This window comes from Bradyrhizobium sp. KBS0727 (genome assembly GCF_005937885.2).
Taxonomy (GTDB): domain Bacteria; phylum Pseudomonadota; class Alphaproteobacteria; order Rhizobiales; family Xanthobacteraceae; genus Bradyrhizobium.
On record NZ_CP042176.1, the window covers coordinates 508,299 to 563,949 of the forward strand.

55 protein-coding genes, 1 tRNA gene and 1 pseudogene are annotated in these 55,651 nt (G+C 61.9%); 29 read left to right on the forward strand and 28 right to left on the reverse strand.

Features of this window, described 5'->3' with window-relative positions; all coding sequences use genetic code 11:
* Positions 1-170: 170 nt before the first annotated feature.
* The 4 genes from FFI89_RS02410 to FFI89_RS02425 form a co-directional block, all read right to left on the reverse strand.
* Positions 171-2,180: a hypothetical protein gene (locus FFI89_RS02410; protein WP_138832561.1), complete on the reverse strand. Its 2,010-nt coding sequence runs from the start codon at positions 2,178-2,180 to the stop codon at positions 171-173.
* A gap of 39 nt (positions 2,181-2,219) precedes the next feature.
* Positions 2,220-3,356 carry a phosphatase PAP2 family protein gene (locus tag FFI89_RS02415; protein WP_138832563.1) on the reverse strand — a complete coding sequence of 379 codons (1,137 nt, stop codon included), beginning with the start codon at positions 3,354-3,356 and terminating at the stop codon, positions 2,220-2,222.
* Positions 3,357-3,477: 121 nt separating this feature from the next.
* The gene (locus FFI89_RS02420; protein WP_138832565.1) at positions 3,478-5,403 is read right to left on the reverse strand and encodes an adenylate/guanylate cyclase domain-containing protein; all 1,926 of its coding nucleotides are present in this window, start codon (positions 5,401-5,403) and stop codon (positions 3,478-3,480) included.
* A 167-nt stretch (positions 5,404-5,570) separates the two neighbouring features.
* Positions 5,571-6,053 (reverse strand): MaoC family dehydratase, encoded by a 483-nt coding sequence (locus FFI89_RS02425; RefSeq protein WP_138832567.1) that lies wholly within the window; start codon positions 6,051-6,053, stop codon positions 5,571-5,573.
* Between the two features lie 200 nt (positions 6,054-6,253).
* Between FFI89_RS02425 and FFI89_RS02430 the strand changes: the two genes are divergently transcribed.
* The gene (locus tag FFI89_RS02430) at positions 6,254-7,168 is read left to right on the forward strand and encodes a DMT family transporter (protein WP_138832569.1); all 915 of its coding nucleotides are present in this window, start codon (positions 6,254-6,256) and stop codon (positions 7,166-7,168) included.
* A gap of 21 nt (positions 7,169-7,189) precedes the next feature.
* Here the strand turns inward: FFI89_RS02430 and FFI89_RS02435 are convergent, their stop codons facing one another.
* The 3 genes from FFI89_RS02435 to rplU all read right to left on the reverse strand — a co-directional run bounded on the left by FFI89_RS02435 (position 7,190) and on the right by rplU (position 8,778).
* Positions 7,190-7,786: a GNAT family N-acetyltransferase gene (locus FFI89_RS02435; RefSeq protein WP_138832571.1), complete on the reverse strand. Its 597-nt coding sequence runs from the start codon at positions 7,784-7,786 to the stop codon at positions 7,190-7,192.
* Positions 7,787-7,941: 155 nt separating this feature from the next.
* Positions 7,942-8,211 carry a 50S ribosomal protein L27 gene (gene rpmA, locus FFI89_RS02440; RefSeq protein ID WP_138832573.1) on the reverse strand — a complete coding sequence of 90 codons (270 nt, stop codon included), beginning with the start codon at positions 8,209-8,211 and terminating at the stop codon, positions 7,942-7,944.
* A 93-nt stretch (positions 8,212-8,304) separates the two neighbouring features.
* Positions 8,305-8,778: a 50S ribosomal protein L21 gene (gene rplU, locus FFI89_RS02445; protein WP_138832575.1), complete on the reverse strand. Its 474-nt coding sequence runs from the start codon at positions 8,776-8,778 to the stop codon at positions 8,305-8,307.
* A 387-nt stretch (positions 8,779-9,165) separates the two neighbouring features.
* Here rplU and FFI89_RS02450 point away from each other — a divergent pair, with 387 nt between their 5' ends.
* Positions 9,166-10,266 (forward strand): ROK family protein, encoded by a 1,101-nt coding sequence (locus tag FFI89_RS02450; RefSeq protein ID WP_138832577.1) that lies wholly within the window; start codon positions 9,166-9,168, stop codon positions 10,264-10,266.
* A gap of 301 nt (positions 10,267-10,567) precedes the next feature.
* Here FFI89_RS02450 and FFI89_RS34205 read toward each other — a convergent pair whose 3' ends face one another.
* Positions 10,568-10,732 (reverse strand): hypothetical protein, encoded by a 165-nt coding sequence (locus FFI89_RS34205; RefSeq protein ID WP_168212754.1) that lies wholly within the window; start codon positions 10,730-10,732, stop codon positions 10,568-10,570.
* A 122-nt stretch (positions 10,733-10,854) separates the two neighbouring features.
* On the opposite strand from FFI89_RS34205, the gene FFI89_RS02455 reads away from it, so the two are divergent.
* Positions 10,855-10,944 (forward strand) — tRNA-Ser (locus tag FFI89_RS02455).
* A 44-nt stretch (positions 10,945-10,988) separates the two neighbouring features.
* Here FFI89_RS02455 and lon read toward each other — a convergent pair.
* From lon to clpB, 7 genes are all read right to left on the reverse strand, one after another.
* Positions 10,989-13,385 (reverse strand): endopeptidase La, encoded by a 2,397-nt coding sequence (gene lon / locus FFI89_RS02460; RefSeq protein ID WP_138832579.1) that lies wholly within the window; start codon positions 13,383-13,385, stop codon positions 10,989-10,991.
* A 10-nt stretch (positions 13,386-13,395) separates the two neighbouring features.
* Complete coding sequence (locus tag FFI89_RS02465; protein ID WP_138832581.1) at positions 13,396-13,803, reverse strand: Hsp20/alpha crystallin family protein; 408 nt, start codon at positions 13,801-13,803, stop codon at positions 13,396-13,398.
* A 292-nt stretch (positions 13,804-14,095) separates the two neighbouring features.
* On the reverse strand, positions 14,096-14,290 hold the full coding sequence (locus FFI89_RS02470; RefSeq protein ID WP_138832583.1) for a hypothetical protein: 195 nt from the start codon (positions 14,288-14,290) through the stop codon (positions 14,096-14,098).
* A gap of 65 nt (positions 14,291-14,355) precedes the next feature.
* Positions 14,356-15,171, reverse strand: coding sequence for a family 1 encapsulin nanocompartment shell protein (locus FFI89_RS02475; RefSeq protein ID WP_138836033.1), 816 nt, complete (start codon positions 15,169-15,171; stop codon positions 14,356-14,358).
* On the reverse strand, positions 15,164-16,225 hold the full coding sequence (locus FFI89_RS02480) for a Dyp-type peroxidase (RefSeq protein ID WP_138832585.1): 1,062 nt from the start codon (positions 16,223-16,225) through the stop codon (positions 15,164-15,166). Before FFI89_RS02480 ends, FFI89_RS02475 begins: the two co-directional genes overlap by 8 nt.
* Positions 16,226-16,291: 66 nt before the next feature.
* The gene (locus FFI89_RS02485) at positions 16,292-16,555 is read right to left on the reverse strand and encodes a DUF2171 domain-containing protein (protein ID WP_138832587.1); all 264 of its coding nucleotides are present in this window, start codon (positions 16,553-16,555) and stop codon (positions 16,292-16,294) included.
* A 52-nt stretch (positions 16,556-16,607) separates the two neighbouring features.
* Positions 16,608-19,220, reverse strand: coding sequence for an ATP-dependent chaperone ClpB (gene clpB, locus FFI89_RS02490; RefSeq protein ID WP_144596275.1), 2,613 nt, complete (start codon positions 19,218-19,220; stop codon positions 16,608-16,610).
* A gap of 563 nt (positions 19,221-19,783) precedes the next feature.
* On the opposite strand from clpB, the gene FFI89_RS02495 reads away from it, so the two are divergent.
* From FFI89_RS02495 to FFI89_RS02540, 10 genes are all read left to right on the forward strand, one after another.
* Positions 19,784-20,116, forward strand: a complete 333-nt coding sequence (locus tag FFI89_RS02495; RefSeq protein WP_138832591.1) for a hypothetical protein — start codon at positions 19,784-19,786, stop codon at positions 20,114-20,116.
* 178 nt (positions 20,117-20,294) lie between these two features.
* Positions 20,295-22,190: a molecular chaperone DnaK gene (gene dnaK / locus FFI89_RS02500; RefSeq protein WP_138832593.1), complete on the forward strand. Its 1,896-nt coding sequence runs from the start codon at positions 20,295-20,297 to the stop codon at positions 22,188-22,190.
* Positions 22,191-22,310: 120 nt separating this feature from the next.
* The gene (locus FFI89_RS02505) at positions 22,311-23,003 is read left to right on the forward strand and encodes a CDGSH iron-sulfur domain-containing protein (RefSeq protein WP_210249067.1); all 693 of its coding nucleotides are present in this window, start codon (positions 22,311-22,313) and stop codon (positions 23,001-23,003) included.
* A 242-nt stretch (positions 23,004-23,245) separates the two neighbouring features.
* On the forward strand, positions 23,246-23,731 hold the full coding sequence (locus FFI89_RS02510) for a DUF992 domain-containing protein (RefSeq protein ID WP_138832595.1): 486 nt from the start codon (positions 23,246-23,248) through the stop codon (positions 23,729-23,731).
* A 211-nt stretch (positions 23,732-23,942) separates the two neighbouring features.
* On the forward strand, positions 23,943-25,073 hold the full coding sequence (locus FFI89_RS02515; RefSeq protein ID WP_168212755.1) for a YXWGXW repeat-containing protein: 1,131 nt from the start codon (positions 23,943-23,945) through the stop codon (positions 25,071-25,073).
* A 77-nt stretch (positions 25,074-25,150) separates the two neighbouring features.
* Positions 25,151-25,333, forward strand: a complete 183-nt coding sequence (locus FFI89_RS02520; RefSeq protein ID WP_138832599.1) for a hypothetical protein — start codon at positions 25,151-25,153, stop codon at positions 25,331-25,333.
* Positions 25,334-25,566: 233 nt separating this feature from the next.
* Positions 25,567-26,472, forward strand: coding sequence for a DnaJ C-terminal domain-containing protein (locus FFI89_RS02525; protein WP_138832601.1), 906 nt, complete (start codon positions 25,567-25,569; stop codon positions 26,470-26,472).
* Positions 26,473-26,474: 2 nt separating this feature from the next.
* A complete protein-coding gene (locus FFI89_RS02530; protein WP_138836037.1) occupies positions 26,475-26,744 on the forward strand; it encodes a chaperone modulator CbpM in 270 nt (89 codons plus the stop codon).
* A gap of 54 nt (positions 26,745-26,798) precedes the next feature.
* Complete coding sequence (locus FFI89_RS02535; RefSeq protein WP_138832603.1) at positions 26,799-27,023, forward strand: hypothetical protein; 225 nt, start codon at positions 26,799-26,801, stop codon at positions 27,021-27,023.
* A gap of 86 nt (positions 27,024-27,109) precedes the next feature.
* Positions 27,110-27,325: a DUF2945 domain-containing protein gene (locus FFI89_RS02540; RefSeq protein ID WP_138832605.1), complete on the forward strand. Its 216-nt coding sequence runs from the start codon at positions 27,110-27,112 to the stop codon at positions 27,323-27,325.
* Between the two features lie 40 nt (positions 27,326-27,365).
* On the opposite strand, the gene FFI89_RS02545 is transcribed toward FFI89_RS02540, so the two are convergent.
* Positions 27,366-27,938, reverse strand: a complete 573-nt coding sequence (locus FFI89_RS02545) for a DUF488 family protein (RefSeq protein WP_138832607.1) — start codon at positions 27,936-27,938, stop codon at positions 27,366-27,368.
* Positions 27,939-28,080: 142 nt separating this feature from the next.
* On the opposite strand from FFI89_RS02545, the gene FFI89_RS02550 reads away from it, so the two are divergent.
* Positions 28,081-28,272, forward strand: a complete 192-nt coding sequence (locus tag FFI89_RS02550; RefSeq protein ID WP_138832609.1) for a hypothetical protein — start codon at positions 28,081-28,083, stop codon at positions 28,270-28,272.
* Between the two features lie 78 nt (positions 28,273-28,350).
* Here the strand turns inward: FFI89_RS02550 and FFI89_RS02555 are convergent, their stop codons facing one another.
* A complete protein-coding gene (locus FFI89_RS02555; protein WP_138832611.1) occupies positions 28,351-28,752 on the reverse strand; it encodes a thioesterase family protein in 402 nt (133 codons plus the stop codon).
* A gap of 423 nt (positions 28,753-29,175) precedes the next feature.
* Here FFI89_RS02555 and FFI89_RS02560 point away from each other — a divergent pair, with 423 nt between their 5' ends.
* The 4 genes from FFI89_RS02560 to FFI89_RS02575 all read left to right on the forward strand — a co-directional run bounded on the left by FFI89_RS02560 (position 29,176) and on the right by FFI89_RS02575 (position 33,858).
* On the forward strand, positions 29,176-30,564 hold the full coding sequence (locus FFI89_RS02560) for a sigma-54 dependent transcriptional regulator (RefSeq protein WP_138832613.1): 1,389 nt from the start codon (positions 29,176-29,178) through the stop codon (positions 30,562-30,564).
* On the forward strand, positions 30,557-32,581 hold the full coding sequence (locus FFI89_RS02565; RefSeq protein WP_138832615.1) for a HAMP domain-containing sensor histidine kinase: 2,025 nt from the start codon (positions 30,557-30,559) through the stop codon (positions 32,579-32,581). The genes FFI89_RS02560 and FFI89_RS02565 overlap by 8 nt, the downstream gene beginning before the upstream one ends.
* Before the next feature lie 376 nt (positions 32,582-32,957).
* Positions 32,958-33,152: a hypothetical protein gene (locus FFI89_RS02570; RefSeq protein ID WP_138832617.1), complete on the forward strand. Its 195-nt coding sequence runs from the start codon at positions 32,958-32,960 to the stop codon at positions 33,150-33,152.
* Positions 33,153-33,207: 55 nt separating this feature from the next.
* A complete protein-coding gene (locus FFI89_RS02575) occupies positions 33,208-33,858 on the forward strand; it encodes a BON domain-containing protein (RefSeq protein WP_138832619.1) in 651 nt (216 codons plus the stop codon).
* A gap of 40 nt (positions 33,859-33,898) precedes the next feature.
* On the opposite strand, the gene FFI89_RS02580 is transcribed toward FFI89_RS02575, so the two are convergent.
* Entirely contained in the window at positions 33,899-34,792 is an 894-nt protein-coding gene (locus FFI89_RS02580; RefSeq protein ID WP_138832621.1) for a formate dehydrogenase accessory protein FdhE, read from the reverse strand.
* 501 nt (positions 34,793-35,293) lie between these two features.
* On the opposite strand from FFI89_RS02580, the gene fdhD reads away from it, so the two are divergent.
* Complete coding sequence (gene fdhD / locus FFI89_RS02585) at positions 35,294-36,145, forward strand: formate dehydrogenase accessory sulfurtransferase FdhD (RefSeq protein WP_138832623.1); 852 nt, start codon at positions 35,294-35,296, stop codon at positions 36,143-36,145.
* Between the two features lie 51 nt (positions 36,146-36,196).
* On the opposite strand, the gene FFI89_RS02590 is transcribed toward fdhD, so the two are convergent.
* From FFI89_RS02590 to FFI89_RS02605, 4 genes are read right to left on the reverse strand one after another with little or no spacing between them, the layout of a single operon-like run.
* Positions 36,197-36,313: a DUF2474 domain-containing protein gene (locus tag FFI89_RS02590; protein WP_138832625.1), complete on the reverse strand. Its 117-nt coding sequence runs from the start codon at positions 36,311-36,313 to the stop codon at positions 36,197-36,199.
* Positions 36,313-37,317, reverse strand: a complete 1,005-nt coding sequence (gene cydB / locus FFI89_RS02595) for a cytochrome d ubiquinol oxidase subunit II (RefSeq protein ID WP_138832627.1) — start codon at positions 37,315-37,317, stop codon at positions 36,313-36,315. The genes FFI89_RS02590 and cydB overlap by 1 nt, the downstream gene beginning before the upstream one ends.
* Positions 37,318-37,322: 5 nt before the next feature.
* Positions 37,323-38,735, reverse strand: a complete 1,413-nt coding sequence (locus tag FFI89_RS02600; RefSeq protein WP_210249068.1) for a cytochrome ubiquinol oxidase subunit I — start codon at positions 38,733-38,735, stop codon at positions 37,323-37,325.
* A gap of 53 nt (positions 38,736-38,788) precedes the next feature.
* Entirely contained in the window at positions 38,789-41,053 is a 2,265-nt protein-coding gene (locus FFI89_RS02605) for an FdhF/YdeP family oxidoreductase (RefSeq protein WP_138832631.1), read from the reverse strand.
* A gap of 374 nt (positions 41,054-41,427) precedes the next feature.
* Here FFI89_RS02605 and FFI89_RS02610 point away from each other — a divergent pair, with 374 nt between their 5' ends.
* Positions 41,428-42,324: a bestrophin family protein gene (locus tag FFI89_RS02610; RefSeq protein WP_138832633.1), complete on the forward strand. Its 897-nt coding sequence runs from the start codon at positions 41,428-41,430 to the stop codon at positions 42,322-42,324.
* Positions 42,325-42,372: 48 nt separating this feature from the next.
* Here the strand turns inward: FFI89_RS02610 and FFI89_RS02615 are convergent, their stop codons facing one another.
* Positions 42,373-44,442 (reverse strand): acetoacetate--CoA ligase, encoded by a 2,070-nt coding sequence (locus FFI89_RS02615; RefSeq protein ID WP_138832635.1) that lies wholly within the window; start codon positions 44,440-44,442, stop codon positions 42,373-42,375.
* A 117-nt stretch (positions 44,443-44,559) separates the two neighbouring features.
* On the opposite strand from FFI89_RS02615, the gene FFI89_RS02620 reads away from it, so the two are divergent.
* Positions 44,560-45,561: a glycoside hydrolase family 3 N-terminal domain-containing protein gene (locus tag FFI89_RS02620; RefSeq protein ID WP_138832637.1), complete on the forward strand. Its 1,002-nt coding sequence runs from the start codon at positions 44,560-44,562 to the stop codon at positions 45,559-45,561.
* A gap of 21 nt (positions 45,562-45,582) precedes the next feature.
* On the opposite strand, the gene FFI89_RS02625 is transcribed toward FFI89_RS02620, so the two are convergent.
* A complete protein-coding gene (locus FFI89_RS02625) occupies positions 45,583-46,383 on the reverse strand; it encodes an IclR family transcriptional regulator C-terminal domain-containing protein (protein WP_138832639.1) in 801 nt (266 codons plus the stop codon).
* 88 nt (positions 46,384-46,471) lie between these two features.
* Here FFI89_RS02625 and FFI89_RS02630 point away from each other — a divergent pair, with 88 nt between their 5' ends.
* From FFI89_RS02630 to FFI89_RS02655, 6 genes are all read left to right on the forward strand, one after another.
* Entirely contained in the window at positions 46,472-47,446 is a 975-nt protein-coding gene (locus FFI89_RS02630) for a tripartite tricarboxylate transporter substrate binding protein (RefSeq protein WP_138832641.1), read from the forward strand.
* Positions 47,447-47,518: 72 nt separating this feature from the next.
* Positions 47,519-48,574, forward strand: coding sequence for an amidohydrolase family protein (locus tag FFI89_RS02635; protein ID WP_138832643.1), 1,056 nt, complete (start codon positions 47,519-47,521; stop codon positions 48,572-48,574).
* Entirely contained in the window at positions 48,574-49,677 is a 1,104-nt protein-coding gene (locus FFI89_RS02640) for an amidohydrolase family protein (protein WP_138836039.1), read from the forward strand. Before FFI89_RS02635 ends, FFI89_RS02640 begins: the two co-directional genes overlap by 1 nt.
* A 2-nt stretch (positions 49,678-49,679) precedes the next feature.
* Entirely contained in the window at positions 49,680-50,105 is a 426-nt protein-coding gene (locus FFI89_RS02645; protein WP_138832645.1) for a Rieske (2Fe-2S) protein, read from the forward strand.
* A gap of 67 nt (positions 50,106-50,172) precedes the next feature.
* Positions 50,173-50,493 (forward strand): non-heme iron oxygenase ferredoxin subunit, encoded by a 321-nt coding sequence (locus FFI89_RS02650; RefSeq protein WP_138832647.1) that lies wholly within the window; start codon positions 50,173-50,175, stop codon positions 50,491-50,493.
* Between the two features lie 175 nt (positions 50,494-50,668).
* A complete protein-coding gene (locus tag FFI89_RS02655; protein ID WP_074821786.1) occupies positions 50,669-50,875 on the forward strand; it encodes a hypothetical protein in 207 nt (68 codons plus the stop codon).
* Between the two features lie 45 nt (positions 50,876-50,920).
* On the opposite strand, the gene FFI89_RS02660 is transcribed toward FFI89_RS02655, so the two are convergent.
* Positions 50,921-51,331: a hypothetical protein gene (locus tag FFI89_RS02660; protein ID WP_371722545.1), complete on the reverse strand. Its 411-nt coding sequence runs from the start codon at positions 51,329-51,331 to the stop codon at positions 50,921-50,923.
* A gap of 741 nt (positions 51,332-52,072) precedes the next feature.
* Between FFI89_RS02660 and FFI89_RS02665 the strand changes: the two genes are divergently transcribed.
* Positions 52,073-52,693 carry a helix-turn-helix transcriptional regulator gene (locus FFI89_RS02665; RefSeq protein WP_138832649.1) on the forward strand — a complete coding sequence of 207 codons (621 nt, stop codon included), beginning with the start codon at positions 52,073-52,075 and terminating at the stop codon, positions 52,691-52,693.
* A 234-nt stretch (positions 52,694-52,927) separates the two neighbouring features.
* Here the strand turns inward: FFI89_RS02665 and FFI89_RS02670 are convergent, their stop codons facing one another.
* The 3 genes from FFI89_RS02670 to FFI89_RS02680 form a co-directional block, all read right to left on the reverse strand.
* Entirely contained in the window at positions 52,928-53,173 is a 246-nt protein-coding gene (locus FFI89_RS02670) for a hypothetical protein (protein WP_138832651.1), read from the reverse strand.
* Between the two features lie 325 nt (positions 53,174-53,498).
* Complete coding sequence (locus FFI89_RS02675; RefSeq protein ID WP_138832653.1) at positions 53,499-53,885, reverse strand: response regulator; 387 nt, start codon at positions 53,883-53,885, stop codon at positions 53,499-53,501.
* Positions 53,886-54,184: 299 nt separating this feature from the next.
* Positions 54,185-54,910, reverse strand: a complete 726-nt coding sequence (locus FFI89_RS02680) for a Crp/Fnr family transcriptional regulator (RefSeq protein WP_138832655.1) — start codon at positions 54,908-54,910, stop codon at positions 54,185-54,187.
* 162 nt (positions 54,911-55,072) lie between these two features.
* On the opposite strand from FFI89_RS02680, the pseudogene FFI89_RS02685 reads away from it, so the two are divergent.
* Positions 55,073-55,470, forward strand: a pseudogene (locus FFI89_RS02685) (response regulator).
* Positions 55,471-55,651: the final 181 nt, after the last annotated feature.

A 55,651-nucleotide genomic window follows, 5' to 3' on the forward strand; every position in this document is an offset into this window, starting at 1 on the left:
CTGGCGACCGCGGACGAGGTGATCGATTAGAGCATGATCCGGAAAAGTGGGTACCGGTTTTCCCTCCGGACAAACGCGAAGCGTTTGTCCGGAGACCATGCTCCAACAGAAGGATAGAGCGGGATGACGATTCGAAGAAAAGTCATCCCGCTCTGGGAATACGCGCTCGGCTACGGCGGTTCGAGATCGCCGCCGCCCCGTTCGGCAATTCCCGCAGGTGTCGTCGGGACACGGGTTGCGGCCGGAAGCGGCCCTCTGGCGACCTCGCGCGCCAGTTGCGGCGCCGCGGTGCTGGTGCCTACCAGGCGAAACACGCTGCCGCTCCTTGTGCCTCCGGCACGGATGCCCTGGAGAGCGAAAGTCTCGTCGCCGGGCAGCACGAAGTCGGGACCGCGACGAAGTGTGAGAGGACCGCTGCGCGCCGGGCCGGCCGACGAATACGGCGACTTGCGTCCATTGATAACGAAGTAGCCGCCGGCTACGTGCACGCTGGGGTCCTCGGCGGTAGCAATCCCGTTGAGGGTGCCGCCGCGTTGGGTCAGCGACCCGGTATTGTCGAACTCTCCATCGACGTAGGTGCAACCGGCCGACGCCGAGCGGGTTCGTTCCCAATTGGGGTCGACGAAATGCGAACGCTGGGCGCCCGTGTACACGCCAAGGTTCGGATCGGTGCGCGCCACATAGGCGTGGAGCTCTGCATTTTTGGGAATGCCGGTGACCTTGATCGTGTAGTCGCCATGTTCGGCCACAACCCCGGAGGCGGCGACGGTGGGTTCGACCTGAAGCCGCCACATCGCGTCGCTGCCCTGTACGAGCGGGCCGTCCACGCCGGCGGGCGACGATGGCGTGGTTGCCATGGCCGGTGTAAACGTAACGCCACTGGGCGAAGTGAGCGTTACGTCGACACCGCCGGCATCCGAGCTTTTCATCCATATTTCGGCGAAGCACAGCACGGTATTGTCGGGAGGAAGGCGCCAGGTCCATTCGACGTGGTCGGGTGGGCTCTTGCCCTGGGGGAATTGGATGTGACCGTCGGTTAGATAGGAATTGCCCGCTGCCAGAACGATTTCAAGCTTGGGTTTCCCCGGGGTCCCGTTGAATTCCTCGACAAACGCCGTCAGGTCCGTCTCCAGATCGGCTAGGCCATCGTGCGGTCCGGTCGTCGGCCCGTAGCTGAGGTTGATCACGACGTTCTTGGTTTTGATCGGGTCGGCATGTGACAGGATGTACTGGACGGCGTCGTGAACATACGCCTTGAGCCACACGCCGGTCGCATCGCGGATGCAGCTCTGGGAGAATTGCACGAACACCAGGTCGACCTTGCAAGCAGGGTCGGTGCCCGGCAGCCAGCTCGGCGGATCGCGGCGGTCCTGGCCAGGATGCATGGGACCGATGCGTGACGAAGTCGGGACGCGCCCCGCGAACACGTCCATCACATGCGCACCGTGTAACTTCCGGAGCGCGAGGTTGGTGAAGCCGGCATCCGCGTAACAGCCATCCTCGTCGATGCTGCCTGTCGGCGTCAAATGCCGTCCGATCCATTCATCCAATCCCATTTGTTGTGACGGCACGGCGAAATCGCGCCGGAATTCGAGGCCGTAGTTGAAGTCCGACGGTACCTCCCCGAACAGGCGTGGCGGGTTGCCGCTACCAATGACCGGGACCGGTTGCTTGCCCGTGTCCTGGTCCCAGATGGCCCGCACCCGCGTGCTGGCCGTACCCGCCTGGCTCCCGAGAAATTGCGCGGCCGCAAATGGGCAGCCGTCGTCCAGCACGCCGATCAGGAGCGCCCCGGGCGGATACTTGCCGTCCGCCCAGCGCTGGTTAACCGTCCTCTGGACGACGAGGTTCCGTTTGATCGTCACCTTCAACGGAAGCGACAGCTCGACCCTGGAAACATAATGATCCCAGACACGGCGTGCGCCGGAGTCGCGCACCGCGTGGGCGAGGCTACGCATCGTGACATAGCTGGCATTTTTTTCGGTCGGGCCGAGCTCGACACGACTGCCGGCTTTCCTCATGTTCCGGACGAATTCGTTGGCCTGTCCGGCCTTCTTGAGCGCCACGAGGAAGAACAGCAGGGATTTCCCGTCGAAATACTCGATGTTCTTGAAGTTCGTCGAGATCGCGTAGCGGAGATACGGACCAAAGCACTGCGGGTAGCGGTCGCGTTTGGGCATGGGATGGCCTCTGCTTCGGGTTGCAGGACGCTGCTTTGCCTACAGGAATTTACCGGCCCACTCCTCTCGCGCCTTGAGCCAGAAATACTTCAGCAAAGGCGACGGCGTGATAGTCGCGCCGGTGGATTGGGAATAGAACGGCCCGCCGCTGAGTGACTGGGTGACCGTGTCGAACGGATTGAAGTCCGTCGCGGGTGCGGCGTCGATTCCCGCGGCGAGGAACTTTCGCCCCTTGAATTTCTTGCCGCCCGTGCAACGCCCGACGACGTATTCACCCAAGGCAACACCCAGCATGCGTCCTGCCATGCTATCGACCGGGAAATGCACTCCCGCAATGACGCGGTTGGTCGTGATCCGCGCCGCCTGTCGCTCGAACTGGTCGATCACCGTTGGGTATTTTGGTTGTCCAGCGTTGTTTTTCGCATCGAGATAGAGCAGCGACTTCAACACGTGCGCGACCGCATAGGCCTGCGTCGCGTGTCCCATCGGAAACGTTCCGTGCCCCGGGGTTGTGATCATCGGTTGCACCTGGGCGTTGTATTCGACCGGACGCCAGCAAGCCAGCGCGTGCTTGAACCGCATTTCAACATACACGCAGAACTGCAGCGTGATGTTGATCAGTTCGAGCGTTCGCCTGGTCCGGTCGGGATGCAAGTAAGGGATCGAGGACCAGAAAGCATACTGGGGATCGATCTGCGCCAGGACTTCCGTGGCGCGTTCATCACGCAGTTCAGCCCAGCTGAGGACCAGCGGAATCTGTTTCGCGAACGTCGCATGCTTCGGACGTCCGATTTCCGCGATGAGGGATGCGGACGAACGGACCCGGAATCCCTTGCCCGACAGCGATTTGTCAAGATTGATCCCGTGCATCATTTCGCCGACCGCCAGGAAGGCGCGAACCCACGGCTCCCAACGCTCCATCTGGATCGCATGATCGATGCCCGGCAATGCCGGCGCGTAGGTGTCCGTATCAGGAACAGTGGTCCCTTCGCGCCCGAGAATGAGCGCTTCCACCATGACCGGATTGGCATAGGCATCGGCCATCGTGCCGAAGATTGAGCCGCCGGCTCCGCCGACGCCGGCTGCTCCGCCAACTCCACCGGCTCCGCCCGCGCCGCCGGCGCCTCCCGCTCCACCTGCGCCGCCCGCTCCGCCTGCTCCGCCCAGTTGGCTCATCTCGGCCTCCCTGTGAGTTAAGTCAGCTTCCCGATGGTAATCCTGTCATTGCGGGCAATTTGCCCGGTTGTGATCGCCCCAAATGTGTACTCGTTCACACGAGCCGGACATTTTTCCGAGATCAATGCCGGCTCGAGGTGCCATTTCCCGATGGCAAACCTGCCATTGCCAGACAGCACGCCCACTGCCGCCCGGTTTCAAGCTCCGCATTCGGCATGCGCGCAAGATATCTCTCCACGGTCAGTTGCGGCTCGAGCTGCCGCACCCTGGCGAGCGTCTCGCGCGCCTCATCCATTCGACCCTGTGCGACGAGCGAGATCGTCAGGGCCCGCCAGGTCGAAGGGTGCATGCGGTGCAGCACCAGCGACGCGCGCGCAAGCCTTTCGGCATTCTCGTATTGTTGCGCGGAAAGCTCAGCCGTCGCGCCGAGGGACTCGAAATAATAGCGCTGCGGATCGAGTGGAGAGAGCTCCATCGCGCGGCGTGTCGCGTCCACTGCCGCCTTTCCTTCTCCCATGAACGCGCTGACCGTGCCGAGATAGAGCCAGCCGAGGGCGTGGCTGGGGTTGGCATTCACGGCGTCGTTGCAGCGCTTGCGCGCGGTGTCCAGGTCCTTCAACAGGTGACAATAGACGAACCCTTCGGTGGCCAGCGCGAGCGCGTCGGACGGATCCCGGTCGAGGGCGGCGTGGGTGGTGCTCAAGGCCTCGGTCGCCTCGCGCTTGCGGTCCTCCGACCAGCCGCGCGTCACCTGCAGAATGTACCAATTGCCGAGCCAGGCGCGCGGGGCTGCGACCCGGCCATGCCGGTTGATCAGTTCGTCAAGGATCTTGCGGGTCTGGAGGAATTCATCCTTGTTGGAGCGGTGCATCAACTTGATGCTGCCAAGCAGCAGCGAGTAGCTCTCGAGAGTCGGCAGCGGTTGGGTCAGAATATGCTCGACCTCGGCGTCGAATACGGCGAAATGCACCGCCTGGGCGATACGATCCGCCAGTTCGCTTTCCGGCCTCAAGAGATCGCCGATTTCGCCGTTCAACCGGTCGGTCCAGACGACCCGGTTGGTGCGCGCTTCGGAGAGTTCGGCGGTCACCATGATCTGGCCTGCATTCGCAACATACGCGCCACTGAGGACATAGGTGGCGCCAAGATGCGCCGACACCTCTCCGACGTCGTTCGCACGGCCGCGGAACACCGCTGTCGACAGGCGCGAAATCACTTTCAGGTCTGCCGCCTTCGACAGTCGCCAGATCACGCTGTCGGCAATCAAGTTGCCGACATCGAAAAGCGCCGGGGTGTCGTTCCTCGCGGAGAAAGGGATCACGGCGATGGTCGGCTGCATGGCCGTTCCATAGTCGCGCCGCCCGGTGAGGCCTGGATGCGGGCTGGCCGGGCCGACCCGGTACGCCCGAACCGGCTTGTCAAAATGCTTGAGAATGCAATCGCCCAGATCCTCGCACGACGCATCGACGCCGTGCGTAAGCTCGTCGCGCGCCGCGGCACTGCCGATGGTCTCGCCGGGATTGGCCAGGCTGGCCAGGGCGGCTGCCAGCTGCTCATGGGCCGACGCGCTCGCAATCGTCTCGCCCGGTCCGGCCAGCGTGGCCAACCGCGCTGCGAGATTTACGCCGGTCCCGTAGATATCGAGGCCGTCGCTCCATGCCATCGCGGCGTTGATGCCGGCGCGCAACTGGAAATGCTGATCTTCGGGGAGGCCCGCGTTGTGCGCGTCAAGTGTCCGGTGCATGTCGGCGGCGGCATCGACGGCGTCGGGCACCGCCTCGAAGCGAGCCATCAGGCCGTCGCCCAGGCTCTTCACCAGGACGCCGCGACGGCGCGGCAGGATCTCGGTCGTAACGATACGGGCAAAGTCTGCCCATCGGCGCACGCTGGAGGCTTCGTGCTCCTGCATCAGCCTGACCGATTCCACGAGGTCGACCAACAACACGACGGTCTCTTGGCGTACGAGGCCGACGGCGGCGCCACGAACGGAGGATCGCTCGGTCGGGGCGGCCTGCGCTTCGCCTTTGTCCACCGCGTCATCGTTCATGCTGAACCAGCTCGCGATCCCGATCCTGGCATCCTAGGAGGTATAAATCGGCAAGCCAAGAGGGCGGGAAATGGTCGCGTCGGTTGAACGGATGCCGAACTGCCAAATGCCGGATGCGCCCCCTGGATCGATGACCGGGCGGCGGCGTCACCTTCAGCCATGCGTCATTATTGGGCAGGCCGCCTTCGAACCAGAAACTTCTGCATCCCTTGCAGCACCAGCTCCTTGCGCTGGTTGAACACGGTCGAGCGCAGTGTCACCACGCCGGTGCTGCGGCCGGGCACCAGTTCGATCACTTCGAGTGCGGGATAGATGGTGTCACCGGCATAGACCGGCTTCAGGAACCTGCTCGATTGTTCGAGAAATCCGACCAGCGATTCCTCGACGATGTAGGGAAACAGCCCGGCGCCCGGCGCGGTATGCGCCAGGGTCTGGAAACCGTGCGCGAGCAGATCCGGCATGCCGCGGGTGCGGCAATATTCGACATCGTAATGGATCGGGTGGGTGTCGCCGCTCGCGGTCTGGAATGCCGCGAATACCGCCGACGTCTGGGTCCGGCTCGGGATCACGAAGCGCTCGCCGAGCACAAAATCTTCGAACCAGCGCTGCTCACTCACCATGCGATGTTGGGCGGGATCGAAGTCGGTCATATCAGGGTTTCCTCTCGGGACGTTTCTTTGTTGCCGGTCTACCGGTATCGCAGCGCCGCGCCTGCGACAATTGGTACAATTCGACCGGCTCGCGCGCGCCCCATCCTACTTTGCATGGGGTTGTTTTCGCGATTTTGTGTCTGGGGCCCTGCGGTGTGCCGCTATGGACATCCCGGGCGTCACCGTCTTTAAGGCTTCGCATGAGTCTGTTCGCCAAATTATCGACCTATGACGAGCGTTCGGCGCGGCTGGCCGGCATCGGGCTGATGCTGCTGTCGATCTTCATGTTCTCGTTCGGCGATGCGCTCGGCAAATTCATGGTCGCGACCTATTCGGTCGGGCAGTTGCTGTGGCTGCGGGCCTGCGCCGCGCTATTGGTGCTGTTGCCGATGATCTGGAAGCAACGCGCCGAATTCACCCGCCTCGAGCGGCCGTGGCTGCAACTGCTCCGCGTGACGCTTTCCACGCTCGAGGTCGCCGCGTTCTTTCTCGCCACCGTCTATCTGCCGCTCGCCGACGTCATCACCTACTACCTGGCGTCGCCGATTTTCGTCACCGCGCTGTCGGGAATCGTACTCGGCGAGCACGTCGGCTGGCGGCGCTGGACCGCGATCCTGATCGGGTTCTGCGGCGTGCTGATTGCGATGCGTCCGTCCGCGCAGACCGTGAGCTGGCCCGCGATGATCGCGCTCGGCGGCAGTATATCGTTCGCATTCCTGATGCTGATCACGCGCTCGCTGCGGGCGACCCCGGATATCGTGCTGGCGTCGTCGCAGTTCGCCGGCACGTTCCTGCTCGGTGCGCTGCTGTCGCCGATCGGCTGGGTCACGCCGTCGCTCGGCAGCCTCGGCCTGTTCGCCACCGCCGGGCTGATTTCGGTAGGCGCGCTGCTATGCGTCAACCGCTCGCTGAAACTGGCGCCGGCCAGCGTCGTCGTGCCCTATCAATATTCGATGATCGTGTGGGCGGTGATCTTCGGTTTCGTGGTGTGGGGCGACGTGCCGTCGCCCGCGACCATCATCGGGGCCGCCATCATCATCGGCGCCGGGCTCTACATCTTCCTGCGCGAGCAGAAGCTGGGACGCCAGGCAGCGGTGGTCAGTCCGCCGGTGTGAAACGTCGCAATGACGACGGAACTACCGGTCCCGCCGCGTCGAACTTCCCCAGTTCTTCAGCGACGCCCACACGCTGCGCGACAGCCGGAAGCGGTCGACCGGGGTCGAGCATCCCAGCGCCTCGAAGCGGTGCAGCTCGACGCCGCTCCACTGGAAGCCGCATTTCTCCAGGATGTTGCGCGAGGACGGGTTGGCGACCCGCGCGCCCGAGACCAGGTGCTCGGCATCGAATTCCTCGAAGAAGAAATCGATCACCGCGCGTGCGGCCTCGGTGCCGAAACCACGGCCCCAATGCTCGACACCCAGCCAATAGCCGAGTTCGGGCGCGTCCTGTTCACGCCAGTCGATGCCGACCATGCCGATCGGCGAATGCGTGTGCTCGATCAGGAACACAGTCTCGCGGCGATCGGCAGCCATCGCGCGCACGAATTCGACGGCATGATCCTGCAGATAGGGGTGCGGCAACCGGCGGGTATTTTCGGCAATGCGGCGATCGTTGGCGAGATGCGCAATCGCTTTTACGTCCGCGAGAGTGGGCCGGCGCAGCGCCAGCCGTTCGGTATCGAGGACGCAGCTACGTGCCTCACGCAAGGCCGGGGTGGGGATGTCCTGCAACATTGGAGGGCTCCTTGAAGGCAGCTCTTGGGTTATTGCGTGTGTCCTGACGGCACACGCGCAATAAAAAAGGGAGGCCGGTTTCCCGCCTCCCCCTTGGAGCCCATTTTGACTCCGCCGGTTCAACAGGACCCGGCGGACTCAAGTATGTCCACCGTCTATTCGGCCGCCTCCGCCATCGGAACCACCGATACGAAAGTGCGACCATTGCCTTTTGCGCGAAACTCGACGTGACCTTCAACCTTGGCGAACAGAGTATGGTCAGTGCCCATGCCGACATTAAGGCCGGGATGCCAGGTGGTGCCGCGCTGACGCGCGATGATGTTGCCGGGAATCACGTGCTCGCCGCCATAGGCCTTGATTCCAAGGCGCTTGCCCGCTGAATCACGTCCGTTCCGCGATGAACCGCCTGCTTTTTTGTGAGCCATGGCCCGTCTCCGACTTCGCTTTAAGTTCTAGATCAATTCCTTGACGGAATCATTTCACTTTTTATCACGCTTCAATTTCTTGAAGCGTTTCGATCACTTTTTCGCGGCGGCCTTCTTGGCCGGAGCCTTCTTCGCCACCGCCTTCTTGGCGACGGCCTTTTTGGCGGGCGCCTTCTTCTTCGGTGCCTCGTCGCCTTCAGCGGCGGGAGCGACAACCTTTTCCCTCTTCGGCCGCGGGCCGATCGAAGGCTTGGCGTTGTCGGTCAGGATCTCGGTGATGCGAAGCACCGTGATCTCGTCGCGATAACCGCGCTTGCGGCGTGAATTCTTGCGGCGGCGCTTCTTGAACGCGATCACCTTCGGGCCGCGCTTGTGGTCCAGCACTTCGGCCGCAACCGAAGCACCCACAACCGTCGGGACGCCCAGCACCGGCGTGTCACCGCCGACCACCAGAACTTCGCCAAGCTGCACGATCGTGCCGACATCGCCGGCGATCTTGCCTATCTCGAGTACATCATTCGGAACGACGCGGTATTGCCGGCCGCCGGTTTTGATGACTGCGAACATCGTTTTATTCCTTCGTGTTCGATCCCGGCCTCGGGCATATCCCTTCAAAGGGTTTGTCCGGGTCGGCTTTTTGGTCAGTCGTTATGGGTACGATTTTCGCGCGGGTCGGGGGCGAACCCCTCAAAATCGCGCAAAAACAAGCGGCGCGAGAAATCCCGCGCCGGATGCGGGGACTTATAGCCGCTGAAAGCCATGAGTCAAGGAAAACGGACCCGAAAAGCGGCCAAAAATGAAGGATTTGGGCCGAAACGGGGTTGATAGCGAGTGGCGGATGGCGAATAGGGCAGGCCCCGCCCCCCTTCGCCCTTCGCCGTTCACCATTCGCCCCCTGAAACCAAAGGGTTCCCCACCCGTTGTCCCCGCGAAATCCGGCAGGGCAGGGAAAACATGGCAGAAGACATCATCACGACCACGGGTATCGCCCGTCACGGTGCCACCCGGCTGCCGTCGGTGGAGGTCGACAGCTTCAATATCGAACTGAAGGACGACGACGGCTTTCTCGGCGACCGCGCCAGCAAGGGCGCGTTTCGCGAGATTCTGGACGGCTTGCGCAAACCGTTGAAGAAAAACGGTGACGATCCCTTAGGGAAAAAATCCGCCGGGGAGATCGCCAAGAGCGATCTCGACGCGGCGCTGGTCGGCGACGATATCCACGCTTCGGCATTGGTGCACGGCGCGATCGAGGAATTCGCGCAGGAACTGGCCCATGTGACCGGGAAATTCCTCAAGACCAAGGCCTGGGCCGATACCGAACGCATCGTGGTCGGCGGCGGCTTTCGCCAGAGCCGGGTCGGCGAACTCGCCATTGCCCGCACCGACATCATCCTCAAGGCTGAAGACTTCAAGGTCGACCTGGTGCCGATCCGTTTTCATCCCGATGATGCCGGCCTGATCGGCACGCTGCATCTGGCGCCGTCCTGGATCTTCGAAGCCCATGACAGCATTCTCGCCGTCGACATCGGCGGCACCAACATCCGCTGCGGGGTGGTCGAGACGTGCTGGAAGAAGGCGCCCGATCTTTCCAAGGCCTCGGTGTGGAAGTCCGAACTGTGGCGGCACGCCGACGACGAGCCGACGCGCGAGGGCGCGGTGAAGCGGCTGGTCAAGATGCTGAAGGATCTGATCGCGGCGTCCGGGGAAGAAGGCCTGAAGCTCGCGCCGTTCATCGGCATCGCCTGTCCCGGCGTCATCAACGAGGACGGCTCGATCGAGAAGGGCGCGCAGAATCTGCCGGGCAATTGGGAGAGCAGCAAATTCAACCTGCCGGCGAGTCTGGTGGACGCGATCCCCGAGATCGGCGATCACGACACCGCCGTGCTGATGCACAATGATGGCGTGACGCAGGGACTTTCCGAGGTTCCGTTCATGCAGGATGTCGAGCGCTGGGGCGTGCTGACCATCGGCACCGGGCTCGGCAATGCACGCTTTACCAACCGGCGGAAGGACAACGGCAGGGACGAGAAGAAGGCGAAAAAGAGCAAGGATTAGCATTCGCGCAAATTCAGAGCGGTCATTCCGGGGCGATGCAACGCATCGAACTGCGATATGCAATTGCACATTGGAGAACCTTGAGATTCCCCGCGGTGCAATTGCACCGTTGAGATCTGGTGCTTACGCGGAATGACGAGTCTGTGATGGTTCCCTCGCGCCCGGTAAGGTTGACTGGTTAGGTTAAAACCGGGATCGCGTTGCCGTTTCCGCTCGCGTTGCTACCGTCATCTGGTCGCTCCCCTCTGACCGGCGAAGCCGCACTTCCCGGCCAGAATTTCGATGAAGCGGCACGGGGCCGTCAGTGTTTTGTCGCGTCTGGCGGCCCCACCTTTTCCTGCCTTTGCAAATCCGCCCAAGCCAAGCCGATGCGCGTGAACAACGCCGCCATCTCGCCTGCCGCGCGGTCGGGGTTCGCGCGACCTCGAACGCCGGATTGTTGGCTCGAAATCGTCAAATACACCATTCCGGGCTCCGGTTTCGGGCCTCCGGCCCCTCGGAATTCTTGGCGCCGCGCCTTGTCTGGCCTGCCATCCTCGCCTAGAACTCGCCCCGACCGTGGGTGAGGAATCACCCCAAATGGCGCCTGGAGAGGTGGCAGAGTGGTCGAATGCACCGCACTCGAAATGCGGCATAGGTGCAAGCCTATCGGGGGTTCGAATCCCTCCCTCTCCGCCAGTTACTCGAAAAACAACAGCGGACCTTTTGAAGGATGCCGACAATCACTCCGCGGCTGCGGGGGTTGTCCTGGCGCCACCCTCGAGAGCCGCGGCGATTGCGTCGTCCACCCGTTCGAGCCAGATGAATTCCAGTTTGTTGCGGGCGCCGGCCGGGATTTCATCGAAATCGCGTCGGTTCCTTGCGGGCAGCATGACGCGGGTCAAGCCTGCGGCGGCGGCTGCGACCACTTTCTCCTTGATGCCACCAACCGGAAGCACCAGGCCCCGCAGCGAAATCTCGCCGGTCATGGCGGTGTCGCTTCGGACCGTGCGATCCGTGAGCAGCGAGGTGAGGGCGGTAAACATCGCGACACCTGCGCTCGGGCCGTCCTTCGGCGTCGCTCCCGCCGGGACGTGGACGTGGATGTCGCTCTTCTCGAAGATGGCCGCATCGATGCCGAGCTGAGATGCCCGGCTCTTCACCAGGGTCAGCGCGGCCTGCACGCTCTCGCGCATCACCTCGCCAAGCTGGCCGGTGAGGATCAGCACGCCTTTGCCGGGTGTGCGCGACGCTTCGATAAAGAGAATGTCGCCGCCGACCGGCGTCCAGGCGAGCCCGGTTGCAACTCCGGGAACGCTCGTGCGCATGGCAATTTCATTCTCGAACCGTGGCTGACCAAGCAGCGGCGCGATGTCGTCTGCAGTGATAACCACACGGCTCGCGCTGCCTTCCGCGATCTGGACTGCGACGTTGCGGAAGACCTTGCCGATTTCGCGCTCGAGATTGCGAACGCCGGCCTCGCGGGTATAGCTTCGGATGATCAATCTGAGAGCATCCGGATCGATCTCGGCCTGTCCGGGCTTCAGCCCGTTGGCCTCGAGCTGGCGGCGAACCAGATAGCGCCGCGCGATCTCGAGCTTCTCGTCCTCAGTGTATCCTGGGAGACTTATGATCTCCATCCGGTCCAGCAGCGGACCAGGAACACTGTCGAGCATGTTTGCGGTAGCGATGAATACGACGCGCGAGAGGTCGAACGGCACGCCGAGATAGTTGTCGCGGAACGTCGCATTCTGCTCGGGGTCGAGTACTTCGAGCATCGCGGCAGAGGGATCGCCCTGAATTCCGCGTCCCATCTTGTCGATCTCGTCGAGCATCATCACGCAATTGCGTGCCCCGGCCTTCTTGATCGCCTGAATGATGTTGCCCGGGAGCGCGCCGATATAGGTACGGCGATGACCGCGGATCTCCGCCTCGTCATGAACGCCGCCGAGGCTGACCCGGACGAACGGTCGCGCCATCGCGCGTGCGATGGACTGTCCCAGGGAGGTCTTGCCGACGCCGGGTGGTCCGACGAAGCAGAGGATGGGTGCCTTGCCGCTCGGTGACAGCTTCCTCACAGCCAGATATTCGATGATCCGGCTTTTGATCTTTTCCAGGCCGTAGTGGTCCTCGTCGAGAATTCGTCGCGCCTCTGCAATGTCGATCGGCTTTTCTTCCGGCAGGCTCCAGGGCAGCTCGATCAGCCAGTCGAGGTAGCTTCGGGCCATGCCGGCTTCCGCAGCGGCCTCGGGCATCCGTTCATAGCGGCGAAGTTCCTTGCGCGCCTGGCCTTCGGCCTCCGGCGGCATTTTGGCCTTGATGATTGCTTCGTTCAGTTCCGCCACCTCCTGCGCCTTCCCGTCGCCTTCCCCAAGCTGGCGCTGGATGGTTGCCATCTGCTCGCGAAGGATCGCCTCGCGTTGACGCTCGTCGAAGGTGGCCTTGGTCTGCAGTCCAATCTCCTGACTGAGCCGCAGCACCTCGATGCGCTCGGCGAGATGGCGCGAAACCTTGTCCATCCGCAGCGCAAGATCAATCGTCTCGAGGATTTCCTGCTTTTCCTGCGGCTTGATGTCCATGTAGGAGGTCGCAAGATCGGCCAGGGTTGCGGGCGAGGTCGTGCCCTGCAGCGCCGCGATCAATTCCGGCGGCACCTGCGGCAGCAGCTGCGCGGCCTCAAGGGCCTGCCGTTGTAAATTCAGAAAGCGCGCCTCGATCTCCGGCGATTTGGTCGTGGGCTCCGGTATCTGCAGAACACGAGCCGTCAGAAACGGCGTACCCGGGATGTAGTCGAGCACGCGCATGCGTTGCACGCCCTGGCAGACGAGGTGATGGCTTTCGTCGGGTCCAGTGAGGTAGCGAACGATATTGGCGACGGTGCCGACGCGGTAGAGATCGTCGGGGCCGGGGTCGCTCAACTCCGGATCGCGCTGAAGCAGGATGCCGATCTGCCGCTGTTCGCGCACCGCTTGCTGTGCAGCGGCAACAGATTTCGGTCGCGCTATGGTAATCGGCATGATGACGTCCGGAAACAGCACGGTGTGGCGTACCGGGACAATGATGAGAGCATCTCCCGGAATCGGGGGCGAAGGATCGGATGACGATACCGGCGCTGAGCTTGATACATCGGAAGAGGACATGCCGAACTCCTCAGCTGGATTTTCCTAGCCGTAACCCGACGCAGCCGTGAGCAGCGAAGCGGGTGATGGTGTAGCGTCCTGTTGGCAACGGGATGCGGCGCTCGAACCGGCCCTGCGGCAGTTCGAGGCGCAGAATGCGGGCATTGCGGAGTTCCGCGGGCAATGTGCGGCGTCCACTGATCACCAGCGCTCCCTTGTCGAGCAGTGCCTCGACTTCATGGGGATCGACTCCCGGCAACGCGATCAGGATGAGAATCTCGTCGTCTGTCTCAATCACGTCGATGGGCGGTTCCCAGACCGGCTCGCGCTTTCCCGTGAGCGGCTGCAGATTCAGGAATCGCTGATGCAGGCGCTCGGCCCGCGCGAGCGTCTCGATTGCATCGGAAAGCATCCAGTTGATGGGATCCTTGGGCGGCATGGCTACTCTCCAAGTCACATCGATCCGGACGGGAGGTTACCGATGTTGCACCCGGCCGTAAACCGGCTCCAGACAAAGTTCGCCGGTGCCGGCGCGTTCAGTTTGAAGCTGCCGCGCCCGACACCATGCCGCGCCCGGCCATTGCGCCAAACCTGTCGTCGCGCCGAATGATTGGGTCACGCCAAAATTGTGTCGGAGCCCCGGCCCACGCCGAACCGCAACGCTCCAGGGGCGATTCCGCGCGACGTAGCTCAAGCCAGAAGTCTGCGTAGGGCGTTCAGGCGATCCGTGCTCAATCCATGTCGCGGAAGGCGTGACCGTTAGCCTTGATTTTCTTCACAAGGTCCGGTGGCAAGTCCGCTTGCGACGCGGTGCCATCGAACACCCATTCCTTGGAATCGACCAGATCGGGAAGACCCGCTCCTTTGTGCACATAGAGGCCAACGGACGACTTTTGCGGATTAAGGTAGAGATCGTACTCTTGCATCAAGATACCTCCTCTTCCGGTTCGAAATTGACGAGGTGCCCGGCGCCGGCATCCGCGCGGATGTTCTAGGCGGACTTCTTCGTTGCCGGTGCCAGCGCCACAGACGCCTCGGTCGTCAGCATGAGAAAGGTGATGGTCTCCTGAAAGTAGAGGCGGACGATCGTCTCGGAATGGCTTTGATAGCCGATGGAGATGTCCTGGCCGATGGTCAGGTCAAAATCCCCGCCACGGGTGGTGAGCACGACGCCTCCCTCGATCGCCGGCGCCCAGATGATCTTTCCGTCCACCAGACGCTGGATATGTTGCAGGACCGGATAGCCGTCGTCGGTCGCTCCGCCGATCGCGGTATACGGCTCCGTGCCCAACAACAGCGTGTAGGGTCCATTGACGCCCGCCAGCCGCAATTGACTCACCGCCTGTGCGACCACGCCTGGATAACCCTTGACGTTGGAGGGTAACGTCAACACCGGATTGCTGGTGCCTTGACGGATGCCCTGAATCCCGGCGGCGGCGTACCCGTCGAAGACCGCGCGATCCTCGGCAAAGGCGATCTTGCGCGCCGCGTCCTTCAGCGGCGCCCAATCCGAATCGTTTGCGCCGCGTTCCACATCGTCGATCGCATCGCGCGTGAGTTCAAACGGAATGCGCAATTCGACGAGCGCCCGTGTCTCGCGTTGCGCCGCTTCGATCCCGTCGCCGGGTGTCTGGATCCGTCGCTGATGACCGGTACCGACGGCCGCGAAATCCACGCCCTTCGGGCCTTCCACATCGACGACGCGCCGTGCCGCCAAATGACGCTTGATGGTTCGGGAGGCCTCCTCTTCGATCTGGGCCCATGCCGCGGTGGAGATGGGGGCGAGTCCCCGATGAAGATTATTCATGTCCAATCTCTCCTTTCAGTGAGCCGATACCGAGCGAGCCATCGGACGGCGGCATTTGCGGTTTGGGTGCGTCATCATTCTTGCGCGCGTCCGAGGCCGGCTCCGCGGCCGATGGCGCCGCTTGCGACGTCGCAACATCCTCCAGGAATGTCGCCGACGGCACAAAAAACAGCGTGCCGGTCACGGCGCGGCTGAAGTCGAGCAGGCGGTCATAGTTGCCCGGCGGCCGGCCGACGAACATGTTCTCGAGCATCTGTTCGATCCTGTGCGGGGATCTGGCGTAACCGATGAAATAGGTGCCGAACTCTCCCTTGCCGGCATCGCCGAACGGCATGTTGTCGCGCACGATCTCCAGTTGCTCTCCGTTCTCCACGATCGTCGTCAAGGCGTTGTGTGCCGAGGTTGGTTTCACGGCATCATCCAGCTCGATATCGGACAATTTGGTTCGGCCGACGATCCCCTCCTGTTGTTCGACCGGCAGCTCGTTCCATCGCTTCAGGTCATGAAGGTACTTTTGCACGATGACGTAGCTGCCGCCGGCAAACGTGGCATCCTCCTCGCCGATGATGGTGGCCTTGACCGCGGCCGCTTCCACCGGATTCTCCGTCCCGTCGACGAAGCCGATCAGGTCGCGATCGTCGAAATAGTTGAAGCCGTGCACTTCATCGGTGGTGGAGACGGCGTTGCCGAGTCGCGACATGATCTGTGTCGCCAGTTCGAAGCACAGATCCATGCGCGCGGAGCGGATATGAAAGAGGATGTCACCCGGCGTCGCGACGGCGTGATGCCGGCCGTGGATCTCGCGGAACGGATGCAGGTCCTTCGGCCGCGGCTCTCCGAAAATCCGGTCCCATGCGTCGGAGCCAAACCCCATGACGCATGACAGCCGGCCCTCGAGGTCACGGAAACCGACCGCACGTAAAAGGGCGGCCAGATCGCCGCACAAGGCCCGCACGATGTCATCACATTCCGGCTCGGGCTTGATGGTGACGACCAGAAAGATGGCGGCACGCGTGAGCTGTGCAACGACCGGCTGCGGATTTGTGGACGACACACTTCGCTCCTCATCGCGGGTCGGGGCCGGAATTGCCCGACCCAGCCGGTACCACTATGTAGTCTTTTATCCCAGATCGACGGGCCGGCCGGATTGTTCCTCTTCGAGGGTCACCGCAATTGCCGCATTGGCGGAAAGACGGACCTCTCGGCCCTCCACGCCCGCCACGAAGCCGAGTTCGATGTAGTGATGATGCCGCTTGTGCGTCCCATCGCCGCTGTCGCGCCTTTGGAGCTCGATGCGGTCGCCGACGACGCGATCAACTGTGCCGACATGGACGCCATCGGCCCCGATGACCTCCATTCCTGCTTCGATCTTGTTCTTCACCATGGCTTTCTCCTTCGTTGAACCCATGCATGCGCCTGCGGCGTCCCGAGGTTTCTCAAACCGCTTCGAACTCCTCTGCATCCGTCGTCAACGGCCGTTTGCCATTGAAAGTGAGCCCGCCTTTGGTCGCGGAGATCTTCACCGATGAACCGTCACGCACGTCGCCGGCGAGAATCATCTCGGCCAGCGGATCCTGCACGTTGCGCTGGATCACACGCTTGAGCGGACGCGCGCCATAGGCGGGATCCCAGCCCTTGGCCGCCAGCCAGTCCCGCGCCTTCGAGTCGAGCGACAGCTCGATCTTGCGATCCTCCAAGAGCTTTTGAAGACGCGCGAACTGGATCTCGACGATCCGACCCATCTCGCTCTTCTGCAAACGGTGAAAGAGGATGATTTCATCGACGCGGTTCAGGAACTCCGGACGGAAGTGCGCACGCACCAGCGCCATCACCTGCTCGCGCACCGCGCTGGTATCCTCGCCCTCCGGCTGGTTGACAAGATATTCCGCCCCGATATTTGACGTCATGATGATCAGCGTATTGCGGAAATCGACGGTGCGGCCCTGGCCGTCGGTGAGACGTCCATCATCCAGCACCTGCAGCAGGACGTTAAACACGTCCGGATGCGCTTTCTCGATTTCATCAAACAGTACCACCTGATAGGGCCGCCGCCGCACCGCCTCTGTGAGGGCGCCGCCCTCGTCATAACCGACATAGCCGGGCGGTGCGCCGATCAGCCGCGCAACCGAATGCTTTTCCATGAATTCGGACATGTCGATGCGGACCATCGCGGTCTCGTCGTTGAACAGATATTCGGCCAGCGCCTTGGCAAGTTCGGTCTTGCCGACGCCGGTCGGGCCTAAGAACATGAACGAGCCCATCGGGCGGTTCGGGTCCTGCAGGCCGGCGCGCGAGCGGCGCACCGCGGTCGCCACCGCACGCACAGCTTCGGCCTGGCCGACGACGCGCTTTCCGAGCATGTCCTCCATCCGCAGCAGCTTGTCCTTCTCGCCTTCGAGCATCCTGTCGACGGGAACGCCGGTCCAGCGCGACACCACCTGCGCTATATTGTCGGCGGTCACCGCTTCGCTGATCGATGAATTCTCGCTGGCCTCGACGGTCGCGAGCTTCTTCTCGAGCTCCGGAATGCGGCCATAGGCGAGCTCGCCCGCGCGCTGGAATTCGCCCTTGCGCTGGGCATTGGCGAGTTCGGTGCGAAGCTGCTCGAGCTCGCTCTTCATCTTCTGCGCATCGGAAAGCTTGCTCTTTTCCGCCCGCCATTTCGACGTCAGGTCGGCCGACTTCTTTTCCAGGTCGACCAGGTCCTTCTCGAGGGTCCGCAGGCGGGTCTTGGAACCGCGGTCGGTTTCCTTCTTGAGTGCTTCCTGTTCGATCTTGAGGCGGATGATCTCGCGGTCGAGCGAATCCAGCTCTTCCGGCTTGGAATCGACCTGCATCTTCAGCCGTGCCGCCGCCTCGTCGACCAGATCGATGGCCTTGTCAGGCAGGAAGCGGTCGGTGATGTAGCGGTTCGACAACATCGCCGCAGCAACCAGCGCCGAGTCGGTGATGCGGACGCCGTGATGGAGTTCGTATTTCTCCTTCAGGCCGCGCAGGATCGAAATCGTGTCCTCGACGGTAGGCTCGGACACGAACACCGGCTGGAAACGCCGCGCCAGGGCGGCGTCCTTTTCAACATGCTTGCGGTATTCATCGAGCGTGGTGGCGCCGATGCAATGCAATTCACCGCGTGCCAGCGCCGGCTTCAACAGGTTGGATGCATCCATCGCGCCGTCGGTCTTGCCGGCACCGATCAGCGTGTGCATTTCGTCGATGAACAGGATGATGCCGCCATCGGCGCTCGTGACCTCCTGCAACACCGCCTTCAGCCGTTCCTCGAACTCGCCGCGATATTTGGCGCCCGCAATCAGCGCGCCGAGGTCGAGCGACAGGAGCTTCTTGTCTTTCAGGCTTTCCGGAACGTCGCCATTGAGGATCCGAAGCGCCAGGCCCTCGACGATCGCGGTCTTGCCGACGCCGGGCTCGCCGATCAGCACGGGATTGTTCTTGGTACGGCGGGAGAGTACCTGGATGGTGCGGCGGATTTCCTCGTCGCGCCCGATCACGGGATCGAGCTTGCCCTCGCGCGCGGCCTGCGTGAGGTCGCGCGAATATTTCTTCAGCGCGTCATAGGCGTTTTCGGCCGAAGCGCTGTCGGCCGTGCGGCCCTTGCGCAGCGCGTTGATGGCTGCGTTGAGGTTCTGTGGGGTGACGCCGCCCTTGGCGAGAAGCTTGCCCGCCTCGCTGTCCTTGTCGGTCGCGAGCGCCAGCAACAGGCGCTCGACGGCAACGAAGCTGTCGCCGGCCTTTTCGGCGGCTTGCTCCGCCGCGGCGAAGGCGCGCGCGGTCTCGGGCGCGAGATAGATCTGCCCCGAACCGGCGCCGGTCACTTTCGGCAGCTTGGCCAGGGCATCCTCGGTGGCTTTAAGGATGGCGCGGGAATTCCCGCCGGCGCGGTCGATCAGGCCTCCGGCGAGTCCTTCGCTGTCGTCCAGCAGCACCTTCAGGATATGGAGCGTGGAAAATTGCTGGTGGCCTTCACGCGTCGCGAGCGATTGCGCCGACTGGATGAAGCCCCGCGTACGATCGGTGTATTTTTCTATGTTCATCGTGACACCTCAAGGCAACAATGCGGTAGATGAAGGCCGCTACATGTCACGCATTCGCGCCGTCGGCCGATGACGGAGCGATGACATCCATCATTCGATATTCGCCCGCCGTAACGCTGGCCGAAAAGGCGAACGGTACTCTGCAGATGCCCCTTATCGTGTGATCGTTTCACGGGATAGTCAATGACGGAAGTTTGGACAGAAGTTTGTCTGTCGGCGTGTCGGCATCGCACTCGCGACATGCGCTGCCGCTCGCCCACGATCGAATGAATTGATGTCGATCCAGGCGATCTCGACGTCGTCCTTCCTTGGAGACGACACGCCCCCCGGGCGGCTATTCAGCGGCAGACAGTTTGTCCCGAATGGGTCGGACAAACTGTCCATGACGCAGCAAATTCAAATCTTAAGCTGTTGATTTTGCTTCGCGCCCAGGATGGCACGTCTGTTGCTAACGATTGTTGCTGGGCTGCTAACGATTGTTGCTGGGCGTCGGAGGTGGGTAGCAGGAAATGGTAGCGCGGGATTCTCATCCGTTCCTCTCGCTTCATCGAGAGATGAACCGCTTGTTCGATGTGTTCCACGACAAGTTTAGCGGTTCGATGCCGGTCGGTTCGCAGCACGGTCCCATGATGCCCGGCATCGACGTGAGCGAGACAGATCAGGAGTTGCGGATTAGCGCCGATCTACCGGGGGTGAACGAGGACGAGACATCAGTGTCTCCACTGTCTTTCTCGTATTCACTATTCGCGGCGGTAACGCTGCCGAAATGCAAGGACAACGAAATCAGCAGGAAAATTCCGGTTCAGTGCGGCCCGTCGCCTGGCTCGCCATTGCCTTCCGGACAAGCACCACCGCGCAAGATTGAAAGCTCTCCGGACAGCAATCCAGACAGGTAGCGCGGCGGTCGATCGCAGCGCGTCGGCCGGAATACTTATCGAACATAATTGGAGAGTCCTGTTGTCCTTGTGTACGCAAAATCGCCGAGCGCCAGCTTGTAGCGGGAACCAATTCTGTCGCAGTGCGTGAAGTGTTGGCAGAATACCCAGCGATAAATCAGAACGAGGGAGTACCGTAATGGGTAAAGTCATCGGAATTGATTTGGGAACGACGAACTCCTGCGTCGCGATCATGGACGGCAAGAACGCTCGGATCATCGAGAATGCCGAGGGCATGCGCACCACGCCTTCGGTCGTTGCATTCACGAGCGATGGTGAGCGGCTGGTCGGACAGCCGGCCAGACGGCAGGCCGTGACCAATCCCACCAACACCATCTTTGCCGTGAAGCGCCTGATCGGCCGTCGCTACGACGACCCCATGGTCGAAAAGGACAAGAGTCTCGTCCCCTACAAGATCGTCAAGGCGTCGAATGGCGACGCCTGGGTCGAAGCCGACGGAAAAACCTATTCGCCATCGCAGATATCGGCGTTCATCCTGCAGAAGATGAAGGAAACGGCCGAGGCAAGTCTCGGCGAGAAGGTGACGCAGGCGGTGATTACCGTTCCCGCCTATTTCAACGATGCGCAACGTCAGGCGACCAAGGACGCCGGCAAGATCGCCGGTCTGGAGGTCCTGCGCATTATCAACGAGCCGACCGCGGCCGCGCTCGCTTACGGGCTCGAGAAGAAGAAGCAGAGCAAGATTGCGGTCTACGATCTCGGCGGCGGAACGTTCGACGTCTCGATCCTGGATATCGGCGACGGTGTATTCGAGGTCAAAGCCACCAACGGAGATACGTTCCTCGGCGGCGAAGACTTCGACATGCGTCTCGTGAACTATCTCGCCGATGAATTCCAGAGGGAGCAGGGCATCAACCTGCGGAACGACAACCTGGCCTTGCAGCGCCTGAAGGAGGCCGCGGAAAAGGCCAAGATCGAATTGTCCTCGACCACGCAGACCGAGATCAATCTGCCGTTCATTACGGCGGATGCGAGCGGGCCGAAACATCTCGTGGTCAAGCTTACGCGCGCGAAGTTCGAATCGCTGGTCGAGGATCTCGTGCAGAAGACCATCGAGCCGTGTCTCAACGCGCTCAAGGACGCGGGGCTCACGGCGAAAGACATCAACGAAGTGGTGTTGGTCGGCGGCATGACCAGGATGCCGAAGATCCAGGAGGTCGTGCAGAAGATCTTCGGCAAGGAGCCGCACAAGGGCGTCAATCCCGACGAGGTGGTTGCGATCGGCGCGGCGATCCAGGCCGGCGTGCTTCAGGGCGACGTCAAGGACGTGCTGCTGCTCGACGTCACGCCGTTGTCGCTCGGCCTCGAAACGCTGGGCGGTGTGTTCACGCGCCTTATTGAACGAAACACCACGGTGCCGGCGAAGAAGAGCCAGGTGTTCTCGACAGCGGAGGATAACCAGAATGCGGTTACCATTCGCGTATTTCAGGGCGAACGCGAAATGGCAGCCGACAACAAGCTGCTCGGCCAGTTCGACCTGATGGGTATTCCGCCGGCGCCGCGGGGTACTCCGCAGATCGAGGTGACGTTCGATATCGACGCCAACGGCATCGTTAACGTCTCGGCAAAGGACAAGGGGACCGGCAAGGAACAGCGCATCCAGATTCAGGCATCCGGCGGGCTCTCGGAGGCCGACATCGAAAAGATGGTCAAGGACGCGGAGGCGCACGCGGCCGAAGACAAAAAGCGCAAGGAAGCTGTCGAGGCGAAGAATCACGCCGAGGCGCTGTTGCACTCGACCGAGACGACGGTGAAAGAGCACGGCTCCAAGCTGTCGGATGCCGACCGTCGAGCGATCGAGAACGCCATGGCCGACCTTCGCGAGGCTCTGAAAGGCAACGATGCGGCGCTGATCACGGTGAAGTCGAACACTCTGCAACAGGCGTCGGTCAAGCTCGGAGAGGCGGTCTACGCGCAGTCGCAGCATTCGCCCGGCACCGCGCCGTCGGGCAACGAGAATGTCGTCGATGCCGAATTCACCGAGATCGACGACGACAAGAAGAAATCGGCGTGACGTCTCCACGACCTGATGTTGCGCCACGTCCGGGGTTCCTTGCGCGAATGCCGAGGCGTCGCGACGTGAGACCCGGATGTGGCGCGATATCCTGCCGCTGATACCAGGAGAGGTGGGTCATTGAAAAAATCGGACAGCAATGTGCGTGTGATCGTCACCAAGGACGGCCCCTACGTGATAACGGGCGGCGTGAAGCTTTCCGAGCAGATCATCGCGACCGGCTCCGATGGATCTTCGGAGGACTGGATCGAGAAGGAGCTGCCGCCGCCCGCGCCGAAGTTCGCGCTGTGCCGCTGCGGGCATTCAAACAAGAAGCCGTATTGCGACGGCTCTCACACAAGGGTCGGCTTTGACGGTACCGAGGTTGCGGATCGCGCGTCATACCGCGATCGGGCGAAAGTATTCGACGGTCCTTCGCTCGCACTGCTCGACGTCGAGAGCTTGTGCGCGTTCGCGCGGTTCTGCGACCCGAACGGCCAGGTGTGGAGCCAGGTTGCGCGTACTGACGATCCCGAAGTGCGCGCGACGTTCATTCGACAGGTCCAGAATTGCCCGTCGGGACGGCTGGTGGTGTGGGACAAGGATGCCGGGGCTGCACTCGAACCCGAACTGGGGCCTTCGATCGGACTGATTGAGGATCCATCGGAAGCCTGCAGCGGTCCCATCTGGTTGCGGGGCGGAATCGCTCTTATTTCGGCGGATGGCGAAGAATATGAGGTGCGCGATCGTGTGACACTGTGCCGTTGTGGTGCGTCCAACAACAAACCGTTCTGCGACGGTACGCATGCCGCCATCAAATTTCGCGCAAAGTAGCGTTCGCGCGCGGAAGTCATCGGATCGAATTGCGGCCGCGACACACGGGCGTGGTGGCGCCGTTCGACCTCATTGTAGCCGAATGAACATCCGGGGGGTGACCTGAAGATATAGCCGTCCCTGCCGCAGACAATTCGAATTCGTCTGATCGAGCGCGTCGAAAATGTGGGCTTCGCAGCGCCGATCTCGATCCACCCCCCCACCCACGACATGCCATTCATTTCTCAATCGGGAGTTTCCTAATGCGTCGTTCGACTGTCCTTGCCGCTATTGCCGCGACCATGCTCACCGCGTGTGTCGGCGCTGCCGACGCGCAGCAACCTCCACAACGGGTGCAGGCTGGTGTGCTCGAGTGCCGCGGAGGCGCCAGCATTGGCTTCATCGTGGGATCGGTGACCAATCTCGGATGCGTGTTGCGCATCAACGGGATCCCGGAAGATTACTACACCGCCGTCATCCAGAAGGTGGGTCTCGACCTCGGCTTCACCGAGAATACCGCGCTCGCCTGGGGCGTCTTTTCGCCAGTCGCACAGCCCGGGCGAGGCGATATTGCCGGTAATTACGTCGGTGTCGACGCCAGTGCCGCAGCCATTGTCGGCGTTGGCGGCAACGTGCTGCTCGGCGGTTCGAACAATTCCATCGCATTGCAGCCGTTGAGCGTGGAGGGCGAGACCGGCGTCAGCATCGCTGGGGGCCTGGAGAAATTGGAACTCCGGCCGGGGCGGTAGCCAGGTTGCAAAGGCGCTGTCCGGATCCCGGACGGCGCCTCGCTTACGATGTCGCCCATCGTTCGATGTTTTGTCACGCGATCCGTGCCTGACACTCGAAGTGGGCTTTCTCATTGAGGTTCGCATGCCGAGAGGTTCTGCAGTGTCAATTCGCCTTCCTGTGACTGTGTCTTGCGTAGCGCTTGCCGCGACGCTGTTTTGTGTGCCTTGCGTGGCCGTTTCGCCCGCGGTCGCGCAGGAGGCGGCCTGCGCACCCATCACCGCCGTTGAGACGCCGCCGCCGCCGTTGCCGATCTATGAGCAGCCGCCGGTGCCCGGTCCTGGCTATCTCTGGTCACCGGGCTATTGGTCCTGGGACGAAGACCAGGGCGACTACTATTGGGTCCCCGGTACCTGGGCTCAGCCGCCGCGACCGGGCTTGCTGTGGACCCCAGGCTACTGGGGATGGTTGGCAGGCGCCTACATTTTCCATCCAGGTTATTGGGGCGAGCGCGTCGGCTTCTATGGCGGCGTCAATTATGGTTTCGGCTATACCGGCGCAGGCTATGAGGGTGGGCGCTGGGACCATGGCGTGTTCGCTTACAACCGCGCCGTCAACAACCTGCAGGGCACGACGATCCGGAACGTCTACGAGAAGAATGTCGTCGTAAATCAAACGATCAACAACATCAGCTACAATGGCGGCAGGGGCGGCACAGAGGCGCGACCGACCGCTGCCGACAGGGCCATTGCCAAACAGCCGCACTTCGCGCCGACACCTCTGCAGCGCAAGCACGTCGAGGTGGCAAGCCAGGATCCGAAACTCTTCAAGAAGGCCAACGGCGGGGTGCCGGCAGTCGGCGCAACGGCGCGTCCCGGCGACATGCGGGGGCCGGGTGTCGTTCGGGCGCGGCCCGTCGGCGAAGTCGTACCCGCAAATGGTGCACGGCCGGCGCGCGAAGAGTTGAAGCGGCCAGAGCCCGGGCCAGCGGAGTCTCCCCGCAAAGCGCTCCAGGAGAAGGAGCCGCCGATGCGCGATCCGGCTCGGGAGACCAGGCCTCCGGTCGAAGAAAGGCGCGCGGCCCCTGTTCCCGAGACGAGAGTTGAACCGAGGGCGGCGCCCGAGGCAACGACGAGCCCAGCCGTTCGGGAGAGCCGGCCGGCGATGGAGGAAAGGAGGCCCGAAGAGATCCGTCGGGCGGAGCCGAAGCCCGAGCCGATGGCAAGACCGGAGCCGTCGATGCGACCCGAGCCGTCGATGCGACCGGAGCCGAGAGTACAAATGGGCGCCCCTCCGACGCATGGCCCGCCTGCCGGCGGCCGTCCCGGCGGCGAAGAAGAGAGAAGACCGGAGCAGCGTTAGACGCGAGGTCCGTGCTCCGCCGGATTTCTCCCGGCGGGCACGGCACCTTTGAGGAGTCCACTCGCAGGAGACCAGACATGGAACCAAGTCACGGCGGCAACGGACAGCTCGACGATGGAAAGCCGCGCTTGAGCGAAGACGATATGGCGCGAGCCCTGCTTGGCCCCAGGGGTGTTCCGGGCAAGCCGGATACCGCCAGAATGACGCCGCAGCAGGAAAAGAACATGCCGAAATATCTGGACCCTGGGCATACGTCCTAGCGCGAACGCGGCGTAGGCGTTCGTAGCGGGCGTTCCGGATCAATCGAACTGAGCGGCCGTCACGCAGGCCGTCTCGCCTGAAGCGAACCTGCATCGGCGGCCGCCCGAATTCGGCGAGGTTGCGTCATGGCGGTCGACGACGAACGGGTTGGTGCGCCGTGAAGGGTGTTGCAAAGTTTTCTGTTTTGAGCCCTCATGATTCCGGGCGCATCAACGTTCTTGCGGAGTAGGTCGTGAGAAATCCGTACGAGGTTCTCGGCGTTGCCACGACGGCTTCTTCAGCCGACATCCAGAAGGCATACCGAAAACTGGCGAAAAAGCTGCATCCCGATCTCAATCCCGGTGACAAGGCGGCCGAGGAGAAATTCAAGGAAGTCGCCGGCGCCTATGATCTGCTCGGCGATGCCGCGAAGCGCAAACGTTTCGACGATGGCGAGATCGACGCGACGGGTGCCGAACGACCGCAGCAGCATTTCTATCGGGATTTCGCGACGTCGGATCACGGCCATCCTTACACCGACGATTCCGGCTACGCCGATTTCATGGATTCGGACGACGCTTTCGCGGATTTGCTGAGGCGTAGTGAACGGGCGCGCGCGAACCGGCGCGGGCGGGATTTGCACTACCAGCTGCCGATCGATTTTGCCGAATCGATTGCGGGTGCGAACAAGCGTCTGACACTGCCGGATGGTGGCATCCTTGACGTGACTATTCCGCCCGGCCTGGTCGATGGGCAAATCCTCCGTTTGCGAGGCAAGGGAGCGCCCGGTACCGGCAAGGGCGGCGCCGGGGATGCCCTGATCGAGGTGGAGGTCGTACCCGACCGTCGCTTCACGCGCGAGGGCGACGACATCTCTCTGGAATTGCCGATCTCTCTTTCCGAGGCCGTGCTGGGCGGGCGGATTCGCGTTCCGACGCCGACCGGCGACGTGACCATGGCCGTACCGAAGGGATCGAACACCGGTACGACCCTGCGCTTGAAAGGCAAGGGCGCGCCCCACCGCGGCGGCGGCCACGGCGATCAGTTCGTCAGGCTCAAGGTGGTTTTACCGAAACCTCCGGATCCCGAACTCGAGGCATTCGTTGCCAACTGGGACAAAGGGAAGGCGTTCAACCCGCGCGCGGATAGCGGATCATGATCATGAACAAGCAGCAGTTCTTGAGCAGTGCGGGCCTCCAGGTGCAGACGCTGGATCTCTGGCTCGAGCAGCGGTGGCTGATTCCAGAGCAGACCTCCGCCGGCGCGAACTTCTCTGACATGGACGTCGCGCGGGCGCATTTTATCCGCGACCTGAAAGCCGATCTCGGCGTCAACGACGAGGGCGTCGACGTCATCCTGCATCTGGTGGATCAGATGCACGGCTTGCGCCGGATGCTCGAGCAGCTGCACGACGATCTTCAGGCAACATAGCCGTAGGGCTTGGCTCGCTATCAATTGCGCTCCGAAATGACACGGGAGACCACCATGATCGAAAGGGCATCGCCGCTGGCACACGGCCAAATCGACGTTCTCATTCTGCAGGCCCTGGTGCGCAAGCTTCTCGCAAAGGGCGTGCTCTCGCCAGACGACGTGCGAGCCATGCTGTTCGATGCCGCAACACGTCTGGACCTGGTCGGCAGCGATCTGACGCCGGAAGCCGCCCACGTCATCGTCGAGGAGGACCTGTTACCTGCGTTCCTCGAGGGTTGATAGAACCGTCGTGAAGTCGCGCGGGAACTGCCCGGCGGCGGACTCCAGGCCGGAATATTGGCCTCAAGCGGGAGAAAAGAACGTCGATGCCATACCGCTTCAAAGTGGGAGATCACGTAAGCTGGAACTCCGAGGCCGGGAGAGTGAGCGGCAGAATCATCAGGACCCACACCCAAGACGTGGATTACAAGGGATACACCCATCATGCGAGCCGCGACGAGCCGCAATACGAGATCAAGAGCGACAAGACCGATCATATCGCCATGCACAAGGGCTCGGCGCTGACCAAGATCGATAAGTAGACGCGAAAGCGTCATCAAGACGGACGCAAGTTCGGCATCGTTATAGTAGTTTCGGCTGATCAGGCGGATAGGTTATCTGCGTGCCGTTCACGTGTGCGAACGCTGTGAGCTTGTGGGGTCGATAGCTGCTCTCTGTCAGTATATCGATCACGGTGATGCCGCGCGCGATCAGCGCGTCAGACACCAGCGAACGGTGGCAGCGCCAGGGAACGGCCTCGGCGCACATGATCGCAAGCCTGCTCTCGCGGCTCAAGTTAATGAGCGTTTCAAGCTCATTCTCAAACGCCTGCGTTTGCATGTAGTCGGCGTAGCCGCGAAAGCTTTCATTGCGCCAACCTGTGTTGGGCGAGCCCTTGCGCGGATGCCTGAGACCTCCCAAGCCCGAAAGATGCACGTATTCGATGCCATCCGAGCGGAGGCTGTTGGCCAGCGCCGAGCTCTCGAACTGTGGATTGCGGCGCGAGCGAGGTATGGTGCGGATATCGACGAGCCGTTTGATGCCGTAGGTTTTCAAACTGGCGATGAACTGATGGATCGGCAGGGTCGAATGCCCAATGGTGAATATCGTGGCTTCTGGCCAATGAGTACCAACCGGGAGCGGGTAGTTGCCCATGGCGTATGATCTCGCCTCGCGAGGGAACCGGAGTCGACTGGTGGCTTGCCGGTAGGTACTTTACTATTGTGCAATCGGCTGCGCCAGCTGGGCCGCGGCCGAGATGCAAGGCGTCATTCAGCAATGAGCGAGGAGAAGCATCATGACTCTGAAGGAACTTGCCGACGCACTCGAAAAGATCGATGAAGAGGCCTTTTCCACATTGCTGTTGGAGTATGAGCTCGACCACGATGATGGACCGAAGCAGGTCAGGGCGATGATCGTTGATGCTCTTCGTTTTTCGGACCAGCACGGAATGCGCATGTCGCGTCCGCCGCTCGATGAAGCCGATTAGGTCTGGCCGCCGAGGCATTCGTCATTGACGGATCGCACGGGCGGTCTCTCCGGAGCGACAACTGCTCTCTCCAGGCCGCTATAGCGGATGGCTTTTACCCTCGAGGCGCCGTGTCAGGCGACGAAGGTCGACCAGCATCCGCTCATGGGTGCCTCTGCCGATCTCCTCGACTTCATCATGGGCGATCACCGCGAAGACGATCCGCTTGCCTTCTACCAGGGTGACTTCCGCTTTCGCCGTGACGCGTTGGCCGACCGGCGTCGCCGCCAGGTGGCGGATGTCGACCGCCGTGCCGAGGGCGCTCTCGCCCGGCTCGAGATAGTTGCGAATGGCGTTCAGCGCGGCATTCTCCATCGCCAGGATCATCAGCGGTGTTGCCAGCACCGGCGGCAGGATTGAATCTTTGAACCGGTTCGCCAGATGTTCCGGCGCGACGATGAGCGTGAAGGCTCCGTTGGCTCCCAGTGGAATCTCAAGCATCTCTCGCCTCCTGTCACCGCGTTGATCACTACGAGCGTTGTTGCTTCGTCAGGAGCGGCAATCGCGTCATCTATACGTCTCGTGGGTTCGCCGCTGACGTTGCGACGAGTGATCGAGCGCCGCATCAGTCGTCGAAGATGATCATTATCTCAACTGCCGACGCAAGAAGACTTTGTGATCGCGGTCCGGGACTTGAGATGGACAAGTTGTCCTGCGAGCCTGGACAGATTGTCCAAAGCCGGCAACGTCGAATCTTGGGTCATTGATGGCGAACGTCGGCTTTGGTGCCCCCTGCGGAGCAGTGCATCAATCTCCGCATCGGCATGGTCGATCGACCCCAGTCGTCGCCGATGCTTTACGTTTTGGGCGGGTTCGTCCTACTATCGTGGGCAACGCCTGAGACCGACGCCGGAGAGAGGTCAAATGCCTTTGGAAGCAAACGGCAAAACCCATGAATCCGTGGCGGATCCAGAGTTCGGCCCGTGGCTGGCGCAGGCCTCCATTCTGGTCGTCGACGATGAGCCAGGGATGCGCAATTTCCTGGTCCGGGTCCTTGGTCCGCGCTGCAAGCGGATCGAAGAGGCGGCGGACGTCAAGGCAGCATCGATCAAGCTCGACGAGCTGCATTTTGACGTCGTCATCCTCGATAACATCATGCCGGGAAAGAACGGACTCGACTGGCTTGCCGAGCAGCGGGCGACCGGGTTCTTTGCCGACGTGATCCTGATGACGGCCTATGCCGATCTCGACACCGCGATAGAAGCGCTGCGCGCCGGTGTGGTCGATTTTGTCCTGAAGCCATTCCGGTCCAATCAACTGCTCAACGCCGTTGCACGCTGTCTCGATCGGACGCGGCTGCAGCGTGAAAATGACGTCCTGCGCCACGAATTGAAGTCGACGCCACAACAGGTCCTCTTGCGCAACAAGATGCTTGGCGAATCCCCTGCGATGCGAAAGGTGCGCGAGACCATCGCGCGTGTCGCTCCCTTGCCGACGTCGATCCTGTTCACGGGCCAGTCGGGGACCGGCAAGGAGGTCGCTGCCCGCTCGCTCCACGCGCTCTCCAACCGGGCGGACAAGCTCTTCGTGCCGATCAACTGCGCTGCAATACCCGCGGACATGATCGAGAGCGAGCTGTTCGGACATCTGAAGGGCGCTTTCACCGGTGCCGGCAGGGCGCGTGAGGGGCTGTTCATGCATGCCCAGGGCGGCACCCTGTTCCTCGATGAAATCGGTGAGTTACCTTATGCACTGCAGAGCAAGCTGCTGCGGGTCCTGGAAGATCGCCGCGTCCGGCCTGTTGGTTCGGAGCGCGAGGTCCCGTTCGACGCTCGTTTCGTCTTTGCCACCAATGCCGATCTGCAGAGCCGCGTCGATGCCGGCACCTTTCGGCCCGATCTCTACTATCGAATCAACGTCATGCAGATTCATCTGCCGCCATTGAAGGATCGCGGCGAGGATCTGCAGAATCTGGCCGCACTCTTCATGCGCGAGTTTTCGCAGCAGCTCGGCATGCCCGCGGTTCCGATCGACGAAAGGGTGCGCGCGTCGCTTTCGCAGTATGACTGGCCCGGAAATATCCGGGAGTTGCGCAACCTGATCGAACGGACGGTTATTCTCGGCGGATTTTCCGGAGAGTTCGAAATGGCCGTCGAGCCGGGTGACCGGGACGGGCAGAGTCTGGCGGAGGTAGAGCGACGACACATTCTATCGGTGCTCCGCGAGGCCGGCGGCGACCGCGAGGAAGCCGCGCGCCGGCTTGGCATCTCGCGCAAGACCGTCGACCGCAAATGCGCAAACTGGCATGCGTAACGACCCGGCCGTGACGGCGGGCGGGAGACACTCGGTCCGTTACCGTCTGCTGGCGATCGCGCTGCTGCCGACGCTGGTCATTCTGCCGCTGCTGCTCGGCATCTCCATCTATCGCTGGGCCGCCAGGTTCGACGCCACGCTGGTTTCGAAGGTCGATGGCGACCTGATCATCGCTCACCAGTATCTGGCTCGAATTCTCGATAACACCGAACAACAGCTGGTCGCCTTCAGCGAATCGGCGCGGTTTCGCGATCTTCTCGTCGCCGGCGACGCTTCGAGCAGCGATCTTGTCACGCTGCTCAAGGAGAAAGCGAGTGGCCTCAAATTCGATTTTCTCTATGTGATCGACGGCGACGGGCGCATTCTCGCCAGTGAACAACCCGTTGCCTCACCATCTATCCGATGGGATTGGCCGGTCATCAGTTCGGCGTTGAGCGGCCGTCCGAAGACGGACATCGACGTATTCGAGAGCAAGGATCTTGCGGCGATGTCGCCCGAGCTTGCTCAGCGCGCACGCCTTGAGGTGGTGCCAACCCCCGAAAGCGTGGACACAGGCCGCACGCCGGAGACGCGCGGCCTGATGATTCATTCAGCCAGCGCCCTGACGCTGCCCAACGGCCGACGCGGGGCCCTGGTCGGCGGTATACTGCTGAATCAGAATCTCGCTTTCATCGACACGATCAACGACCTGGTCTATCACGACGCCAGCCTGCCCGAAGGCAGCCGAGGAACGGCGACGCTGTTTCTTGATGATGTCCGCATCAGCACCAACGTGCGATTGTTCGAAGGTCGCCGGGCCGTCGGCACTCGCGTCTCGTCGGTGGTGCGGACTGCTGTGCTTGACCAGGGGCGCACGTGGCTCGGCAGCGCCTTTGTCGTGAACGACTGGTATATCTCGGCATATGAGCCGATCGACGACAGTTATGGCCGACGTGTCGGCATGCTCTATGTCGGGTTCCTCGAGAAACCGTTTACGGATGCGAAGCGTGAGACCCTGCTGGGAATAGCGATCGCTTTCCTGGTGGTCACGGCCGCGACCGTTCCCTTGTTCCTGAAATGGGCCAGCAGTATTTTCAGGCCCCTTGAGAGAATGACCGGGACGATCGCCCGGGTTGAGAGCGGCAATCTCGCGGCACGAACCGGCCATGTCCAGGGCAAGGACGAGATTGGCCAGGTGGCGCTTCATCTCGATCAGCTGCTCGATCAAGTCCAGGAGCGCGACGCACAGTTGCGCCAATGGAACGAGGAGCTCAACCGGCGTGTCGAGGAGCGCGCGCTCAAGCTGCAGCAGGCTAATCGGCAGTTGGAGACGACGACCAAGCAGCTCATCATGTCGGAGAAGCTCGCGGCGATCGGTGAAATCACCGCCGGCGTGGCCCATGAGATCAACAATCCGATCGCCGTCATGCAGGGAAATCTCGAGGTGATCCGCGACCAGATGGGCGGCAGGGCCGAAACGGTGAAGACCGAATTTCGGCTCATCGACGAGCAGATGCATCGCATCAGCGAAATTGTCACCAAGCTGCTGCAATTCGCCAAGCCGGAGGAGTACGCCGGTTACCTGGAGCAGCATGCCGTAGCCGACATTGTCTCGGATTCGCTGCCGCTTGTTCAGCATCTGCTCAAGAAGACGACGATTGCGGTCGAGAGAGAAGACCATGCGTCGCGCCTTGTCCGGATGAATCGGACCGAACTACAGCAGGTCCTCGTCAACCTGATCGTCAACGCCATTCACGCCATGCCGGATGGCGGTCGGCTCGCCTTGCGGACGTTCGACCTCGATATGGACGGGCGCCCGGGTATTGTGATCGAGGTTGCGGACACCGGTGCCGGCATGAGCGCGGATGTGATGCAGCGAGTGTTCGATCCGTTCTTCACGACCAAGCGGCGGGAAGGAACCGGGCTTGGTCTCTCGATCAGTCAGATGCTGGTGACACGGCAAGGCGGCAGGATCTCGGTCGAGAGCGAGCTTGGGAAAGGCACAACGTTCACTGTCTGGTTGCCCGAAGCGCCCTGATGCCGCCTGTCATGGACAAATTGTCTGCTTCCACTTCGTCAATTTGCCCGTCGTCGGAACAGGCAGACTCCTAAGATATTGATATTGCTGCGGCCCAAATTGGCACGTCCGTTGCTCTGATATTGTCGCGCTTGTTTTGGCCCACGAGGTCATTCTACCGGGTAGAAAGCTGTCCGCGAAAAATCAGGTAAGTAGCGCTGCCACATTGCACATAAAACGTTGAGGGAATCTGACATCAGGAACGACTAGGATTATCTTGTTCACGCTGGTGGAGGCAGCGATGGCCGATGATCCGGATCAAGGCGGCCAGCAGACTCGGAATCCGGGCTACAAACAGGTCAACGAATAAACAGGTCAGCGAATGGAGGCGCAAACCATGTCACGTCACAACGAAATGCCGCCCGTCCCGCCCGCCAATCGCAGCCCCAAGGGGCCGGGCGGAGAATCCGAAGTCAAGAAGGACACGTCATTCACGAGGAAGGTGGACAACACGGCCGAGCAAGGCGACACCGCCAACATCAAGCAGAACACGACAAACGCCGGGTTTTTCAAGGGTCGTCGGGTAAAGTAGACAGCCAGGCAATTGGTGCTTTAAGCCACCTGTTTTCAGGACAGAGGTGCTCGTCATGAAAACCGACATGGCGCTTCGTCAAGACGTCGAGAAGGAACTCGCCGCGAATTCACGAATCGATGCGAGCCACATCACCGTAACCGTCCAGAACAGGGTGGTTACACTTGCCGGCCAGGTGCAAAATTACGCGAGCAAATGCGAAGCCGGGAACGTGGTGAAGCACATTGCCGGCGTCGCCGCACTCGCTAATGATCTGGAGGTGACGCCGGCGGGAGCGCAACCAACCGATGCTGATTTGACGCCGCGCGTGTTGCAGGCCCTTGAGGCCAACGTTTTTGTACCGTCGAAAGCAATCACGCCTGTCGTTCACGACGGCTGGGTCACGCTCAGCGGCAAAGTACTGTACTATTACGAGAAGCTGGACGCAGAAAATGCGGTGCGCCCTTTGCGTGGAGTCAAAGGGATAACCGATTCAATCGTGACCGATAATCCCGATGGGCCGCAAGACCTGAGCCAGGAGATTATCACCAACGCGCTCTCCCGAAACGCCCGTCTCGATGCGGACCAAATCACGGTGAAGGTCAACGGCCGCACCGCGATCCTCGAAGGCGCGGTTCGGTGCCTGGCTGAGCGCGATGACGCGGAACAGGCGGCTTGGGCGGCGCCCGGCGTGAGCGCCGTGCAAAATCATCTTGTGGTCGGCTGAATGCCGATGCCCTTCCGCGTGTCGGCGCCCTCGGATGGACTCACTGCGAACTGCAGCGAATTGGGCGGCGACGCGTCCAGCCCGCTTCTGTAACCAGACTGTCGAGGCGCGGACTTGCGAGATCGTCCGCGTAGGGATCACCCTCGATATCCTGTTCCCGATAGATCATCTTCGCGTATGTGAAGCACTTGTTGCAGGTCTCGGCCTTCACCGCTCCGGCATCGCCGGCGATGCCCTGGAACTCCGCGGTGCCGAATTCGCCACAGAAGGTGCAAGCGGTGCGCGTGTAGTGCCAGGCCGTTGAGCAAAGCGAGCAATAGAGACGGCGGGCGTCGGGTGTATCGCCGGCTGCAGGGATCAGGCCTGCGCTCGGTATGGATCCGCAGCAGGGGCACAGTCTGCCTTCCGGCAGCAGTCGAAGCTGGTCGGGCGGTAACTTCGCCGCCAGTGCGGTGAAATAGACCTGAAGCGCGGCCCCCACGTAAAGCGCAACACCGGTATCGCCGATCTGAACATCGTCACGCAGGTATTGGTCGGCGAGTGCTTCGATGCCGGTTGGCGCTTCGGCGCGTAACCTGGCCGTCATGCCGTACGCCTGCGGGGTCGTCGTGCTGACATCGACGGCATCGAGAATGTGAAACAAGGCTGTCTGCCAGGCTGAATTGCGGTGATGTTCCCTGGCTTCGATTGGTGGCATGCCCGCACGCAAAGCTTGGACGAGTACACCATCGATCCCGCCGACAGCGGCGGACGCCAGTTGCTGCGCCGACGCGACGCGGGCCATGAATAGCAGCCACGCCGCCTTCGGGTGACCGGGCGCAAGGGCCGCGAGCCGCGCGGCCGTAGTTGCAAACCGCGTGTTGGGATCGGGCGGAATGATAGCGCCGCGCCGCGTTACGCCGCCCGTCGCCGTTGGCTGCCACTTACCTGTCATCGCCCTACCGCCTTGCCTCCAGCAACGGTCCTAAGGCGATGACCAATTGACGAGAGTGCACCTGGCGAAGTGATTGCTGTTCAGATGCTCAGCTTCGCTGACCTTGTTGCTCGTGCGGTTTCGATTGTCTTTCCCCAGCAACAGACGTGCCATCTTGCGGGAGCAGCGATATCAATAACTTAATTTTCGAGCTTTGGTGGATTTGGACAGTTTGTCCAAGACGTCCGGCCAAACTTGCCATGCTCTGCCGGTATCGAGGCGCCTTGGACGGCTATCGAGCGAGTACGCATCCGTCGGTGTGGCAGATCAGGTAATGAGACGAACGAAGCGGGATGTGTGCGCATCGACATTGCGCGCACCGCGATGCGGTTGATGCCAGCAACTGTCATCGATGAGCTTGAGCAAGCGGGTGCTGTTTAATTCGGTGTTGGAATAACCTATTGTTCTGAAGCCGACTTGCCGTGAAAGCAGTCTTCCACTAGCGCCTCGGGAGTTATCGCGATGACAGCGAATGATGCTCTCGCCGAAAGGAAAATGCTCATATGGCGCGCGGGCCGTCCAACCCCGTCATCGCGCGTCGTGGCGGAAGAGAAGGGCGTTGCGTTGACCTACGATGGAACGACCTACGCCGTGATGATGGCAACGCCTACCGATCTTCATGACTTTGCCGTCGGCTTCAGCATCACGGAAGGGGTCGTGGAACGGGCCGACGAGATCAGCAGCGTTGAGGTGATTGAGAGCGAACTCGGCGTCGAAATTCGGATGTGGCTTGTTGCGGATCGGTCCAGATCGTTCGTCGCACGCCGGCGTGCGATTGTGGGCCCCGTAGGTTGCGGGCTCTGCGGGATCGAGAGTCTTGAACAGGCCGGTTTGGTCCCGCGGCGGGTAGTGAGCCGGTTGAAGTGTCGCGCTTCCGACCTGCTCGGCGCGATGTCGGCGCTGGCGCCTTTGCAGTGCCTCAACCGGCAAACCCGTGCGATGCACGCCGCCGCTTTCTGGGATCTTTCCGAAGGCATCAGTGTGGTGCGGGAGGATGTCGGTCGCCACAACGCGCTCGACAAGCTTGCCGGCGCGTTGATCGGCTGCAACAGGGATCGATCCAGCGGCGCGGTCCTGCTCACCAGCAGAGTCTCGGTGGAGATGGTGCAGAAGACGGCGATGATCGGTGTTCCGGTTCTCGTCGCCGTTTCCGCGCCCACGACGCTTGCGATAGAGACCGCCGATCAGGCGGGAATTACGCTGATCGCCGTCGCGCGCGACGATGGATACGAGATCTTCACCCATCCGGACCGCATCGAGTTTTCCGAACGGCGGTCGTTGTCGTCCAGCCCTGCGGGCATCGGAGGCGGGTGAACCTGCGTCGCGCGAGGCGCCGGGAGCGGGGACGGACAGTTCGCTTGATCCTCAAGCCTTCAGGAATATACGGATCAGCCCAGCGACGCCGCTGAGCGCGATGACGCTGGTTGCCCAGATCGCAGCCATCCAGGCGAGCCGTTTCCAAAGCGGCAGTTCGTGCTCCATCAGTGGTATCCGTGCAGGCCTGCCTTGCCCCTGAAGACCCAATAGGCCCAGCCTGTATAGGCGAGGATCAGGGGGATGATGACAAGCGCGCCGACCAGCATGAACGACTGGCTCTCGGGCGGCGCGGCAGCGTCCCAGATCGTCACCGCGCGAGGCACGACATACGGATACATGCTGATGCCAAGTCCAAGGAAGCCGAGCAGAAACAGCGCAAGCGCCATCAGGAAGGGAAGCCGCTCGAAGTTGCGGCTGAGGCTCCAGAAGAACGTGGCCGCGCAAATCGCTACCAGCAGCGGCACCTGGGCCGTCAGCAAAACCCCGGGCATGGCGAACCAGCGCCGCCAGTAATCATAGCCGAGGAACGGTGTTGCCGCGCTGACGGCGGCCAGCGCGACGAGCGTTCCGGCGCCGAGCCAGAAAGCGGCGCGGCGCGCATGTCGCTGGCTCGTCCCTTCGGTTTTCCAGACCAGCCAGGTCGCGCCCAGCAGCGCATATCCGATCACCACCGCCACGCCGGTCAACAGGCTGAACGGGCTCAACCAGTCGAGCCACCCGCCCGCGTAGGCGTCGTTCTCGACATGAATCTCCTGCAGAACGGCGCCGAGCGTGATGCCTTGCGAAAGTGCCGCGACCACGGAGCCCAGCGCAAATGCAAAGTCCCATAGCGGCCGATGACGCGCCTCGCGCCAGCGGAACTCGAAGGCAACGCCGCGGAAGACGAGGCCCAGCAGCATCGCGATCATCAGCGGATAGGTCGCTGGAAGAATGATGGCATAGGCGAGCGGAAAGGCGGCGAACAACCCGCCGCCGCCCATCACCAGCCAGGTCTCATTGCCGTCCCACACCGGCGCGATCGAGTTCATCGCCTGATCGCGCTCGCTGCCGACCGCCAGGGTCGGGAACAGGATGCCGATGCCGAGGTCGAAGCCGTCCATGACGACATAGGCAATCACCGCAAAGCCGATGATCACCGCCCAGACGATCGTGAGGTCGATGGTGCCCATGGCGCTCACTCCCCCGCCGGCAGAGGCGCGCCGACGCCTGACGCTGGCGTGATGCCGGCCGCGCGCTGCGGCAGGTTCGGCGGCTCCGTTTCGTTGCGCTCGGGCGCTTTGGCCATCAGTCGCAGCAGATAGTAGGTTCCGGCCCCGAAAGCGCTGAAGTAGACGATCACGAAGGCGAGCAGCGACGCGGCCACGGCGGGGGCGGCAAGCGGGGAGTGCGATTCCGCCGTGCGGAGCAGGCCATAGATCGTGAAGGGCTGGCGGCCGACCTCGGTCGTGACCCAGCCGGCGATCACCGCGACGAAACCGGCTGGTCCCATGGCGACGGCGACGCAGTGCAGCGCCGTCCAGTCGTAGAGCTTCCCGCGGGCGCGGGCGAGCAGGCTCCAAAGGCCGACGCCGAGCATGGCGAATCCCAGCGCCACCATGATCCGGAACGACCAGAATATGATTTGGGTCGGTGGCCATTGGTCGCGCGGGAAGTCGGTGAGGCCCGGAAGCGCCGCATACGGGTCATGCTTCAGGATCAGCGATCCGATATGGGGCACGGCCACTTCGTAGCCGACGCGGGCCTCGTCGTTGCTCGGCAGGCCGAACAGGATCAGCGGGGCGCCGTTGGGACTCGGCTGGTAGTCGCCCTCCATGGCCAGCACCTTGGCCGACTGGTGTTCCAGCGTGTTCAGTCCGTGCGCGTCTCCGACCAGGATCTGGATGGGTGCCACGATCGCCGCCATCCACATGGCCATCGAGAACATCTTCCGCGCACCGGGATTGGTACGGTCCTTGAGGAGGTGCCAGGCGCCGACGCCGCCAACCACGAAGGCGGTGGTGAGATAGGCCGCGATCACGGTGTGGACGAGGCGATAGGGAAAGCTGGCGGTGAAGATGATCGGAAGCCAGGAGCCTGCCGGTACGAACTGCCCCTTGGCGTTGATCGCAAAGCCCGCCGGCGTCTGCATCCAGCTGTTCACGGCGATGATCCAGGTGGCGGAAATGAGCGTGCCGAGCGCGACCATGCAGGTGGCGAAGAAATGCAGGCGCTTGCCGACCTTGCTGATCCCGAACAGCATGACCCCGAGAAACCCGGCCTCCAGGAAGAAGGCGGTAAGCACCTCATAGGCCATCAGCGGGCCGATGATCGGTCCTGCCTTGGTCGAAAACACCGACCAGTTGGTGCCGAACTGGTAGGACATGACAACGCCCGAGACGACACCCATGCCGAACGCAACCGCGAAGATCTTGAGCCAGTAGCGGTAGAGGTTGGCGTAGACGCCGTCTCCGGTCTTCAACCAGAGGCCCTCAAGCACCATCAGGTAGCTTGCGATCCCGATGGAAAAGGCCGGGAAGATGAAGTGGAAGGAGACGGTGAACGCGAACTGCGCGCGCGCCAAGATCACCGGATCGAGATGCCCAAGCAACGCCACCTCCCTCTCAAAAAACCGAAGCGCTCCGCAACAAACGGTTTCGACAACTAGGCAACGACACGAACCGGGATCGACTTGGCGGCAGGCGTACCGCTGATCTTGTCGTAATAGCCGAGCGGCAAAAGCGGATTCAGTTCGGGGTAATATCCCGCGACAGCCCCGCGCGGCATCGGATAATCCAGCACCGTCAACCCATCCACGCGACGCTGGACACCGTCATCACAGATAGTTTCGAGCGTGACGCGCGATCCCGACTCTAGCCCCCGCGCGCTTCGGTCCTCCGCGTTCATGAAGAGCACCATACGATCGTTGTAAACGCCGCGATAACGGTCGTTGTAGCTGTAGATCGTCGTGTTGAACTGGTCGTGCGAGCGGACGGTCGCCAACCGCAACATCGTCGGGTCGGAAACCGGAACGTTTACCTCGAGGCCCGGCAACAACAGGAAATTCGCCTTGCCGTTGGGCGTAGGCCAAACCAGGCGACGCGGCGGCACGTCGAGGTGAAAGCCCTTTGGGTCTTTTATCTTCTCGGAGAAATCGCCGTAGAACTCCGGATAAACCTCGGCGATCTTGTCGCGGATGAGATCGTAGTCGTGGATATAGCTTTCCCAGGGGATCTTGCTGTCCGGAAGCGCCGCGCGCGCCATCCGGCAGACAATCTCGACTTCCGGCAGCAAATCAGGGCTGGCAGGCTTCAATACGCCGCGTGACGCCGTGACGTTGGACATCGAATCCTCGATCGTGACGAATTGCTCTCCTGCCGAAGTGTGTATCTCCTCGGAACGGGAGATCACCGGCAGGATCAGCGCGTCGCGCCCGTGAACGAGGTGGCCGCGGTTCAACTTGATCGCAATGCCGACCGTCAGTGCCAGCTTTCGCATGGCGGCATATGATCTGTCAGTGTCGGGGACGGCGCGGACGAAGTTGCCGCCCATCCCGATGAAGACCTTTGCGACGCCGTCATGCATCGCTTCGATCGTTTCGATGGTGTGATGGCCGTACCCGCGGGGCGGCTCAAAGCCGAAGACGTCGCGCACGCGATCCAGGTATTCCTCAGACGGCCTTTCATCGATGCCGACAGTCCGGTCGCCCTGGACGTTCGAATGGCCGCGAATGGGTGAAATGCCGCCGCCGGGCTTGCCGAAATTGCCGCGCAGCAGAAGCAGGTTCACCACCTGCTGGAGCAGCCGCGAGCCATCCTGATGCTGGGTCAGGCCCATTCCATAGCAGATCATGGTCGCGCGCGAGCGGATATAGATGTCGGCAACGCGGCGAATCTGTTGCTCGTCGACGCCGGAGACCTCAACGATGTCTTTCCAGTCCTGGGCCAGCACATCCTCGCGGATGACTTCCAGTCCGACCGTATGCGCGCTGATAAAATCGTGGTCGATGACTTTCTCGCCTTTGGCTTCGCGCTCGAACATCACCCTCATCATGCCCTTGATAAGGGCGAGGTCGCCGCCAATGCGGATGTGAACGAATTCGCTTGCGATCGGGCTCGATCCGAACGTCGCCATCTGCAGGACATCCTGCGGCTCGGCAAAGCGTATGAGAGCCCGCTCCGGCATCGGATTAACGGCGACGATCGGGACGCCGCGCTTTCGTGCTTCAACCAGGTTGGTCATCATGCGCGGCGAATTGGTGCCGGTATTCTGTCCGATGACGAATATCGCTTCAGTGTGCTCGAAGTCCTCCATCACCACGGTCCCTTTTCCTACCCCGATGGAGGGAGGCAAACCGCGGCTGGTGGGCTCGTGACACATGTTCGAGCAGTCGGGGAAGTTGTTGGTACCGAACTGGCGGACGAAAATGGCGTACAGGAATGCTGCCTCGTTGGGCGTGCGACCGGACGTGTAGAATTCGGCGTGATGAGGGCTCTCAAGTGCCCTCAAATGGCTTCCGATCATGGCAAAGGCCGCATCCCAATCGCACGGCACATATCGGTCGGACGCCGCGTCGTAGCGCATGGGCTCGGTCAGGCGACCTTGCATTTCGAGCCAGTAGTCCGACTTCTCCATCAGTTCGGACACCGTGTATTTCTCAAAGAAATCCCGGGTGACCCTACGCTTCGTCGCCTCGAAGGCCAGCGCCTTGGCGCCGTTCTCGCAGAACTCGAGCGTCTTTTTGCAATCCGCGTCGGGAAAGGCGCAACTCGGACATTTGAAGCCACCCGGCTGGTTCATCGCGAGCAAGGCGCGAGAGCCTTTGGTGACGACGCTCTGCTCGAGCAGGACCTTTGCGGTTGCGGCTGCAGCGCCCCACCCCCCGGCGGGGTGATTGTAGGTCTTATAACGAGGCTTGCTGTCCGTCATGGTCAAGCGCTCCTGAAGCTGCCGGTACCTGCGATTAAATCATGCTATCTTATTGATTTCCATAGACAAATTGTCCTTGGTCGAAGGACAAAATGTCCATGGACCGCGTGACGGTGAACCCTTAACTCATTGAGACTCCGATCATCTCCGGAGTGGCGCGGCAGTTGCTTTGCGCGCGCGACAGGCTTCGCGATCACGCGCGGGGACAAAGCGCAGGAACGGCGAAGGTCGCGCCGAATGCCTTGGTCAGTGAGGCGCCGCGGGTCGTCGAGCGAGACCAGCTAACGACGAGATCATCCAACGAAGGGGACCATCCAGGTAACGATCATGCAGAAACGGAATGACAGCGCCGACAGGATTTCGCGGAAGCCGACATGATCGTTCGTTCCAAGCCCAGCTTCAAAGACGTCGTATTTGCGGTCAACGGCTCGATCCTGCCGCGGATCACGCCTCAACTCATGGCGATTGCGCTCGTCAGCGTGATCGCCATTTTCGCCGCACGCGAGCATCCGGGCATCTTCGCGCGGATCAGCGCCATTCCCTTCACGTTGATCGGCATCGCACTATCCGTCTTCATGAGTTTCCGAAACAACGCCTGCTACACCCGCTGGTGGGAGGGCCGGGAGCTTTGGGGCGAATTGATCATCGCTTGCCGGTCGTTCGCGCGTCAGGTCTCTACGTTGGAAGACGACGACCGGCGCTTTCTTATCCGTGGTCTGTGCGGCTTCACGGCCGGACTGGCGGCCCGCCTGCGGGGCGAGGACGAACTGGCGGCGATCAAGCATTGGTGCGATATCGGCGCGGCTTCAGGCAGCCCCAATCGAACGGATGCCGTGCTCTATCAGATCGGAAAATATTGCCTGACGCTGATGCGCCAGGATCGGATCGGACCGATCCATTATTCGGTTCTCGAGGGTCAGATCACCGTACTCTCCAACGTGCAGGGCGGATGCGAACGCATCGTGTCTACCCCGGTGCCGTTCGCCTATTCCCTGTTGCTTCACCGCACGGCCCTCGTTTTTTGTCTGACGCTGCCGTTCGCGCTTGCCGGATCGCTGGACTGGTGGACGCTTCTGCCCGTCCTGCTCGTTGCCTACACCTTCTTCGGACTCGACGCGCTCGGCCATCAACTTGAGGATCCGTTCGGGCTCGAGCCCAACGCGCTTCCGCTGGACGCGATGAAGCGAATGATCGAACGCGAGATGCTCGCGCTGCTTGGAATTGTGGATCTTCCCCCGCCCATCGAGCCGCTTGAAAATGTGCTGAGGTAACTTCTCCCGGTGACGGCAGAGCGACCGCCGCCGGCAGACACCGGCGAACTAGCTCGACCGTTCGACCACCCCCGCACTCTTCTGCAAATGCTTCGCCGCAAAATCGAGATACCAGGCGAGGCAGCCGGGATTGGCCATCGCGTCCTTGTTGATGACTTTCTCCAGGGGATGGCCGAGCAGCAGTTTCTTGATCGGCAGTTCCTGCTTCTTGCCGGACAGCGTTCGCGGGATCTCGGCAACGGCGAAGATTTCGTTGGGTAGAAACCGCCGCGACAGGCCGGCTTCGATCGCATTGTTGATCCGCGTCTGCATGGCGCGATCGAGCGTAAAACCGTCCCGCAACACCACGAACAGCGGCATGTAGCTTTCGCGTCCGAGATATTCGAGGTCGACCACCATCGAGTCCAGCACCTCAGGCAACGCCTCGATCGCCGAATAGAGTTCGCTGGTGCCCATCCGCAGGCCATGCCGGTTGATGGTGGCGTCGCTGCGGCCGTAGATCACGCAGGATCCGTCGGCATTGATTTTGAGCCAGTCGCCATGGCGCCAGACGGCGCCGCGGCCGGTGCCGTCGAAATTGTCCGGGTAGGTATCGAAATAGCTGGCGCGGTAGCGCGCATCGCCTTCGTCGTTCCAGAACCGCAGTGGCATCGACGGCATCGGTTCGGTGCAGACGAGTTCGCCGACCTCTTCGATGACGCCGCGGCCCTGTTCGTTGAAGGCCTCCACGGCGGCGCCCAGCAGCCGGCACTGCATCAGGCCCGGCGTCTGCGGCAATTCGGGGTTGGCGCCGATGAAGGCGCCGGCAAAGTCGGTACCGCCGGACATGTTGGCCCAGAACATCTCACGCTGTGCGGCGCTGCCATTGGTTTCGGCGAGCCGGGCGAAGCGTTCGCTGAACCATTGCTGGGTGTCGGCGGACAGTGGCGATCCGGTCGAGCCGAGCGCGCGCAGGCGTGACAGGTCGCCGCTGGCGGCGAGGTCAATCTCGGCTTTCGCGCAACTTGCGAAGAAGGCCGCGCCCGCGCCGAAAAACGTGGCCTTTGAATGCGAGACGAAGCGCCACAAGGTCGACCAGTCCGGATTTTCCTTCGACCCGCCCGGGCTGCCGTCGAAGATGCAGATCGTGGTGCCGTTGAGCAGGCCGGCGATCTGGCAATTCCACATGATCCAGCCGGTCGAAGAGTACCAGTGGTAACGCTCGCCGAACGACGCCTGCTGATAGCTGCAGCCGATATCGTTGTGCAGCACGTTCAGCGGCAGCGCCACGATGATAACGCCGCCATGGCCGTGAACGATCGGCTTCGGCAAGCCCGTCGTCCCGCTGGAATAGACGATCCAGAGTGGATGATCGAACGGCAACCAATCGGGCTCGAACGCGTCGATCTCGATGCTGGTTGTCGACAGGATTGTCGACAGCAGGGTATCGGAGCCCGCGGCGCGATCTGTGCTGTCGCTGTGGATGATGACATGCTCGACGCTCGGCAGCGATTGCCGCAACTCGTCGATCACCTGGCGCCGGTCGTGCCGTCGGCCGGCATAGGTCACGCCGTCGCACGCGATCAGAATTTTGGGTTCGATCTGCTTGAACCGGTCGATCACGGCAGGCGCCGCCATATCAGGGGCACAGACGCTCCATACCGCGCCGATGCTGGCGGTGGCGAGAAAGGCAATGATGGTCTCGGGGATGTTGGGGAGGTAGGCCGCCACGCGATCGCCGGAGCGGACGCCTTGGGCCCGGAGGTGGAGCGCCAGCGCGGCGGCTTTGCGCCGCAGTTCGGGCCAGCTTGTCTTCTTCAGGATACCATCTTCGCCGCAGGCGACGATCGCCGGCTGGCCTGCGGCATGCGCCGCTTCGACATGCCGCAGAACCTGACGCGCATAGTTGACCTCAGCGCCCGGGAACCAGACCGCGCCCGGCATCTTGCGCTGCGCCAGCACGGCACGGTGCGGGGTCGGCGATCGCAGGTCGAAGTAATCCCAGATGCTTTGCCAGAACGCATCGAGCTCGCGAACCGACCATTGCCGCATTTCCTCATAGTTGGCGAAGTGCAGGCCGCGTTGATCGCCGAGCCATTGGCGGTAACGCGCCATTTGCGGGATGGATGGTGCTGACATGATCTCTTCATCTCTTCTATTCGTGCTGTGCCCGGTGGCGGCCGCTGTTCAATCGGCCGCTTTTAACATAGAAGAATCGACGCAGGAACGTCACGGCCGACTGGCGAAAGCGCGAGAATGCAAATCGGCGAACTCTTCATTCTCGGCTTCTTCGGCAAGACGGTCCCGGCGTGGCTACAGGAATTCGCTGAACGTTACGGTCTCGGCGGCGTGATCCTGTTCGACTACTCCTGCCAGACGCAGCAATACGACAACAATGTCGAGACGCCCGAACAGGTGCGGCGGCTCTGCGGCGAGATCGCCCGCCTGCCGTCCCGGCCGATGGTATTCATCGACCAGGAGGGCGGACTGGTGCGGCGGTTGAAGGAAAGCCGCGGCTTTGCGCCGTTGCCGAGCGCCAAGGAATTCAACCATCTTGCGGCGGATCAAAAGCGCAACATCCTGACGGCGAGTTTTGCCGAGTTGCGGCAACTCGGCATTCACTACGATTTCGCGCCGGTGATCGACGTCGACTACAACCCCGACAATCCAAATATCGGCAGGGTCAAGCGCTCCTATTCCGCCGACATCGCCGAAGTCGAAGTCAACGCCTTGCTGGCCAGCGAGGTCGCGCGCGAGCAGCGGATCGGCCTGTGCCTGAAGCATTTTCCCGGCATCGGCGGCGCGGTGGTGGATTCGCACCAGGAATTCATGGACATTTCGGATGCGCTCGTTCCCGAACAGGAGGAGCTGTTCTATGCGCTGGCGCCAAAGATGTTCGGCGATGCGGTGTTGGTCAGCCATGCCATCGTGCGGCAATGGGACGAGCATCATCCGATGACCTTGTCGGCGGCGGGACTTGGCCGGTTGCGCAGGCGCCTCCCCGATACGCTCTTGATCACCGACGATATGCAGATGCAGGGTTTGCAGAAGGCGCTGGGCACCCGGGAGGCCAGCCTGCAATCGCTCCGGGCCGGCATGGACATGCTCTGCATCGGCAACAACCTGTTCGATCAGGAGCAGGAGATTGCCGGGATTGCCGAGTATCTGTTGCAGCGGTTGCAGGATGCGACGCTGCATCGTTCGACCGTCGCAAAGTCGATCGAGCGCGTGCAGCAAAGAAAGACGCTTCTGGCCTAGCGGATCATTGCGCCGGAGGTCTCATATGACCAGATGCTGCTCGATCTGCTCGCGTGCCTTCTTCAGCCGCGGCAAGAAATCCGTTATCATTTCCTGCGGCGAGTGCCGCGCGAGATTGGTTGAGAGGTTGATCGCCGCCACCGTGTTTCCATTGGGATCGCGGATCGGTACGGCGATGCCGCAGGCGCCGATTTCAAGTTCCTCGCCGACGAAGCTCCAGCCTTGCCGGCGCACGATGTCGATTTCGCGCGACAATTTTTCCGGGTCGGTCGTCGTCACCTTAGTCCAGGCGCGGCGCTCGGAACCATTCAGGTTTTCGGCGCACGCTGCCGGTGAAAGTCCCGCCAGCAGAACGCGGCCCATCGACGTGCAAAAGGCAGGAATGCGGCTGCCGATGGTGAGGCCGCGTCGCAGCACGCTCGTGACCTCGGCCCTTGTGACGTAAATGACGTTGGCGCCGTCCAGCACCGATATCGCGACCACTTCGTCGGTCTCGCGCGACAGGGTTTCGATGACGGGCTGCGCCACTTCCCGAAGTGTCAGGGACGACAGATAGGAAAAGCCGAGCTGCAGCACCCGCGGCGTGAGCGTGAAAGCATCGCCGGATTGCTGCACGAATCCGAGCGCGATCAGCGTATGCATCAGCCGCCGCACGCCGGCGCGGGACAGCTTGGTTCGTTTGGCAATGTCGCTCAGGCCGAGGCTGCGCTCATGGTGGAAGGCCGCGATCACCAGCAAGCCCTTCGCAAAGGCCTCGACAAAGGTGTCGCTGCCGTCAGGCCATTTCGACCCATCGGTCCAGACGTCATCGATTCCAAGCACGGTTGCCAACTCCGCCGAACATGTTACGTTGTTCGACAGTAGACCATACGTTCGATAGTCGAACAAGAAGAAACGAAAGGGAACGGAAATGCGGCGCGGCGGTAGGCGGAATTTGCTGGCTTTGGTGTTCGCGCTGGCGTGGGCGGTACCTGCCGTCGCCGACGGCTTTCCTTCCCGGACCATCAAGATCGTGGTGCCGGCAGCAGCCGGCGGGCCGACGCATATTACCGCCCAACTGCTCGCCGAAAAGATGCAGGTGACGCTCGGCCAGCCCGTCATCGTCGAGCCGAGGCCGGGTGCCGGCAACAATCTCGGCGCTGAATTCGTCGCCAAAAGCCCGCCCGACGGTTACACCCTGTTGCTGGCAACGACCGGAACCCATGCCATCAACCAGACGCTGTTCAAGCATCTCCCGTTCGATCCGATCAGGGATTTCGAACCGGTGTCGCTGGTCGTCCAGTATCCACTGCTGTTGGTCGTCAGCCCGGATCTTCCAGTCAATTCCGTCAAGGAGCTGATCGACTATGCCAAGAAGAATCCCGGCAAACTGAACCGGGCCTCGGGCGGCAACGGCACCTCGATGCATCTGTCCGGCGAGCTGTTTGTGCATCAGGCCGGAATCGACGCACCGCATGTTCCCTACCGGGGAAGCGCGCCGGCGTTGAACGACCTGATGGGCAATCACGTGCAGCTGATGTTCGATTCCATGATCACGGCGCTGCCGCTCGTCGAGGGCGGCAAACTGCGCGCGCTCGCGGTCACCGGAAAGAAGCGCTCGCCGCTGTTGCCTGATGTGCCGACCCTGGCTGAAAGCGGCTTGCCCGACTATGAGGCGACCGGCTGGACCGGAATCGTGGTGCCCGCCAAGACGCCGCCGGATGTCATCGCCACGCTCAACGCAGCGATCGTTCAGGCGCTCAAGTCACCGGAACTGCAGCAGGCCTTCGCGAAGCAGGCCGCCGAGCCGGTCGGCTCCACGCCCGAAGAGTTCGGCGCCTTTATCCGCAAGGAAACCGACAAATGGGGCAAGACGATCCGCGAAGCGGGCATCAGCGTCGAGTAGGAGCCGCGCCTCTGCCAGCTTGCCCTGGTTGATGCCGGACCAAAGCGCCCAGCCGAAACAAGGAATGACCCGTTGTTGCGACAAGCGAACTCATTTCCGAAGGTCGACTGCGACCTTCACCTGACGTTGCCGACGACCGGCGAGTTGCTGCCTTTCCTCGACCAATATTGGCACGAGCAGGTGACCAGTCGCGGCATCGATCGCCTGGAGTTGACCGGCGACCTCTCGAATATGCCGGCCGCCGTCAGGCCGGACTGGCGAGGCCCGGTCAGTCTCGAGCTGGTGCAGGCGCGGGCGCTCGATGCGTTCGACACCGATATTGCCATCTGCAATTGCCTGTACGGCGCGCAGGCGGTCTACAATGCGGATCTCGCCGCGGCGCTGTGCGGCGCGATGAACGACTGGCTGATCAGCAACTGGCTGAGCAAGGACGACCGGCTCCGCGCCTCCATCATTGTGCCATGGCAGCACGCCGAACTCGCCGCGAAGGAAATCGAGCGCCGCGCTTCGGATCGCCGTTTCGTCCAGGTGTTGTTGATGGTGATGGGCGATGCGCCGCTCGGCAAGCGGTCGATGTGGCCGATCTACGCCGCGGCGGAGGCGCATGGTTTGCCGATCGGCGTCCACGCCGGCAGCAGCTATCGCTTCGCGCCCTGGACCAATGGCTGGCCGTCATTCCATATCGAGGACCAGGCGGCGCAAAGCGTCGGCTTCCAGACCCAGCTTCTCAGCATGATCGCCGAGGGCGTGTTCAAGGAATTCCCGAAGCTGCGGGTCGTGCTGACCGAATCCGGCGTAACCTGGTTGCCGTCCTTCCTCTGGCGCATCGACAAGCTCTGGCGCGGCCTCCGCATGGAGGTGCCCTGGGTCAAGCGTCCGCCGAGCGAGATCGTCGCCGAGCACGTCCGGCTGACCATGCAACCGTTCGACGGTCCGGCAGACCCGCAAATCGTTCGGGAAATGATCGAACAGATTGGCGAGGAGATGATGCTGTTCTCGACCGATTTTCCGCACTGGAATTTCGAGCAGGCCGAATTTGCGCCCGCAGGCTTCGAGGCTGATCTGATGAACCGGCTGCGAACGGAAAATCCGCTGAAAACCTATCCCCGGCTGCAGGAGACAGCATGATGAGTGTCATCGAGAGCCCGCGTACGGGGGCGGCCACGAAAGCCGACGTCGGCATCATCGATTGCGACGTTCATCCGCTGCCGCAGCATTCGAAGAGTCTCTATCCGTATCTCGCCCGGCGCTGGCAGGACCATTCGGAGCAATTCGGCACGCATCTGCGCCAGCCCTTCATCAATACCACGCAGTATCCACGGACGGCCCCGCTGATCTGCCGGCGCGATGCCTGGCCGCCCGCCGGCGGACCGCCAGGATCCGATCTGGCGTTCATGCAGCAGCAGCATCTCGATCCCTTTCACGTACTCAAGGCGATCCTGATCCCGCTGTTCGGCAACGTGGCCAGCGAGCGCAATCAGGATTTCGCCCGCGCGCTAGCCACCGCGCACAATGATTGGCAGGTTGCCGAATGGCTCGATCGCGACGAACGCCTGCGCGCCTCGCTGGTGGTGACGCAGGACGACCCGGTTGCGGCCGTGAAGGAGATCGAGCGCTGCGCCCGCGACGGCCGGTTCGTCCAGATCATGCTGGCGCCGCGCAGCAGCGAGCCGCTGGGCCGGCAACGCTACTGGCCGATTTATGAAGCCGCGCAGGCCCATGGTCTGCCGCTCGGCATCCATTCCTACGGCATCGGCGGCCACGCTTCGACCGGCGGCGGTTGGCCTTCGTTCTATATGGAAGAGCATTATGCGACGACGATGGGCGGTCCCGCCGTCATGAGCAGCATGGTGATGGAGGGCGTGTTCGAAAAATTTCCGGCGCTCAAGGTCGTGCTGGTCGAAATCGGCTTCGCCTGGGTGCCGAGCTTCGTCTGGCGGCTCGATCGGCTGTGGGAGCGGATGAAGGGCGAGGTGCCGCATCTCACCTATGCGCCCTCGGACTACGTCAGGAAGCATTTCTGGTACACGACGCAGCCGATGGAAGAGCCTGCCCGACCCGAGCAGTTGCGGCGTTGTTTCGACTGGCTCGGTTGGGACCGGTTGCTGTTCTCGACCGATTATCCGCATTGGGACCAGGACGATCCTTCCTACGCCTTCAAGATGAAGCTGAGCCCTGCCGAGCGGAAACAAATCTGCCGCGGCAACGCCGAAAATTTGTACAGGTTCTAGCCATGCCGAAAGAGCGCGTCGGGCTTGTCAGTGAAATTCCTCCCGGCAGCAATAAGGTCGTGACGCTTCGCGGCCGGGAAATCGCGGTGTTCAATGTCGGCGGCGACTTCTATGCGTTGTTGAATCGCTGCCCGCACGAAGGCGCGAAGCTCAGTCGGGGTATCATCGTCGGATTGCCCGAATCCGAAGTGCCCGGCTGCTATCGACTTTCACGTCCCGGTGAAATTCTGCGCTGTCCCTGGCATGGCTGGGAGTTCGATTTGCGCACCGGCAAATCGCATTGCGACCCGCAGGGGCTTTTCACCCGGCAGTACAAGACGAGCATCGAGCGGGAGGCGCCGTCTCCGGACACGTGCGGTGACGGTGGACTGACCGCGGAAACGTTTTCGGTCATCGTCGAGGAGGCGGTCGTGTTCGTTGAAGTGTAGGCCGCCTGGCGGCCTCGACGAACCGACCGGTCGCTTCACCAGAGATCACTTCAGCAAGAGGAACAGGATGCAAGACGGGGTTTGGCACGCGGTCTGCGCTACCGCCGACATCGAGACCGGCACGATGATGCCGGTCGAAATCGGCGACCTGCAGATCGCGATCTACAATGTCGGCGGCGAGTTCTTTGCCACCGACAATATCTGTTCGCATGCCTTTGCGCTGCTGACGGACGGGCTGCTCGAGGACGACATGGTGGAATGCCCGTTACACGGCGCATGTTTCGACGTGAAGACGGGCAAGGCGCAGTGCGAACCGGCCGAAATCGATCTTCGCGTCTATCCGACGCGATTAACCGGGGAACTTGTCGAGGTCTGCGTGGCGGATTGAGAGGGCCTTAACGGGTGTTTGGCGCCTGGAACCGAGGTCCGGCGTTGCCGAGGCCGGTCCCGCCGGGCCTGGACCGGTTAACCGGGCGGCGATTGGTGCTGGTCCGGATGCGGAGTTTTGTTGCTTTGGCGCCTTGTTGCGACTAAAAGGCGCCTTATCAACCGAAAGACGCACGATGGCCCACAACTACGCGATCAATGACGACGTCCATCACCAGCTGCAGGGGCCTCAGGGCCGCGCGACCGTGAAGGAACGAAGCGTCTATACCATCGTCTCCTGCCTGCCGATCGAATCCGACGGCCGCCCGCGCTACCGCATCAAGAGCAAATCCGAGAATGTCGAGCGCGTCGTGACCGAGGAACAGATCAGCCGGCTCGGCTGATCCGCCGCCAGTTTGAATCGATCAACCGCTTCCTGGCAGGCGTTGCTATTGCGCCTTGTCGTGCGCCGCGATGCCGATCGCCTTGTAGTCGTAGGTCGGATAGAACTCGGTGCGATAGCTGCCCCAGGCGGTATTCTCGAAGATGCGATTGACCTCGCGTAGCCGCGACGCCGGCAGGCGCAGCGTCACCACCTGTCCGATCCCCATCATCACATACCAGCTGACGACTTCGATGCCGGCCGGCGGGAAAGCCTTGTAATAGCCCTGCCGCTCAAGCTGTGCATTGAGTTCGCTTAACGGGCGGGACTGATCGTGCTTCAGGAACACGGTGAGCATCACGGCATTGTCGGCCGTGGCTGCGGCATTCTCCGCCGGTGCCGGTGCGGTCTGCGCCAGGACGCTTGAACTGAACAAGGCCGCTGAACCGAACGTCAGGGTTCCGGCCAGCGCAGCCATCGCCATCCAATATCCCTTGCCTTGCGACATCGCCGTCTCCCTCTTGAATGATGCGCCCGATGATTGAGGCCTCGATCATCGCGAGGCCGGCAAAGCCTGTAAATCGGAATCGGCGCGAAAAGCGGCCGTGGCGGCCGGCGATGACGGTGTTTCTACGGTCGATTGTGAAGCTGCTCACAGGGGCGCCCCGGCGTCCGCGCTATCCAAGGCGCGACCCAAAGTGCTACCCGGGCCGTCCAGGCCCGCCGGGTGGGACTGATGAAAACGCGACGATTGGCTTTTTGGTGGTTCCGGTTCGTGGTCTCGGGACGGTTCCTGGCAAAATTCCTCCAGCGACCGCGCGCCTGACGCCGCGCAATCGCAGCGAAGCCCGAGCCCCATTCCAGCCGGCGGCGTTCAAATCCTCAACCCTTGAGTGCGCCCCCGGGGCGCTTGCGCGCGCATGACGCGTAGCTGCGCTGCGGTAGCAACTCCAGGGCTGCGCAAGCCGTCAAAATCGATCAGGCTCTATTAAGAAGGTAAATGCGACCGCAGTGAAAATACCGGGCTGACGCGCACGGACGGAGGTTTATTCGATCCGTAAAATTACAGAATTCTGAGCCAAAATGCCCCATTTATCGATGTTTTCCGTGCGTTTTCGCTAAATTATGGCCATCCCAGCGGTGAATTGCGGGATTCCCCGTATTCTTACTGGCGAGGAAATTAACCATGAACGAGGAATGGGATCGATAACTTAGTTATATGTCACAAACAGACCATCGAGCCGGTGATTCGCACTTTTCAAAGTGGGTAAAGGACATCACGCCCCTGGAAGACAATCTCGACTTTGTCCATCTGTCCGTTGCGCGGCTCCGCGCGACGGAAGAGGCGGGAGCTGCGATCGCCCGGCAGCTGAACGGTCCGCTGACCGCGCTGCTGCTCTACATGAACGAGATCAAGCAGCACAGCCATCAATTTTCCCAAGCGCCCGGCAACCGCGTTTACCTGCAACAGGTCGTCGAAAACGCGCTTCAGCAGACCGAACGCGTCTGCGCGCTGGTCAAGCAGATCTCGGATCGTCACCCGGCGTCGGCTCCGGATTCCGATCACCTGCAGGGCCGGGAGAGCCAGGACGGCCGCAGCAGGGATGTCGGACGTCCGCCGGGGGTGATGTTCGCGACCGAGTCCGGCCAGAAGCCGCTGACGAAGCGCGAGCGCGAGGTGCTCAGCCTGATCAGCGAGGGTTGCTCCAACAAGCAGGGCGCCTTGCGAATGAACATCAGTCCGCGGACGTTCGAGAGCCATCGCGCCGAGGCGATGCGCAAGCTCGGGGCACGCAACACCGCGGATCTCGTGCGAAAGGCGTTGCTGCAGCCCGCCTGATCTCTCAACCGTCATGCTCGATCCAGCCGGCATCGCTCACGGACGAAGTGCGTCTGCCCGGAGGGGATGACGGTCGGGCGCGGTCGGGTCCGCGTAGGCTTCTGTTTGACTCGCTTGCTCTGCGCCAGCCGCCATCCACCCCCGATCAAGTCCGAGGGCGTGTTTTGCGCGAAAGCACCGTGGCCGGTGACGCACAAACATGCGCGTGGCGGTCGCGGCCGATGCGCTTGATGGTTAGTGGAGGTCTTCCACGAAAGAACGGACGCGAGGCGACGGCCGCAATGCGATGGATGTCTTGGGCTCTTCCTGGATGATCGTGATCGTCCACGCGGCCGGAACGCTCGCCTTGTTCTCCACGATCGATCGCACGTGGCCGGTGACCGCCGAGCCGGCTACGCGCGCGGTAGCGGTTCGGCCGTTGAACTGCGCGATACGGAAACGTCGCACTTCCTTCTGATCGCTCGTTTCAAACGTGAACATGAGGTACTCCTTCAGTCCGCGCACTATCGCCAGTCAAGATTAGCTGTCCGTGAAAATCCGAAGCCGTAGAAGTACGGCCAGGGTACGCGATGGCGCCAGATGCACGGCCCCGCCATGTTCGAAATTGATCCCGCGATGTCGGAATGTTTGCCGATGCCGGCCGCGTCCGGCCGCCATGAAGACGCCGCGATGCGGACTTGCGGGTGCGATGGCGTTTTCGAGCGAAGCGTGCCCTCGGACTTGATCCGGAGGGTGGGTATCGGCTGGCGTGGGGAAAACGAGTCAGAACGAAAGCCGGTCGGGGACGTTGCGTCCCGGAACGACCTTAGTCGTTGGGAAATACCGCTTCCATTTTGGTCCTCAGCGTCGCCGCGTTGAACGGCTTGACGATGTAATTGCTCACGCCGGCTTTTTTCGCGGCGATGACGTTCTCGGTCTTGGATTCCGCCGTGATCATGATGAAGGGCGTCTTCGAGAATTCCGGACTGGCGCGGACTTCCTTGAGCAGGTCGTAGCCGGTCATCGGTTCCATGTTCCAGTCGGAGATCACCAGGCCGTATCGCTTGGTCTGCAACTTGGCGAGCGCCGCCGATCCGTCGCTGGCATCGTCGACGTTCTCAAATCCGATCTGCTTGAGAAGGTTGCGGATGATGCGGATCATGGTGCTGTAGTCATCGACCACCAGGATCGGCATCGACAAATCAAAGGCCATGTCTCTACTCCGCGCAATTCACCAAGCCGCTGAACACGGGTGAATGCGCGCAGCACGCGAAAAGGTTCCGCTGCTTTTCTCGTACTCGCACCCGTCAGCACCGGACAATTATCAGGGCTCATTGAACAGCGCGTTAATTCCGGGCCGGACAGGTCGGCCGCGAAACCCGCTGGCTGCCAGTAATTATACGGGGAATGCGGACGCCGATCGTGGCCCGGAACAATCCCCGCGCGCAAGGTGGCGGGTGTCTGTCAAAACGATCCGGACGAACGATCAGGGCTTGGCCGGTGTGCAAGTCATCACGCGGCCGCGCAGCGAATGCGGGGGTGGAGCAGCCTCGTGTACTGAGCCTTCACGGTTCCGTAGCATTCGCAGGAGGTCCTGAGCAGGCCGTCCAGATTGGTGATCTCGATATGCCCGCGGCTGTAGTGGATGAAGTTCGCCTGCTGCAGCGTGCTGGCCACCAGCGATACGCTGTTGCGGCGTGCGCCGATCATCTGCGCCATCGATTCCTGCGTCAGCGCCAGCTTGTCGCTGCCGGACAGGTCGCGCGTCTGCAACAGGCACCGCGCCAGCCTGGACTCCACCGTGTGGGAGGCGTTGCAGCCCGCGGTTTGCTGGATCTGCGCATAGACCGCCAGCCCATGCCGAGCCAGCGCGGCGCGAAACGTTGCGCTCTGGTCGGCCGCCGCGCGCAACTGGTCGACGTCGATCGTCGAGGCCACCCCGGGTACCAGCACCACCGCGGTGTTTAGCGCGACCGCGTCGCCGAGGGCGGAGAAGGAACCGAATATGCTGTCGCGGCCGACCATCGCGACCTGAACGTGTTCGCCGCGTGCGAGCTTGACCACCAGCGAAATCACGCCGCGGTGCGGGAGGTAAGCGCGCTTGAGCGTCTCGTCGACTTCAACCAGCACCATCTCCTGCGGGAGGTCAGTGGTGCGCAAATGTGGGCGGATCAATTCAAAGTCGTCCGCTGTCAACGAAGACAAAAATCCATTCGGTGAACGGGGGGCTGATTCCACAGCAGTCTCCCTGTCTGTAGGTATGGCCTTGTAGCCAAAGCCTGATGGGCAGACCCGGATGGGCAAAGCCTTACGGATCAAGCCGTTTCTGGCGCTGGCCCCTAATACGTACACTCCGAATTCTGGGATGATGATACCGGCCCGTAAGGTTGGCAAGCAGAATTGACAGGCATTTTCGACAAGGTCGTTAGACGATCGGAGTACCTCGAACGCCATGGCATTGAAGTAACGATAGCCGATGGCGGCGAAGCCGGGCTTCGCGCCGGAAGGCGCGGGCTTCGACCTGATGATCGTCGATATCTTCATGCCGCACATGCGCGGTTTCGAATCGGTCAGGATATTTCCACGAGCGCGCGCCGGCGGTTCCGCTGATTGCAATGTGCGGCTACGCGTTCGCCAACCTCGACTCGCCGGCGCCGGACTTCCTGCGCATGGCGCTCGAACTCGGAGCGGTGCGCTGCCTGCGCAAGCCGTTTACGCCAATTGCTCTGCTGACTGTCATCAATGAGTGTGTCGCCGAAACCGGTTCTCACTTTGCTGGCGTTGTCCGGTTGGGCTAGCGCAGACTTCGTGTCGCAGACGTCGTGCGGGCTGCGCGGCGCGCGCATGCCGCATGCGACGTTCAGGATCTGTTTACCATAAGCCGGATTGCCGATTTTTTGCGATCGACGGCGTCAACAGCCATGTGATTGCCGGAACGCTCGACAAGGCACTCTAGGAAAGCCGGAAGTTGATGAAGCG

Excerpts from the sequence above, each read along its gene's own strand:
- FFI89_RS02410 (WP_138832561.1), bottom strand. The coding sequence starts at position 2,180 with ATGCCCAAACGCGACCGCTACCCGCAGTGCTTTGGTCCGTATCTCCGC.
- FFI89_RS02415 (WP_138832563.1), bottom strand. The coding sequence starts at position 3,356 with ATGAGCCAACTGGGCGGAGCAGGCGGAGCGGGCGGCGCAGGTGGAGCG.
- FFI89_RS02420 (WP_138832565.1), bottom strand. The coding sequence starts at position 5,403 with ATGAACGATGACGCGGTGGACAAAGGCGAAGCGCAGGCCGCCCCGACC.
- FFI89_RS02425 (WP_138832567.1), bottom strand. The coding sequence starts at position 6,053 with ATGACCGACTTCGATCCCGCCCAACATCGCATGGTGAGTGAGCAGCGC.
- FFI89_RS02430 (WP_138832569.1), top strand. The coding sequence starts at position 6,254 with ATGAGTCTGTTCGCCAAATTATCGACCTATGACGAGCGTTCGGCGCGG.
- FFI89_RS02435 (WP_138832571.1), bottom strand. The coding sequence starts at position 7,786 with ATGTTGCAGGACATCCCCACCCCGGCCTTGCGTGAGGCACGTAGCTGC.
- rpmA (WP_138832573.1), bottom strand. The coding sequence starts at position 8,211 with ATGGCTCACAAAAAAGCAGGCGGTTCATCGCGGAACGGACGTGATTCA.
- rplU (WP_138832575.1), bottom strand. The coding sequence starts at position 8,778 with ATGTTCGCAGTCATCAAAACCGGCGGCCGGCAATACCGCGTCGTTCCG.
- FFI89_RS02450 (WP_138832577.1), top strand. The coding sequence starts at position 9,166 with ATGGCAGAAGACATCATCACGACCACGGGTATCGCCCGTCACGGTGCC.
- FFI89_RS34205 (WP_168212754.1), bottom strand. The coding sequence starts at position 10,732 with ATGGTGTATTTGACGATTTCGAGCCAACAATCCGGCGTTCGAGGTCGC.
- lon (WP_138832579.1), bottom strand. The coding sequence starts at position 13,385 with ATGTCCTCTTCCGATGTATCAAGCTCAGCGCCGGTATCGTCATCCGAT.
- FFI89_RS02465 (WP_138832581.1), bottom strand. The coding sequence starts at position 13,803 with ATGCCGCCCAAGGATCCCATCAACTGGATGCTTTCCGATGCAATCGAG.
- FFI89_RS02470 (WP_138832583.1), bottom strand. The coding sequence starts at position 14,290 with ATGCAAGAGTACGATCTCTACCTTAATCCGCAAAAGTCGTCCGTTGGC.
- FFI89_RS02475 (WP_138836033.1), bottom strand. The coding sequence starts at position 15,171 with ATGAATAATCTTCATCGGGGACTCGCCCCCATCTCCACCGCGGCATGG.
- FFI89_RS02485 (WP_138832587.1), bottom strand. The coding sequence starts at position 16,555 with ATGGTGAAGAACAAGATCGAAGCAGGAATGGAGGTCATCGGGGCCGAT.
- clpB (WP_144596275.1), bottom strand. The coding sequence starts at position 19,220 with ATGAACATAGAAAAATACACCGATCGTACGCGGGGCTTCATCCAGTCG.
- dnaK (WP_138832593.1), top strand. The coding sequence starts at position 20,295 with ATGGGTAAAGTCATCGGAATTGATTTGGGAACGACGAACTCCTGCGTC.
- FFI89_RS02510 (WP_138832595.1), top strand. The coding sequence starts at position 23,246 with ATGCGTCGTTCGACTGTCCTTGCCGCTATTGCCGCGACCATGCTCACC.
- FFI89_RS02520 (WP_138832599.1), top strand. The coding sequence starts at position 25,151 with ATGGAACCAAGTCACGGCGGCAACGGACAGCTCGACGATGGAAAGCCG.
- FFI89_RS02530 (WP_138836037.1), top strand. The coding sequence starts at position 26,475 with ATGAACAAGCAGCAGTTCTTGAGCAGTGCGGGCCTCCAGGTGCAGACG.
- FFI89_RS02535 (WP_138832603.1), top strand. The coding sequence starts at position 26,799 with ATGATCGAAAGGGCATCGCCGCTGGCACACGGCCAAATCGACGTTCTC.
- FFI89_RS02540 (WP_138832605.1), top strand. The coding sequence starts at position 27,110 with ATGCCATACCGCTTCAAAGTGGGAGATCACGTAAGCTGGAACTCCGAG.
- FFI89_RS02545 (WP_138832607.1), bottom strand. The coding sequence starts at position 27,938 with ATGGGCAACTACCCGCTCCCGGTTGGTACTCATTGGCCAGAAGCCACG.
- FFI89_RS02550 (WP_138832609.1), top strand. The coding sequence starts at position 28,081 with ATGACTCTGAAGGAACTTGCCGACGCACTCGAAAAGATCGATGAAGAG.
- FFI89_RS02555 (WP_138832611.1), bottom strand. The coding sequence starts at position 28,752 with ATGCTTGAGATTCCACTGGGAGCCAACGGAGCCTTCACGCTCATCGTC.
- FFI89_RS02560 (WP_138832613.1), top strand. The coding sequence starts at position 29,176 with ATGCCTTTGGAAGCAAACGGCAAAACCCATGAATCCGTGGCGGATCCA.
- FFI89_RS02565 (WP_138832615.1), top strand. The coding sequence starts at position 30,557 with ATGCGTAACGACCCGGCCGTGACGGCGGGCGGGAGACACTCGGTCCGT.
- FFI89_RS02570 (WP_138832617.1), top strand. The coding sequence starts at position 32,958 with ATGTCACGTCACAACGAAATGCCGCCCGTCCCGCCCGCCAATCGCAGC.
- FFI89_RS02575 (WP_138832619.1), top strand. The coding sequence starts at position 33,208 with ATGAAAACCGACATGGCGCTTCGTCAAGACGTCGAGAAGGAACTCGCC.
- FFI89_RS02580 (WP_138832621.1), bottom strand. The coding sequence starts at position 34,792 with ATGACAGGTAAGTGGCAGCCAACGGCGACGGGCGGCGTAACGCGGCGC.
- fdhD (WP_138832623.1), top strand. The coding sequence starts at position 35,294 with ATGACAGCGAATGATGCTCTCGCCGAAAGGAAAATGCTCATATGGCGC.
- FFI89_RS02590 (WP_138832625.1), bottom strand. The coding sequence starts at position 36,313 with ATGGAGCACGAACTGCCGCTTTGGAAACGGCTCGCCTGGATGGCTGCG.
- cydB (WP_138832627.1), bottom strand. The coding sequence starts at position 37,317 with ATGGGCACCATCGACCTCACGATCGTCTGGGCGGTGATCATCGGCTTT.
- FFI89_RS02605 (WP_138832631.1), bottom strand. The coding sequence starts at position 41,053 with ATGACGGACAGCAAGCCTCGTTATAAGACCTACAATCACCCCGCCGGG.
- FFI89_RS02610 (WP_138832633.1), top strand. The coding sequence starts at position 41,428 with ATGATCGTTCGTTCCAAGCCCAGCTTCAAAGACGTCGTATTTGCGGTC.
- FFI89_RS02615 (WP_138832635.1), bottom strand. The coding sequence starts at position 44,442 with ATGTCAGCACCATCCATCCCGCAAATGGCGCGTTACCGCCAATGGCTC.
- FFI89_RS02620 (WP_138832637.1), top strand. The coding sequence starts at position 44,560 with ATGCAAATCGGCGAACTCTTCATTCTCGGCTTCTTCGGCAAGACGGTC.
- FFI89_RS02630 (WP_138832641.1), top strand. The coding sequence starts at position 46,472 with ATGCGGCGCGGCGGTAGGCGGAATTTGCTGGCTTTGGTGTTCGCGCTG.
- FFI89_RS02640 (WP_138836039.1), top strand. The coding sequence starts at position 48,574 with ATGAGTGTCATCGAGAGCCCGCGTACGGGGGCGGCCACGAAAGCCGAC.
- FFI89_RS02645 (WP_138832645.1), top strand. The coding sequence starts at position 49,680 with ATGCCGAAAGAGCGCGTCGGGCTTGTCAGTGAAATTCCTCCCGGCAGC.
- FFI89_RS02650 (WP_138832647.1), top strand. The coding sequence starts at position 50,173 with ATGCAAGACGGGGTTTGGCACGCGGTCTGCGCTACCGCCGACATCGAG.
- FFI89_RS02655 (WP_074821786.1), top strand. The coding sequence starts at position 50,669 with ATGGCCCACAACTACGCGATCAATGACGACGTCCATCACCAGCTGCAG.
- FFI89_RS02660 (WP_371722545.1), bottom strand. The coding sequence starts at position 51,331 with ATGGCTGCGCTGGCCGGAACCCTGACGTTCGGTTCAGCGGCCTTGTTC.
- FFI89_RS02665 (WP_138832649.1), top strand. The coding sequence starts at position 52,073 with ATGTCACAAACAGACCATCGAGCCGGTGATTCGCACTTTTCAAAGTGG.
- FFI89_RS02670 (WP_138832651.1), bottom strand. The coding sequence starts at position 53,173 with ATGTTCACGTTTGAAACGAGCGATCAGAAGGAAGTGCGACGTTTCCGT.
- FFI89_RS02675 (WP_138832653.1), bottom strand. The coding sequence starts at position 53,885 with ATGGCCTTTGATTTGTCGATGCCGATCCTGGTGGTCGATGACTACAGC.